The organism is Streptomyces sp. NPDC056222, from assembly GCF_042264065.1.
Lineage (GTDB): Bacteria > Actinomycetota > Actinomycetes > Streptomycetales > Streptomycetaceae > Streptomyces.
On sequence record NZ_JBHJTL010000017.1, the window covers coordinates 56,670 to 97,962 of the forward strand.

Sequence of the window (41,293 nt, forward strand, 5' to 3'; positions counted from 1 at the left end):
CGCCACCGGCCTCGCCGCCGCCAACCCCGGCTTCCTCTCGCCCTCCGGCGTCGAGATCGCCTTCCTCCTCGTCGGCCTCGTCACCCTCGGCGCGGCCGTCGTCACCGTCACCACCCGCCAGCTCGTCCACGCCGCGCTCTGGCTGGTCATGACGCTCGGCGGGCTCGCCGTCGAGTACCTGCTCCTCACCGCCGAGTTCATCGCCTGGGTCCAGGTGCTGATCTACGTCGGTTCCGTCGTCGTCCTTCTTCTCTTCGGCCTCATGCTCACCAAGGCCCCCATCGGCCGCTCCCCGGACGCCGACTCGGGCAACCGCCCCGTCGCCCTCGCGGTCGCGCTCGCCGCGGCCGCCGCGCTCGTCTGGGTGGTCGTCGACGCGTTCCGTACGACCTGGATCGACCTGGACGGACCGGCCCAGGGATCCACCAAGGTGTCCGGCGAGATCCTCTTCCGGCACTGGGTGCTGCCCTTCGAGGCCCTCTCCGTCCTGCTCCTCGCCGCGCTGGTAGGCGCGATCGTCCTGTCCCGCAAGAACGCCAAGGAGGCCCGGGACTGATGCATCTCGCCTACCCCGCCGTCCTCGCCGCTCTGCTCTTCTGCGTCGGCCTCTACGGCGTCCTCGCCCGCCGCAACGCGATCCTGGTCCTGATGTCCGTCGAGCTGATGCTCAACGCCGTCAACCTCAACCTGGTCGCCTTCGACGTCTGGCTCCGTGACGCCCTCCACGCCGGCCAGGCGCTCACCCTCTTCACCATCGCCATCGCCGCCGCCGAGATCGGCATCGGTCTCGCGATCGTCCTGATGGTCTACCGCAACCGCGGCAGCTCGGACGTCGACCGGCTGCGCGACACGGCGGAGGCTCCCTCCGACGACGAGAAGGCCGAGGCCGCCGCGTGACCACCACGACCCTCGCCTGGCTCGTCCCCCTCCTTCCCTTCCTCGGCTCCGCCGCCGGCCTGCTCCTCGGCCGCACCGCGCCCGGCTTCGTCCGGCCCCTCGCCGTGCTGCCCCCGCTGGCCGCCGCGATCCTGGCCGTCATGGTCGCCGTCCGGCAGGGCGGCGGGAAGACGATCGAGGCCTCCACCCAGCTCACCCCCACCGGGTCGGTCCCCATCGACCTGGCGCTGTACATCGACGGCTTCGCCGCCCTCGCCGCCGTGCTCGTCGGCGTCGTCGCCACCTGCGTGCAGATCTACTCGACCGGGTATCTCCGGGACGACCCCCGCTACCCCTCGTACGCCGCGCTCGTCTCCCTCTTCACCTCCGCGATGCTGCTGGTCGTCTACTCCGGCGACCTGATGGTGCTCCTGGTCGGCTGGGAGATCATGGGCATCTGCTCGTACTTCCTCGTCGGCCACTACTGGGAGACCCCCGAGGCGCGGGCGGCCTCCCTCAAGGCCTTCCTGGTCACCAAGCTGGGCGACGTCCCCTTCCTGATCGGCCTCTTCGCGCTCGCCACGGACGCGGGCACCTTCCGCATCGACGGGATCCTCGGCGCCGTCGCGGCCGGCGGGCTCGACCACCCCACCCTCATCGCGCTGCTGCTGCTCGCCGGTGTGGCGGGCAAGTCGGCGCAGTTCCCGCTGCACACCTGGCTCCCCGACGCCATGGCAGGCCCCACCCCCGTATCCGCGCTCATCCACGCGGCGACGATGGTCGCCGCCGGTATCTACTTCGTGGCGCGACTGCTGCCCGTCTTCGCCGAGTCCGCGGCCGCGCTGACCGTGCTCGCCGTCATGGCCGCGGTGACGATGGTCGGCTCGGCGCTCGCCGCACTGGCCCAGGACGACATCAAGCGGGTCCTCGCCTACTCGACCATCGGCCAGCTCGGCTACATGGCGGGCGCCCTGGCGGTCGGCGACCGCGGGGCCGCCGTCTTCCACCTCATCTCGCACGGCGCCTTCAAGGCCCTCCTCTTCCTCGCCGCCGGCGCGATCATCCACGCCGCCGGTACGAACTCGCTCTCGGCCATGTCCCGGATGAGCGGCCTGACCAAGCGGATCCCCGACGCGTACTGGACGATGACCGTCGCCCTCCTCGCGCTCGCCGCCCTGCCGCCGTTCGCCGGCTTCTTCTCCAAGGAAGCCGTCCTCGTGGCCGCCGAGCACACCGCCCTCGGGGACCGCACCGTCGCCCCCGCGGGGGCCGGCTGGACCGTCCTCGTTGCGGGCCTGCTCACCGCGCTCCTCACCGCCGCGTACGCGAGCCGCCTGTGGCTGCTCGCCTTCCGGGGCCGGGGCGCCGAGGCCCCCGACCACGGTCGCCAGCCGCTCGCGATGACCACCGTGCTGTGGGTGCTCGCGATCCCCTCCCTCGGCTTCGGTCTGACCGTCACGTACCTCGACGACTGGTTCGACGGTCACGCCCTCACCCCGACCGTCACCACCGCGGTCCTCGGCACGGGCATCGCCCTCGTCGGCGCCGTCGTCACCTACGCGGTCTGGCGCACCCTCGCCACCAAGGCCCCCGCCTACAAGGGCCCGGCCGGCGAGCCGCTCGCGGCGCACGTCGCCCACCCCGACGCCGAGGCGGGCCAGGTCGAGGCCGAGGCCCTGCACCTGCCGCACCCGGCCGAGGACCCGACCGATCCCGGCCGTGTCCTCCTCGGCCCGCTGCACCGCCACGCGGCCACCGGCTTCCACCTGGACGCCCTCTACACCGCCGCGTTCGTCCGCCCCGTCCTGGCCGCGGCCTCCCTGGTCCGCTTCCTGGACCGTGAGGTCGTCGACACGTACGTGAGCGGCGCGGGCACCGGCACCAAGTGGCTCGGATGGCTCGTCCGCCGCGCCCAGACCGGCAACGTGCAGACCTATCTGAGCGCCCTGCTCGCCGGCTCCGTCGTCCTGGCGATCGCCGCCGTACTCGTCGCCGCCGGAGCGTGAGACGTGATCGATATCAGCGAATCCGTGATGCAGTTCCTTCTTGCGTCGATCGTCGTCGGCCCGCTCGTCGGTGCCGCCGCCGCTCTTCTCCCCGCCCCGCCCGGGTTGAAGGGGAAGTCCCCCGACCAGGCCGTGCTCCGCCACGGCGTGGTCGTCACGGGCGTCGTCCTGATCGCCGCGATCGTCCTCGCGCTCGGCTTCGACCACGACCAGCCGTCGAGGATGCAGGCGAGCACGGACATCACGTGGATCCCCGCACTCGACGTGCGGCTCCACCTCGGTGTCGACGGCATTTCCCTCCCCCTCCTGGTCATGACCGCGCTGCTGACCTTCCTCTGCGCGCTCTACAGCTACTTCAAGATGCCCGGCGGCCCTTCCGCCAAGGGCTTCGTGGCACTGTTCCTCGTCCTCGAGTCCGGCACCCTCGCCACCTTCGCCGTCCTCGACCTGATCCTGTTCTTCCTGGCCTTCGAGATGGTCCTCATCCCGATGTACTTCCTCATCGCCCGCTGGGGCGGCGAGGGCAGGCAGGCGGCCGCCTGGAAGTTCATCCTCTTCACGCTGCTCGGTTCGGTCGTCATGCTGCTCGGCCTGCTCCTCATCGGCGTGAAGGCGGGCACGTTCGACATGGTGGCACTGGCCTCCGACAACGGCCGAGGGCTGACCACGTCCGTGCAGGTCATCGCCGTTCTGGCGATCGGGATCGGGCTCGCGGTGAAGACCCCGATGTGGCCGCTGCACAGCTGGCTCCCGGACGCCCACACGGCCGCCCCGACCGTCGGCTCGGTCCTTCTCGCCGGTGTCCTGCTCAAGATGGGTACGTACGGGTTCGTCCGGATCCTCCTGCCGATCGCCCCGGACGGCATGAAGGTTTTCGCCCCCTACCTCGCCGCCTTCGCCGTCGCCGGCATCATCTACGGATCGCTCGCCTGCCTCGCCCTCGCGAAGCCCGGCAACAAGGGCGACCTCAAGCGCCTGATCGCGTACTCGTCCGTGGGCCACATGGGCTTCGTGCTCCTCGGCATCGCGACCATGACCCCTACCGGAGTCAACGGCGCGCTCTTCGCCAACATCGCCCACGGCCTCATCACCGGCCTGCTCTTCTTCCTGGTCGGCGCGCTCAAGGACCGGTACGGCACCGCCGACCTCGACACCCTCGCGGGCGCCACCGGGGCCGCGCTCTACGGCCGCGCCCCCCGCCTGGGCGGGCTGCTGGCCTTCTCCGCCGTCGCCTCCCTCGGACTGCCCGGCCTCGCCGGCTTCTGGGGCGAGATGCTGGCCCTGTTCGGCGCCTTCGAACCGGCCGAGGGCCTCAGCCGCCCCGCCTTCCTCACCTTCATGGCGATCGGCGCCTTCGGCACCCTGCTCACCGCCGCGTACCTGCTCGTCGTCGTCCGCCGGGTCTGCATGGGCGGCCCCCGCCCGAGCGGAGAGACGGTGATCGCCGACGTCCAGGGGTACGAGTTCGCCGCCTGGACCCCGCTCGTCGCCCTCACCGTCCTCGCCGGCCTGTGGCCCGCGGTCCTCCTCGGCCTCACCGATCCGGCCGTCCAGAAGCTCCTCGCGGGAGGGAACTCGTGACGACCACGACCTTCGTCCAGTCCGTCGACTGGCTCGCGATCGCGCCACCCACCCTCACGGCCGTGGTCGCCCTGGCCGTGCTCGTCGCCGACCTCTTCGTCCCCGCGCGGCACAAGCAGCTCCTCGGCTGGACCGCGATCGCCGGGCTCGTCGCCTCGATCGCCCTGCTGATCCCGCTGCGGGCCGGTGACCGCTCGACGTTCTGCCTCACCACCGAACCGGCCGCGACCGCCGCGTGCAGCTACACCGCCGACCGCTTCACGCTCGTCATCCAGTCCCTGGTGCTCGGTGGGGCCCTGCTCACCGCCCTGCTGTCGCTCTCCGACACCCGCGACAGGCTTCCCGCCGGTGAGTACTGGTTCCTGCTGCTCTCCTCGGCCGCCGGCGCGGCGCTGCTGCCCGCCTCCCGCGACCTCGCGACCCTCGTCGTCGCCCTCGAAGTGGCCTCGCTGCCCGCCTTCGCCCTCGTCGGCCTGCGCCGGGGCGACCGGCAGTCCAGCGAGGCCGCGCTGAAGTTCTTCCTCTCCTCCGTCACCGCGACCGCCGTGACCCTGCTGGGCGTCAGCTTCGTGTACGGCGCGACCGGCACCCTCCACCTGACCGAGCTCGCCCAGCGCCTCGACGACGTCCCCGGTCAGCTGGAGACCCTCGCCCAGGCGGGCGTCGCGCTCACCCTGGTCGGCTTCGCCTTCAAGACGGCCGCCGTCCCCTTCCACTTCTGGGTCCCCGACACCTACGTCGGCGCCCCGCTGCCCGTCGCCGGCTACCTCTCCGTGGTCGGCAAGGCCGTCGGTTTCACCGGCCTCATCCTCGTCACGGTCGTCGCGTTCCCCTCGTACGCCGATGTCTGGGGCCCGGCGCTCGCGGTCCTCGCCGCGCTCACCATGACCATCGGCAACGTGGCCGCGCTGCGGCAGGTCTCCACGCGCGCGTGGAGCGCGGTCCGGCTGCTCGCCTGGTCCTCGGTCGCCCAGGCCGGCTACCTGCTGGTGCCGATCGCCGCCGCCGCGTACTCCAGCGACGACCAGATCGGCGCCACCGTCGCGTACGCCCTGATGTACGCCGTCGTGAACCTCGGTGCCTTCGCGGTGGTCGTCCTGGTCTCCCGTACGCACCCCGAGAACCGGATCTCCGACTACCGCGGCCTCTACGCCGACCGTCCTGTGATCGCCCTCACCCTGGGCTTCTTCCTGCTCAACCTGGCCGGTCTGCCGCCCGGTATCATCGGTCTCTTCGCCAAGGTCACCGTCTTCTCGTCGGCGGTCGACGCGGGCCTCGGCTGGCTGGCCGTGATCATGGGTGTCAACGTCGTGATCGGCCTCTACTACTACTTGCGGTGGACGGCGCTGCTGTTCCGCCCGCCGACGGTGGAAAAGGCCCACGCGCGCGTGCCCGCCCCGATCACCCTGGCGATCGCGGTCGCCGCCGTCGTCGGCGTCGTGCTGTCGGGCTACCCGCAGTTCGCGCTGCGCTTCGCGGCCACCACGCTCTTCTGAGCCGCCGACGCCCCACACCCCCCACAGAGAAAAGCATCAAGGAGCTTCACCCGTGCTGAACGGTTTCAAGGACTTCATAATCCGCGGGAACGTCGTCTCGATGGCCATCGGTCTGGCCGTCGGATCGGCCTTCACCGCCGTCGTGACCGGCTTCAGCAAGGCGTTCATCACCCCGCTGATCGGACTGGCCACCGGCTCCGTCGGCGACTTCAGCGAGGCCCAGTTCACCGTCGGCAAGACGATCTTCCCGTACGGTCTGGCGATCGCCGCCGCCATAGCCTTCGTGATCACCGCCGCGGTGCTCTACTTCATGATCGTCGTCCCCATGGCGAAGGTTCAGGAGCGGTTCGCCAAGGAAGAGGCGGACATCAAGTCGGAGAAGCGCGACTGCCCCCGCTGCTTCACCGAGATCCCGGCCGTCGCCACCCGCTGCGCGCACTGCACCAGCGAGGTCGAGCCCGTCGCCACCGCACTGGTGAAGGCGGGCCTCCCGGCCCAGCGCTGATCACCCGTACGGCCCACAGAGCCCCCGGTGGGGGCAGGGGAACCCGTGCATCCCGCCTGGCGTTGACCAGTACGGGAGGGTCCACTGGACATGGGGGTCCCCCCCGGACGAAGTCTGGGAGGACCACCACACAGCAAAGGGTTCCCCTGCCGCACCACTTGGAGGGCGTACCGTGCACCGCCGGCACAACGGGCTGAGGACCGCCGTACTCCTCGGAGGGCTCTCGGCCCTCATCATCCTCATCGGCAGCTTCTTCGGGCGTACGGGGCTGATCGTCGCGCTGGTCGTGGCGCTCGGCACCAACGCGTACGCCTACTGGAACAGCGACAAGCTGGCCCTGCGCGCCATGCGGGCCCGGCCGGTGAGCGAGTTCGAGGCGCCCGTGCTCTACCGGATGGTGCGCGAGCTCTCCACCCAGGCCCGCCAGCCGATGCCCCGGCTCTACATCTCGCCGACCCAGGCACCGAACGCCTTCGCCACCGGCCGCAACCCCCGCAACGCAGCCGTGTGCTGCACCGAGGGCATCCTGCAGATCCTCGACGAGCGCGAGCTGCGCGGCGTGATCGGCCACGAGCTGAGCCATGTCTACAACCGGGACATCCTGATCTCCTCCGTCGCCGGAGCGCTCGCGTCCGTGATCCTGTTCCTGGTCAACTTCGCCTGGCTGATCCCGATCGGCCGCTCCAGCGACGACGACGGCCCCGGGCTGCTCGGCATGCTGCTGATCATGATCCTCGGCCCGGTCGCCGCCTCGGTCATCCAGCTCGCCATCAGCCGCTCGCGGGAGTACGAGGCGGACGCCTCCGGCGCCCAGCTCACCGGCGATCCGCTGGCCCTCGCGAGCGCCCTGCGCAAGCTCGACGCGGGGACGAAGCAGCTGCCGCTGCCGCCCGAGCCCAAGATCGAGACCGCGAGCCACATGATGATTGCCAACCCGTTCGGAGCGGGCAGGGGTCTATCGAAGATGTTCTCGACGCACCCGCCGATGGCGGAGCGCATCGCCCGACTCGAACAGATGGCAGGTCGTCGCCCATGAAGACAATCCTGAACGTCATTTGGCTGATCCTGTGCGGCTTCTGGATGTTCCTCGGCTACATGGTCGCCGGCATCCTGCTCTGCATCACGATCATCGGAATCCCCTTCGGCCTCGCAGCCTTCCGCATCGGCGTCTACGCCCTCTGGCCCTTCGGCTACACGGTCGTGGACCGGCGGGACGCGGGCGCGCCGTCCTGCGTCGGCAACGTGCTGTGGCTGATCCTCGCGGGCTGGTGGCTCGCGCTCGGCCACATCACCACCGGCATCGTCCTGTGCATCACGATCATCGGCATCCCGCTCGGCATCGCGAACTTCAAGCTGATCCCGGTGTCGCTGCTGCCGCTGGGCAAGGAGATCGTCCGCACGGACGAGCCGTACCCCTACGGGTACCCGACCCACTAGGAGTGCTCGCGTCGCCCCCGACCGACCGCGTACGCGACGGTGCCCACCGCGAGGACCCCGAGCCCGGCGAGCACGGAGGCCGGCGGCAGCGCGAACGCCAGTGCCCCGCACCCCGCCAGGCCCAGCGCGGCGAGCGGCCGGTGCGAGCGGCCCAGCGTCCACGCGGAGGCGTTGGCGATGCCGTAGTAGACGAGCACACCGAAGGACGAGAAGCCGATCGCGCCCCGTACGTCCGTCGTGGCCGCCACCACGGCCACCACCGCCCCCACCGCGAGCTCCGCCCGGTGCGGCACCTGGAAGCGGGGGTGCACGGCGGCGAGCCCGGCCGGCAGACGACCGTCCCGGGCCATCGCCAGAGTCGTACGGGAGACCCCGAGGATCAGCGAGAGCAGTGAGCCCAGCGCGGCGACCGCGGCACCGACCACGACGACGGGCACCAGCCATCCGGCGTCGGCCGCCCGCGCCGCGTCCACGAGCGGGTCGGAGGAAGCCGCCAATGCCTGCGGCCCGAGGACGGCCAGGACGCACACCGCCACCGCCGCGTAGACGGCGAGCGTGATTCCGAGCGCCAGGGGGACCGCCCGGGGGATCGTCCGGGCCGGATCGCGTACCTCCTCGCCGAGCGTGGCGATCCGCGCGTACCCCGCGAACGCGAAGAACAGCAGCCCCGCCGCCTGGAGCACCCCACCGGCCGTCACGTCCTCGTCCAGGGCGAGCCGCCCGAAGTCCCCGGATCCGGAGGCGAAGGACGTCACCACCACCGCCGTCAGGACGGCCAGGACCAGCGCGACGATCACCCGCGTCAGCAGGGCGGACTTCCGCATTCCGCCGTAGTTCACGGCCGTCATCGCCACCACGGCCGCGACCGCCACCGCATGGGCCTGCTCCGGCCAGACGTACGCCCCGACCGTCAGCGCCATCGCCGCGCACGAGGCCGTCTTGCCGACGACGAACGCCCAGCCGGCCAGGTACCCGAAGAACGACCCGAGACGTTCGCGACCGTACACATAGGCGCCGCCGGAGGCCGGATACACGGCGGCCAGCCGGGCCGAGGACATCGCGTTGCAGTACGCGACGAGCGCGGCGAGCCCGAGCGCCGGCAGCAGCCCCGAACCGGCCGCCTCCGCCGCCGGCCCGAGCGCCACGAAGATCCCGGCGCCCACCATCGAGCCCAGCCCGATGACGACGGCGTCGAGGACACCGAGCGAGCGGCGCAGTTCCTGTGTCATGCACGGCACACTACGGCCCGCCGCAACCGTGCCCGCGGCCTCCGCGTCTTCCTCACCATGAACGTCATCAGCTGGATCGTCCTGGGCCTGCTCGCAGGCGTCGTCGCCAAGATCCTGCTCCCGGGCCGCGACCCGGGCGGGCTCATCGGCACGACCCTCATCGGCATAGCCGGCGCCTTCATCGGCGGCTGGATCTCGTCCACGTTCCTGGACCGCCCGATCTCCACCGGCTTCTACGACACGGCCACCTGGCTCTCGGCCATCGGCGGCTCGCTGGTGCTGCTGATCGGGTACCGGATCCTCTTCGGCCACTCCCGCTCACGCTGAGGCCTCGGCGCGCTCAGAGCCCCGTCTCGCGGAGGGTGATGTTCAGTCGCCCCGTCAGCCCGAGGGCCGGATCGGCCGTGCCGGCAAGGACCTTGGGCACGCCGTGGTACGCGAAGCGCGACGGCCCGCCGAAGACGAAGAGATCCCCGGACGCCAACTCGACGTCGGTGTACGGCTTCCCCCGGCTCTCGGTGTTCCCGAACCGGAACACGCAACGGTCACCGAGGCTCAGCGACACCACCGGCGCACCGGACCGCTCCTCCTTGTCCTGGTGCAGTCCCATCCTGGCGCCGGCGTCGGCGTCGTAGAAGTTCACGAGGGCGGTGTCGGGGCGGAAGTCCTGACCTTCCCCGTATGCCTCGATCACCGCCTCGCCCCCCAACTCGCCCAACCAGCCGGGCAGTTCGACATCGATCGTGTCGAGATACCGGTACGGCACCCAGCGCCGCCCGAGGCAGAGCGACCGCACGGACATCACCCCGCCGCCCGGCAGCACGGTGTGCCGGTACGGCACCGGCCCGCGCCCCCACTCCCGGCAGGCGGCCACCAACTCCCGCTGCCGTTCGAGGGAGAGCCACCCGGGAACGTGCACCGCACCGGGGGCCACGACGGCCCGCTCCCGGGCGAACAGCCCGTCCATCACGCCACCAGGGCGCCTTCGAGCCCGAGCAGCCGCTCCTTGCGCTCCAGACCGGCCGCGTACCCGCGCAGACTCCCGTCGGCGCCGATCACCCGGTGGCAGGGCCGGACCACCAGGAGCGGGTTGCGCCCGATCGCGGTACCGACGGCCCGCACCCCGGCCCCCGAGGAACCCACCTGCCGGGCGATGTCCCCGTACGAGACGGTGGAGCCGTAGGGGATCTCCTCCAGGGCGCGCCAGACGCGCCGCTGGAAGTCCGTCCCGCTCTCCGCGAACGGGATGTCGAAGCGGTCGCGGCGGCCGGCGAAGTACTCACCGAGCTGCGCAGCGATCTCCTCGAACGCCTCGGGCGCGTGCCGCCAGCCGTCCTCGACGGCGGCGGCACCCTTCTGCCCGGGCAGCGACAGCGAGACCAGCGCGGTCCGACCGCCCTCGTCGGCGTCCTGCCCGACGAGCAGCATCTCGCCCAGGGGCCCCTCGACGTACGCGTACACCGTCATGGCAGTTCCTCTCCTCGCACTCGCTCCGCGTCCAGTGTGCGAGGTCCGCCACCCCGGAGGCTGGCGGCTTTCGGACACGCAGTTCGTGACTACCGGTAGTTCACGAACTGGATCGCGAAGTCGAAGTCCTTGCCCTTGAGCAGCGCCTGCACGGCCTGCAGGTCGTCCCGGCTCTTCGAGCTGACCCGCAGCTCGTCACCCTGGACCTGCGCCTTGACGCCCTTGGGGCCCTCGTCGCGGATGGCCTTCGCGACCTTCTTGGCGTTCTCCTGGGAGATGCCCTCCTCGATCGTGGCGAAGATCTTGTACTCCTTGCCGGACAGCTGCGGCTCACCGGCGTCCAGCGACTTCAGCGAGATCCCGCGCTTGATCAGCTTGGTCTCGAAGATGTCGAGGATCGCCTTCACGCGCTCCTCGCCGTTGGCCTGCATCAGGATCTTCTCGCCCGACCAGGAGATCGAGGCGTCGGTGCCCTTGAAGTCGTAGCGCTGCGAGATCTCCTTCGCGGCCTGGTTGAGGGCGTTGTCGACCTCCTGCCGCTCGACCTTGGAGACGATGTCGAAACTGGAGTCGGCCATGACGTGTGGCTCCTTGCGTCGAAGACGTTGCGGTTGCGTTGGCGTACGAGGCAAGCCTAGTCATCCGATCACGCCCGATCCGCTGATCAATCGGGTGGCGGAGCACCCCTGAGGATCAGGTATCGTTTACGTCGTTGCCACGGAGCACCGCCGAAAAGCGGCTCCGAGCAGCGACATCCCATGGCGGTGTGCCCGAGTGGCCAATGGGAGCGGACTGTAAATCCGTCGGCTTAGCCTACCCAGGTTCGAATCCTGGCGCCGCCACGCGATAAGAACGGCCCCTGATCTGCGGAAACGCGATCAGGGGCCGTTCTGCTGTGCCCGCTCGCGGGGCATGGCCGTCTCGCCCTGTCTCGCCGAATCCCGCTCCCTTCCGGCGTCTTTGGACGACATGTGGACGAGGCTCGGGGCGCCACCTGCTGACACCGGCCGATCTGTGGTTCAGGCGGTGGACGGTCCGCGCGGTCCGGTCGAGGCGGGCGGAGATCTTGGCGTTGGCCGCGTACTCGCCGTCCTCCCGTGTCGACGAGAACCGAACCGGCCTTGCCCGAGGGTCTCCCGGGCCGGGCGGCGGCCGCGAATCGCGAGCGCCCGACGGGCCCATCCGGCCCTGCTCCGCCTGACGGGCCGTAGGGGCTGTTGGCGGTGCCGGGGGTGATTCCGGGCGAAAAGGCCAGGTCACGGAGGTCGCACCGGTGTTGTCGGCCCGCAGGGCGCCGTTCCGGACACCCGCTGGAGTCACCGATCCGGTGAATTAGGGCGACACACCGCAGACAGTCACGGATTGTGGCTATATAGCTACTATCGGCAATCTTCATTTCATCTGACCATCACGGCAGACCAGCACCCGGAGGCTGCATTGGGGACGCTGAACAAGATCGAACAGCGCTTCGAGACCTTGGTCAACGGAACCTTCGCCAAGGTTTTCAAATCTGCGGTCCAGCCCATGGAGTTCATCGGCGCTCTCAGGCGTGAGTGCGACATAAACGCCAGGATCTGGCATCGGGACTGCTTCATCGCGCCCAACGGCTTCATCGTCGAACTCAGTCCGAACGATCACGAACTGCAGAGTGCGTGCCTGGTCATGCTCGGTGAGGGCCTGGTCCTGAAGCTGCGCGAGTACGCCGATCAGCAGGGCTATTCGTTCGTAGGGCCGCTGAAGGTGCAGCTGCAGCGCACGGAGAACCTGAAGCCCGGACGGTTCCGCGTGCGCAGCCGACTTGAGGTCCCGCCCGAGGTCCAGCGCGCTCTGCAGGCCCATCAGCAGTACCGCGCCACGTATGCGCCGTCGGCCGGGCTCGGCAACGGCGGGACCCCGTCCTGGCATGCGTCCCCGCCCACCCCGCGCGGGGACAAACAGGTCCTGACGGTGGAGCAGTTCGTGTCCTTCGGCCTGACGTTCGCCCGGGACGGCACGCTCGTCCGCGCCGACCCGCCGGGCCCTCTCGCCACGCCGCCCGGGGCACCGCGCCTCCTGGAGCCCGTGGTGGATCGCGCGGGTGTGGCTGTTCTGTCCCGGTCCGGTCGGTCCGAGCCTCGGATCAGGAGGCTGGCCGAGGGGATACCCCCGGTCGCTCCCGTTCCCCTCGGCGGTCCGCCCGAGGCAGACGCCTCACGTCATCGGTTCGGCAAGCAGACCCAACCGCCGGCCGGCGAGTACCGCAGTCGTCACCCCGCCCCAGCACCCGACGGAATTCTCACGCAGTCGAAAGGACCCACCGTGACCAACGTTCGCGACACCTCTGTCGACGGTCCCGCAGCCGACAGGAGACGAAAGGCCTCCGACGGCCCCGACCTCCGCCCGCCCGCCGCCGGCGAGCCCGGCGACGCCGAGTCGACGGAACCCGCGACCAGCATGCGGGGCGCTTACGAGACCTCACCGCCGCGCGGCGCGGCGGAGCACTACCCCTCGGCGCCCGCCGCGCACGGCCTCGGCGCAGAGCAGCCGCTGCCCCCTTCCTACGGCAACCGGGGGCACATGCCGCACGGTGCCCCCGGAGCGCGGGCGCCCTACAGCCCGTCGGCTCACCAGAGTCCGGCGCCCTGGCAGTCACCGGACCGGGGTGGCCGCGGCGGCGGGTCCCTGGGTCGCAGTGCCGCGGTCGAGCTCTCCTCCGACCGTTTGCTGCGCACTCGGACCACCGAACGTCCCAGCATCAGTCGGTTGCGATTCGCCGGCAGGAGCGTGGAGCGGGAGCGTCAGCAGAAGCTGGCCATCCTCCGCACTCCGGTGACGCAGTGCCACAAGATCGCCGTCATCAGCCTCAAGGGCGGAGTCGGTAAGACGACCACCACGACTGCCCTGGGCGCGACTCTCGCCAGCGAGCGCCAGGACCGGGTCGTCGCGATCGACGCCAATCCGGATGCGGGAACGCTCAGTCGACGCGTGCGCTGCGAGACCGGCGCCACCATTCGCGACCTCGTGGCCGAGCTCCCGAACATCGACAACTACATGGCCGTACGGCGCTTCACCTCCCAGTCCCCGAGCGGACTGGAGATCCTCGCGAACGAGGCGGACCCCGCGCTTTCCACCGCGTTCGACGAGGAGGACTACCGAAAGGTGGTCGGCTGCCTCGGACAGCACTATCCGATCGTCCTGACGGACTCCGGAACCGGCCTGCTGCACAGCGCCATGCGGGGCATCCTGGATTTCGCGGACCAGCTGATCGTGATCGCCACGCCCAGCGTGGACGGCGCCACCAGCGCCAGCACAACCCTGGACTGGCTCAGCGCGCACAACTACGACGACCTCGTCCAGCGGAGCATCACCGTGATCTCCGAGACCCGCAAGAAGAGCAAGATGGTGCGGGTCAATGACGTCGTGGACCACTTCCGCGCCCGGTGCCGGGGCGTGGTGCTGATTCCGTTCGACGAGCACCTCGCCACGGGCGCGGAAGTCGATCTGGAGCAGATGAAGCCACGGACCCGTCAGGCCTACTTCGAGCTGGCGACGCTGGTGGCCGCGGACTTCCCCCGCACCCAGCCCGAGGCTACGAGCTGGGGCGCCTCCTACCCCCACTCGGGATACAACGAGGCCAGCATGTTCGCCACCCCCGCATGGGGCTGATCCGATACCGGAGCAGGGTTCACGACGACGCGGCGTCGGCCACCGAGATGGCCGGCGCCGCCACTCGGCTGCACGGCGCTCGACCCTTCGCGACGGCGTGTAGACGCTCGGTGCGGTGACGCGCGCCCCGGTGGATGGTGACGCCGCCGTACGGTCGAGGCGGGCCGGGCGCCTGCGGACGGCGCAACATCTCGACCGTCATGGCCCGTTTGCAGCGGTCCGTGGGCGACACCTGTACGGAGCCAGGCACTTGTCGCGCATGTGGTGCTGCGTACCAGGTCGGCGCGGGTCTGCAGGCCGAAGGTCCCCGGTGTTCGCACCGGGGACCTTCTTCCTTGTTCCGGGGGTCAGTTGCCCGCCATGTCCTTCACCGCCACAGCGACCGGCGTCGAGCCGCTGATCAGTTCCAGGGTCAGGCCCGCCGTCGCCGGGGTGTCCAGGAGTTCGGCGAGGACCGCCGCCACGTCGTCGCGGGAGACCGGGCCGCGGCCCGTCGCCGCGCCCAGGTGGACGAGGCCTTTGCCCGCGTCGTTCGTCAGTGAGCCGGGGCGCAGGATCGTCCAGTCCAGGCCCTCGCGGGCGCGCACGGAGTCGTCCGCCGCGCCCTTGGCGCGCAGGTAGATGTCGAAGACCTCGTCGCCCGGATGGGCGGAGTCGGCGCCCATGGACGAGACGACGATGTACCGGCGTACGCCCGCCCGTTCCGCCGCGTCGGCGAACAGGACCGCCGCCGCGCGGTCCACCGTGTCCTTGCGGGCGGTGCCGCTGCCCGGGCCCGCGCCCGCCGCGAAGACCGCCGCGTCGGCGCCCTGAAGGACCGCCGCGACCATCTCCACCGTGGCCGACTCCAGGTCCAGCACGACCGGTTCTGCTCCGGCCGCGCGCAGGTCGTCGGCCTGCTCCGGATTGCGGATGAGCCCCGCCGCCTCATGCCCCGCCGCCGCGAGCAGGCGCTCCAGGCGCAGGGCGATCTGACCGTGTCCTCCAGCGATGACAATGCGCATACTCACGACCGTACGACGGGACCGGCCGGAGGGCTTCCCGGCTCGGGACGTTCCGGGCGGGCGGCCTGGCGCGGCAGGTCGAGCGCCGCCGCCGAGTCGCAGTACTCGCGTACGGCGCTGGTCCGCGCCACCACGCGGCCCCGGTGAACCACGATCCTGCTGTACGCCAGGGACAGCACGCCCGAGAGGCGCTCACCGCGCACCGCGAGCAGCTCGGCCGGGAACCCGGCCTCCACCCGTACCTCGGGGAGTCCCATCGCGGTACGGGCCGTCGCGCTCACCGCCCCGTAGGCGTCCTCGGCCGGCAGTCCGCCCAGCGAGGCCAGCAGATACGCGGCCTCCAGCGGATCCCCGCGCCCCACCGGGTTGGAGACGTCCCGCAGTGCCCCGCCGCCCGCCGCGAGCCGTACGCCCGCCGCCCGCAGCAGCCGGACCGGCGCCGCGCCGCGCAGTTCGGTCGCGCCGCAGCCGCCCTGCGGGAGACAGACCACCGTCACCCCGGCCGCGGCCAGTTGGTCGGCGGCCCGTCGCGCCACCTCCGACGGCAGCCGGGACAGGCCGGCGCACGGGCCGATCGTCACTCCCGGCCGCAGTCCGCCCGCCATGGCCGCCAGCCGGGCGAGCCGCGCCGGATCGTCACCGTCGGTGTGCAGGTCGACCGGGCAGCCCTGCTCCGCCGCCACCTCCAGGACCGCCTCCACGTACCCGGCCGGGTCGGGGTCGAGGTCGGGGCAGCCGCCCACCACGCCCGCGCCCATCTTCACGGCGTCCCGCAGCATCGCGAGCCCGTCCGTGCCCGCCGCTCCCGTGAGCAGCCGGGGCACCGCGACCGTCGTGAGGTCGGTCAGGCCGCGCAGCGACCGCCGCGCCTGGAGGACCGCCTCGAGGGTTCCCAGGCCCTGTACGTCGCCGATCCGGACGTGCGCGCGCAGCGCGGTGGCGCCGTGGCCGAGTTGCAGCAGCGCGGCCTCGGTGGCCCGCCGCTGCACCTCCTCGGGGGCGTACGAGGCGGGGCCGGGGGAGTCGGCGCTGAGCGCGGTGTCGGAGTGGGCGTGCGGTTCCGCGGGGGCGGGGAGCAGGAGATAGCCGGAGAGGTCCACGCGGGCGCCGAGGGCGGTGAGGCTGCCGGCCGTGCCGACGGCCTCGATCCGGCCCCCGCCCATCCGGACGTCGACCGTCCGTCCGTCGGTGAGGCGGGCGTTGGAGAGCAGGAGCGAGGTGGAGTCGGCGGTGGCGGCGGCCCAGTCGTCGGGCGGCTGGGGCTGCTTGCTGTCGGCTGACATCGGGCTCCTCAAGGCTCCTCAAAGTTCCAGCTCAAGAACAAGATCACGCAGCGTGGGGCCGAGCCTAGGGGCGCTCCGGCCGCCCTTCGAGGAGGAGCGCAATAGTCGTACTGATGAGGCCACGTGTGGCCTACGGGACGGGGGAGGAGACCGCGCGCGTGGGCGCGTGGAGGGAGGGCACGAAACGGATTTGGGCGATCGGCGGAGGACCGTGTAATGTCTTCATCGCTCGCCCCAATAGCTCAGTCGGTAGAGCGTCTCCATGGTAAGGAGAAGGTCTACGGTTCGATTCCGTATTGGGGCTCTGGTGAGAGGGAACCCGCCTTCGGGCGGGATCCGGATCATCAAAGCGGTGTAGCTCAGTCGGTAGAGCAAGCGGCTCATAATCGCTGTGTCACCGGTTCAAGTCCGGTCACCGCTACACACAGTAGCCGATTGTGGGGTCGGTCCTTCGATCGGCTACTCTTTTATGCGTTCATCCGTCCATCCGTCCGTCCAAGGAGCACTCACGTGGCTGCCACCGACGTCCGCCCGAAGATCACGCTGGCCTGCGTGGAGTGCAAGGAGCGGAACTACATCACCAAGAAGAACCGGCGTAACAACCCGGACCGTCTTGAGATGAAGAAGCACTGCCCTCGCTGCAACTCGCACACGGCGCACCGCGAGACGCGCTAATCAGGCTCGTACACGAGGCCGTCCCCACCAGGGGGCGGCCTCGTGTCGTTTGTCGGCAACAAATCCAGGAGGTATCGAGTCCATGGCGCTCGACCAGTCCTTCGTGGGCCGGACCTATCCGCCCACCGCGGCTTACGAGGTCGGCCGCGAAAAGATCCGCGAGTTCGCCGAGGCGATCGGCGACGCGAATCCGGCCTACGTCGACCAGGAAGCGGCTAAGACGCTCGGTCACCCCGATGTGATCGCTCCGCCGACTTTTGTGTTCGCGATCACTTTCAAGGCCGCGGGGCAGGTCGTCGAGGACCCGCAGCTGGGCCTGGACTACAGCCGTGTCGTGCACGGCGACCAGAAGTTCGCGTACACCCGGCCGGTGCGGGCGGGTGACCGGCTCTCGGTCACCTCGACCATCGAGGCGATCAAGTCGATGGCCGGCAACGACATCCTGGACATCCGCGGTGAGGTCCACGACGAGACCGGCGAGCACGTCGTGACCGCGTGGACCAAGCTCGTGTCCCGCGCCCCCGAGGAGGCCTGAGGATGACCGCGAAGATCGCTTACGACGAGGTCGAGGTCGGCACGGAGCTGCCGGCGCAGTCCTTCCCGGTGACGCGCGCCACGCTGGTGCGCTACGCCGGTGCCTCCGGTGACTTCAACCCGATCCACTGGAACGAGAAGTTCGCGGTCGGCGTCGGCCTGCCGGACGTCATCGCGCACGGCATGTTCACCATGGCCGAGGCGATCCGCGTCGTGACCGACTGGGCCGGCGACCCGGCGGCCGTCGTCGAGTACGGCGTGCGCTTCACCAAGCCGGTGGTCGTGCCCAACGACGACGACGGCGCCCTGATCGAGGTCGGCGCCAAGGTGGCGGCGAAGCTGGACGACAACCAGGTCCGGGTGGACCTGACCGCGATGTCGGCGGGCCAGAAGGTTCTGGGCATGTCCCGGGCCGTGGTCAGGCTCGCGTAGCGGTACTGATTGCCAGGAGGGGGCGGCCGCGGAAGCGGTCGCCCCCGATCCTGCTTGGATCGGGTTCCAGCGCCCTCTTGACCAAGTTAGTGATTGAGTACTAACTTAGTCACATGGTCAGGATGAGTGCGGAGGAGCGGCGCGAGAGCGTCATCCGTGCGGCGATGAGGGAATTCGCCCGCGGTGGCTACCACGGCACCTCCACGGAGGCGATCGCCAAGCGTGTCGGCGTCTCGCAGCCGTACCTGTTCCGGCTCTTCCCCGGAAAGAAGGCCATCTTCCTGGCGGCGTCCGAGCGCTGCCTGGAGGACACCCGGCGGGTCTTCCGGGAGGCCGCCGAGGGGCTGACGGGGGAGGAGGCCCTGCATGCCATGGCCAACGCCTACACCCGGCTCATCGCCGAGCAGCCGGACCGGCTCCTGATGCAGATGCAGGTGTACGTCGCGGTGGCCGCCGCGGAGGAGGCCGGCGACCACGAGTTCGGCGAGGCCGTCCGGGCCGGCTGGATGGAGCTCTGGGAGACCGTCCACCTGCCGCTCGGTGCGGACGTCGGCGAGACCACGACCTTCCTGGCGTACGGCATGCTCATCAACACCCTCGTCGCCATGGGATTTCCGCCGGAGCACCGGGTCTGGGAGGGGTTCTATCCCTCCGCCCGTCGCCTCGGCCGTCTGGAGAAGTAGCGCCATCCGGTGTGATGTGTGCCGGCTTTTCATGATCGCGAAAGTTAGTCATCAATAACTAACCCGAGACTTGAGGGGCAGTAATGAACCAGCCAGCAGCCCGCCGCGGTTCCGCCGCCTGGGCCCTCGTCATCACCAGCGTCGCCGGCTTCATGGCGGCCCTCGACAACCTCGTCGTCACCACCGCCCTGCCCTCGATCCGCGAGGACCTCGGAGGGGCGCTGCACGACCTCGAATGGACGGTGAGCGCGTACACCCTCACCTTCGCCGTCCTGCTGATGTTCGGCGCGGCTCTCGGAGACCGCTTCGGCCGCCGCCGGCTCTTCGTCGTCGGACTCGCCGTCTTCACCGGCGCCTCCGCCGCGGCCGCGCTCGCCCCCGGCATCGACGCGCTGATCGCCGCGCGCGCCGTCCAGGGCGTCGGCGCCGCGATCATGATGCCGCTCACCCTCACGCTGCTCACCGCGGCCGTCCCGGCCGCCAAGCGAGGGATGGCGTTCGGCATCTGGGGCGCCGTCAACGGCCTCGCCGTCGCCTCCGGCCCGCTCATCGGCGGCACCCTCACGGAGCACATCTCCTGGCAGTGGATCTTCTGGCTGAACGTTCCGCTCGGCCTCGCGCTGCTGCCGCTCGCCCGGCTGCGCCTTGCCGAGTCGCACGGCACCGGAGCCCGCCTCGACCTCACCGGCACGCTCCTCGCCAGCGGCGGTCTGTTCGGCATCGTGTACGGGCTGATCCGCGGCCCGATCGACGGCTGGACCTCCATGACCGTCCTCACCGGGCTGATCGCCGGCGCCGCGCTCATCGGCGGATTCATCCACCACGGCATCCACGCCAAGGCGCCGATGCTGCCCATGCGGCTCTTCCGCAACCGCGCCTTCTCCGGCATCAACGCGGCAAGCCTGCTGATGTTCCTCGGTATGTTCGGCTCGATCTTCCTGCTCAGCCAGTACATGCAGGGCGTTCTCGGCTACTCGCCGACCGAGGCGGGACTGAGGATGCTGCCCTGGACCGGAATGCCGATGATCGTCGCGCCGCTCGCGGGCGCGCTCTCCGACCGGATCGGCGGCCGCCCGGTCGTCGCCGCGGGCCTCGCCCTCCAGGCGCTCGGTCTCGCCTGGTTCGCGCTGGTCCTGACCCCCGACGCCTCGTACGCCGTCCAGCTCCCCGCCCTCGTCGTGAGCGGCATCGGCATGGCGCTGTACTTCGCCCCGGCGGCCAACCTCGTCATGTCCAGCGTCCGCCCGTCCGAGCAGGGCATCGCGTCCGGCGCCAACAACGCGCTGCGTGAGGTCGGCGGTGCGCTCGGCGTCGCGGTCATGGCCTCCATCTTCGCCGCGCAGGGCGGATACGAGTCCGGCCAGAGCTTCGTCGACGGCCTGGTACCCGCGCTCTGGGTCGGCGCCGGGATGGTGGCCCTGGGGGCGCTGGCCTCCCTCTTCATCCCGAGGCACCGGGCGATGTCGGCGACCCAGGCGAAGGACTCCGAGGAGCGCCCCCTCGCCGCGGTGTGACCGACGCGGCGCCGCGCCGCCCGGCGGACCGCATCCCCCCACGGGTGGGAGGGGTGTGGGGCAGGGTCGGCGCCGCCAGGCCGGACGCCGCCGGGAGACCCGGCGACGTCCGGCCTTCGGCGCGTCGGTGGAGGTCTTCGGCGGGTCGCCGGGTCGAGCCTTCCGCCGGGTCGGCCCCGGCGGGGCCGGGGCGGCGGCCCGGCCCCGCATCGCACGCGGAACGAGCCCGTACTCTTGAGCGCGTGCAGGAACTCCACGACGCCCCCCTCGCCCCCCTGACCACCTTCCGGCTCGGCGGTCCCGCGGCTCGGCTCGTCACGGCCACGACCGACGACGAGGTGATCGCCGCCGTCCGCGAGGCGGACGCCACCGGCACCCCGCTGCTGGTCATCGGCGGCGGATCCAACCTGGTCATCGGGGACAAGGGCTTCGACGGCACCGCCCTGCGCATCGCGACCAAGGGGTTCGCCCTCGACGGGACGAAGCTGGAGCTGGCCGCCGGCGAGGTCTGGACCGACGCCGTGGCGCGCACCGTCGAGGCCGGGCTCGCCGGGATCGAGTGCCTGGCCGGCATCCCCGGCTCGGCCGGCGCGACCCCGATCCAGAACGTCGGCGCGTACGGCCAGGAGGTTTCCGCCACCATCACCGAGGTCGTCGCCTACGACCGCCGGGCCGACGAGACGGTCACCCTCACCAACGCCGAGTGCGCCTTCTCGTACCGCCACAGCCGCTTCAAGGGCGATCCCGACCGGTACGTCGTGCTGCGTGTCCGCTTCGAGCTGGAGGAGGCGGCGGGGCTCTCCGCGCCGATCAAGTACGCCGAGACCGCCCGCGCCCTCGGCGTCGAGGCCGGCGACCGCGTCCCGCTCGCGCAGGCCCGGGAGACCGTCCTGAAGCTGCGGGCCGGGAAGGGCATGGTCCTGGACGCCGACGACCACGACACCTGGTCGGCCGGCTCCTTCTTCACCAACCCGATCCTGACCCCGGGGGAGTACGAGACCTTCCTCGCCCGGGTGACCGTGCGGCTCGGCGCGGACGTGACCCCGCCGGCCTTCCCCGCGGGGGACGACGGCGCGGTCAAGACCTCGGCGGCCTGGCTGATCGACAAGGCCGGCTTCACCAAGGGGTACGGCTCCGGACCCGCCCGTATCTCCACCAAGCACACCCTCGCCCTCACCAACCGCGGCGAGGCCACCACCGAGGACCTCCTCGCGCTCGCCCGCGAGGTCGTCGCCGGCGTCCGGGACGTCTTCGGGATCACGCTCGTCAACGAGCCGGTGACGGTCGGCGTCAGCATCTGAGCATTCCGTGGAACCCTCCGGGTTCCCCAGGTTGTCGAGTGGGTGACAGGCTCCCGGGAAGCGGGGGCCGCACGCTCGTCGAGGGGGAACGGTGGAGGGGACGGGCCCACCGGATTTCGCCGCGTTCGCGGAGTCGGCGTACGCCTCGCTGCTGCGCACCGCCCGGCTGCTGACCGGTGATCCGCACGCGGCCGAGGACCTCGTCCAGGCCGCGCTGGTCAGGGTCTATCTGCGGTGGGGCGGCTCGGCCCGCTGGGACTCGCCCCAGGCGTACGCCCGCAAGGTCGTCGTCAATCTCTACGCGACCTGGCGCCGCCGCCGCTGGCACACCGAGGTCGTACGCCCCGGGAGCGACAGCGCGCCGGACACCCATGACATGGCCGGTGGTGCCGACGCGCGCCTCGAACTGGCCCGTGCGCTCGCCGCACTGCCCCGCGCGCAGCGCGCGGTGGTGGTGCTCCGCTTCTACGAGGACCTGTCCGTGGAACAGACGGCCGAGCTGCTCGGCTGCTCGCCCGGGACGGTCAAGAGCCGGACCAACAGGGCCTTGGAACGGCTGCGCGCCGGGGGCGCGCTCGCCGGATACGCGGGAAGGGGCGCGTGATGGACGACGCCGAGAACTCCGTCTCCGACAAATCCGTCTCCGAGACCTCCGTCTCCGAGGATTCGCTCTCCCCGGACCTGCTCTCCGAGGACTCCCTGAGGAGTGGGCTGCGCGATCTGGCCGCCGACGGGGGCGCGGGGCCGGCGCCCGTCGCCGCGGTCGTGGGGCGTGGGCGGCGGATCCGACACGTGCGGCGCTCGCTCGCCGCCGGCGCTGCGACGCTCGTGGTGGCCGGCGGCTCGGTCCTGGGCGTCCGCTGGGCGGAGCCGTCGCCGCCGGTGCTGCCCTCGGGCCCGACCGCCGGGCCGGCCACGCCCGCGTATCCGTACGAGGGGAAGTACCGGCCCCAGCCGCCCTCCGGAGCCGACGACCCGCTGGACACCGGCCCTCGCGTGCCGGTGGAGGACGTCCGCTACCGCTACGACCTGTCCGCCGTCTGCGACCTGCGGTACGCAGTCTTCGGCGGGCGGGTGTGGGAGCGGGACGACGGCGGATCGTCGGCGACGGTGAGGTGGGCGGCGGACCGTATGCGGGGCTACATGAGCTGGACGGACGGCCGCCACTCCCGCTCCGAGCCGGACACGGCGGTCTTCGAGACGGACACGCCCACCGCCCTGCCCACGCTCCGCTTCCGCCCGCTGGCCGGGCCGGCGCCGGAGTGTCTCGGGCGGGAGCCCGAGCGGCGGTACGGCGAGGCTCCGGCCGCCACGCTCGGCCCCGACCGGCCGGTCCGGGGCGTCCGCTACCCGTACGACATGACCAAGGAGTGCGGGATGCGCTACGCGGTCTTCGGGGGGCGGTTGTGGCGGGCCGACGGCGAGGGAAGGACGGAGACGATCGTCGACTGGGTGAACGACCTTCCGCTGGCGACCTTCATGACCCTGACCTCGGAGCGGACCGCCGTCCTCGAGTTGCCGGGCCCGTGGCCGGGCCGGCCGGGCGACAGCCCGCGGACGACCACGTACCGGCCGGTGGAGGCTCGGGGCGACGACTGCGCGTAGCCGTGCGCTGCTCGGACGTCCGATGGACGCGGCCGGCCCGCGGCGTCCGCCGCCCCCGGTCGTCACCGCTCCGACTCAATACGCCACCCCCACGCCCTGCTTCACCGTCGCCGGGTCGTTGATCATCGCCAGCATGGCGTGGGCGACGTCGGCGCGGGCCAGGGAGCGGCCGCGGGGCGGGTTGCCGCCGACGACCGAGCGGTAGCGGCCGGTGAGCGGCTTGTTCGTCAGCTTGGGCGGGCGTACGGACGTCCAGTCCGTGGCGCTCGCCGCCAGGTCGCGCTCCATCACACGAAGGTCGTCGTAGATGTCCTTCAGGGCGGAGTTGACGATCGCGAGCACCGCCTTGTCGAGGACGGTCTGTCCGTCCGGAGTGGGGCCGAGCGGGGCGGCGCTGACCACCAGCAGACGCCGGACGCCTTCCGCGTCCATGGCGGCGAGGACCGAGCGGGTCAGCTTCGCGGCGACACCGGCGTCCGCGCGGCGGCGTGCGCCGAGGCCGGACAGTACGGCGTCCTTGCCCGTGACGGCTCCGCGCAGGGAGTCGGGGTCCCTGAGGTCGGCCCGGTGGACCTCCAGCCGCTCGCCGGTGACCGTGAACCGTGCCGGATCCCGTACCACCGCCGTGACCTCGTGGCCCGAGGCCAGTCCCTGACGGACGATCTCCTGGCCGATGCCACCGGTCGCACCGAAGACTGTGAGCTTCATGGCGCACCCTCCTTTGGGGTGGGTAAGTGTTCACTCACCCCTAGAGTGAGTGTGTACTCACCCTTACGTCAAGCCAGTTGGAGCAGCCATGGAGAAGAAGCCCACCCGGGAACGGATCCTCGACGCGGCGCACGAGCTGTGGACCACCGTGGGCCTCGCCCGTACGACCACCAAGGAGATCGCGCGGGGCGCCGGCTGCTCGGAGGCGGCGCTCTACAAGTACTTCGCGGCCAAGGAGGAGCTCTTCGTCGCCGTCCTGACCGAACGTCTCCCCAAGCTGGCACCGCTGCTCGAATCGCTGGCCGCCGAGCCGGGCGGACGCACGGTCGAGGAGAACCTCACCGAGATCGCCCGCCAGGCGGCCCTCTTCTACGCCGAGAGCTTCCCGATCGCCGCCTCCCTCTACGCCGAGACCCGGCTCAAGGCCCGCCACGACGCGTCGATGCGGCGGCTCGACGCCGGGCCGCACCGCCCCCTGGAGAGTCTCGACGCCTACCTGCGCGCCGAACAGGCGGCGGGCCGCGTCGACGCGGGCGCCGACACCTTCGCGGCGGCGTCCTTGCTGCTCGGCGCGTGCTCCCAGCGGGCCTTCGCCTACGACGCGAAGGTCGGCAAGGAGCCGCCGCAGGACCTCGACACGTTCGCGACGTCGATCGCCCGCACCCTGGTGGCCGGGATCGCCGTACGGAAATGACGTTGCGGCCACCACCGAGCCCCGGACACGCTGACCGCATGCGTCTCAAGTGCCGCGAATTCAGGCCCCGCACGGGGCCGCACGCGTACCGGATCGTCCAGCCCTGGCACCCGCTCCGGCACACCACGCTCAACGACCCGCTCGGCGAAGGCTGGGGCTACCTTCTCGGCGACCACGACGGGCTCTCCCGGCTCGCCGCGCTCTTCTCCTTCGCCGCCTTCTCCCGGCACACGATCGTCCACGTGCCGCTGCGCGAGAGCCTCCCCAGGACCTACGCCCCGGGAACGCCCGTCGATCTCGTCCTCGCCCATGGCACACCTGGCCTGCGCCCCTCCGCGTGGCCGCAGCTGCGCGCCCGGCTCCGCACGGGCGGCACCCCACTGACCATCCACACGGACGAGTCCCGCACCGCCGCGCACGCGGCCGCCTGGGAGGCGGAGTGGGAACGGCGTCACTGGCGGGCGAGCGAATGGCTGCGCCCCGCCGTCCACGCCCGCACGCTCTTCCTCTTCGGCGGTCGCGACGTCTTCTCCGCCGCCGCCACCACCTTCGAGGCAGCGGCCGGCTTCGGCCCGCTGCACAAGCGCGCCCGCCAGGGGCACGACGCCCTGACCGGCTCGCTCACCCCGCTCCTGGAGCCGAGCTCCGACGGCCGGTGGGACCGCGCCGAGCTCGACATCGGCTTCCAGGCCCACCCGCCCCTGCACCGCTTCACGCCGCCGGGGCGGCCAGCCAGTCGTCGATGCCGGACAGCAGCTTCCGGCTGACGTCCTCCGGGGCCGCCGAGCCGCGGATCGACTGGCGGGCCAGTTCGGCCAGTTCCGCGTCGGTGAAGGCGTGGTGGCGGCGGGCGATCTCGTACTGGGCGGCGAGACGCGATCCGAAGAGCAGCGGGTCGTCGGCGCCCAGCGCCATCGGGACCCCCGCCTCGAAGAGCGTGCGCAGCGGCACGTCCTCGTGCTTCTCGTAGACCCCGAGGGCCACATTGGACGCAGGGCAGACCTCGCAGGTCACCCCCTTCTCGGCGAGCTTGCGCAGCACCCGAGGGTCCTCCGCCGCCCGCACCCCGTGGCCCACCCGCGCCGCCCGGAGATCGTCCAGACAGTCCCGCACGGACGACGGACCCGTCAGCTCCCCGCCGTGCGGAGCCGCCAGCAGACCGCCCTCACGGGCGATCGCGAAGGCGCGGTCGAAGTCCCGGGCCATGCCCCGGCGCTCGTCGTTGGAGAGCCCGAACCCGACCACGCCCCGGTCCGCGTACCGCACCGCGAGCCGCGCCAGGGTGCGGGCCTCCAGAGGGTGCTTCATCCGGTTCGCGGCCACCAGGACCCGCATCCCGAGCCCGGTCTCGCGCGCGGCCGCGTCCACCGCGTCCAGGATGACCTCCATGGCCGGGATCAGACCGCCGAGCAGGGGAGCGTACGAGGTCGGGTCGACCTGGATCTCCAGCCACCCCGAGCCGTCCCGTACGTCCTCCTGGGCCGCCTCGCGGACCAGACGCTGGATGTCCTCGGGCTCCCGCAGGCAGGACCGGGCGATGTCGTACAGGCGCTGGAACCGGAACCAGCCGCGCTCGTCGGTCGCCCGCAGCTTGGGCGGTGTGCCGCTGCTCAGCGCCTCCGGGAGATGGACCCCGTACTTGTCGGCCAGTTCCAGGAGGGTCGTGGGCCGCATCGACCCGGTGAAGTGCAGGTGCAGATGCGCCTTGGGCAGCAGGCTGATGTCGCGGAAAGGGTGCTCGGAAACGTGCTCCATTGAAGGATCTTGCCGCACCCGAATGGACGAATACAGCCCCTTTCCCCGATCGGGACCTTGCTAGAACGTAAAAACGGGCCCCCGGTTCCGAGAACCAGGGGCCCGCCCACTTCCGCGGTAGGTGCTCAGTCGCGCGCTTCCGCCAGCAGCTTCTGGATCCGGGACACGCCCTCCACCAGGTCCTCGTCACCCAGCGCGTACGAGAGCCGCAGGTAGCCCGGCGTACCGAAGGCCTCGCCCGGAACGACCGCGACCTCGGCCTCGTCCAGGATCAGGGCGGCGAGCTCGACCGAGCTCTGCGGGCGCTTGCCGCGGATCTCCTTGCCGAGCAGCCCCTTCACCGACGGGTACACGTAGAACGCGCCCTCCGGGGTCGGGCACAGCACGCCCTCGATCTCGTTGAGCATCCGCACGATCGTCTGCCGGCGGCGGTCGAAGGCCCGGCCCATCTCCGCGACGGCGTCCAGGTTGCCCGAGACGGCGGCCAGCGCGGCCACCTGCGCCACGTTGCTCACGTTGGACGTGGCGTGCGACTGCAGGTTGGTCGCGGCCTTCACCACGTCCTTCGGGCCGATGATCCAGCCCACGCGCCAGCCGGTCATCGCGTACGTCTTCGCGACGCCGTTGACGACGATGCACTTGTCGCGCAGCTCCGGCATGACCGACGGCAGGGAGACCGCGGAGGCCCCGCCGTAGACCAGGTGCTCGTAGATCTCGTCCGTGAGGACCCACAGACCGTGCTCGACGGCCCAGCGGCCGATCGCCTCGGTCTCGGCCTCGCTGTAGACGGCGCCGGTCGGGTTCGACGGGGAGACGAAGAGGACGACCTTGGTCTTCTCCGTGCGCGCCGCCTCCAGCTGCTCCACCGAGACGCGGTAGCCGGTGGTCTCGTCGGCGACGACATCGACCGGGACACCGCCCGCGAGCCGGATCGACTCGGGGTACGTCGTCCAGTACGGGGCCGGGACGATGACCTCGTCGCCCGGGTCGAGGATCGCGGCGAAGGCCTCGTAGATCGCCTGCTTGCCGCCGTTGGTCACCAGGACCTGGGAGGCGTCGACCTCGTAGCCGGAGTCGCGCAGCGTCTTGGCGGCGATCGCGGCCTTCAGCTCGGGCAGACCGCCGGCCGGCGTGTAGCGGTGGTACTTCGGGTTCTTGCACGCCTCGACGGCGGCGTCGACGATGTAGTCCGGGGTCGGGAAGTCGGGCTCACCCGCGCCGAAACCGATCACCGGGCGCCCGGCGGCCTTGAGGGCCTTGGCCTTGGCGTCGACGGCGAGGGTCGCGGACTCGGAGATCGCACCGACGCGGGCGGAGACCCGGCGCTCGGTCGGAGGGGTAGCAGCGCTCATGCGGCCCATGCTCCCAGACCGCCTTCCCGCCCGGCACACAGGTTTCAGGGAGCGGACAGGAACGGTCATTCCTGGTCGTACGAGGGTCCGCGAGGGCTCCCACGTGCTTTCTGTTCGACGCGGCGCTCATGAACACGTACACTCACTGCTCGTTGGCCCGCACAGACCACATCTCACGATGCGGTAGGTTGGGGGAGCCACAAAGGGTCGTAGCTCAATTGGTAGAGCACCGGTCTCCAAAACCGGCGGTTGGGGGTTCAAGTCCCTCCGGCCCTGCTACACACACCGCCAGGATGTGTGCGCATGTACGTACTTCAATGCACCGCCGTGCGGATCCACCCGGCACGGCACTGCCATGACCCGGGATCAGGTGAGAAGCGTGACGGACGCCGTGGGCTCCATCGACATGCCTGATGCCGAGGACGAGGCGCCGGACTCGAAGAAGAAGGCCCGCAAGGGCGGCAAGCGCGGAAAGAAGGGCCCCCTGGGCCGTCTCGCGCTCTTCTACCGCCAGATCGTCGCGGAACTTCGCAAGGTCGTCTGGCCCACTCGCAGCCAGCTGACGACGTACACCACGGTAGTGATTGTCTTCGTTGTCATCATGATCGGCCTTGTGACCGTGATTGACTATGGCTTCCAGGAAGCAGTCAAGTACGTCTTCGGCTGACTTCTTGTTCCACCCCATCTGTATCCAGGAAGAAGCAGCCACCGTGTCTGACCCGAACCTGAACGAGTCCGTTTCCGAGGACGAGCTCGACATCCTCGAGGCGGCCGACGAGGACCAGGCTGAGGCTGCTGACGCCGCTGCGGGCGAGGCTGCCGAAGAGGCCGCCCTCACCATCGTGGACGACTCCGACGAGGACGTCGAGGACGACACCGACGTCGAGTCCGACGAATCCGACGAAGACGAAGACGAGTCCGGCGAGGACACCGACGTCGAGGCCGAGCTCGAAGAGGCCGAGGAGGCCGACGAGGAGCCCGCCGCTCCGGTCGACCCGATCCAGGCCCTCCGTGACGAGCTTCGCGGTCTGCCCGGCGAGTGGTACGTGATCCACACCTACGCGGGCTACGAGAAGCGCGTGAAGGCCAACCTCGAGCAGCGTGCCGTCTCGCTGAACGTCGAGGAGTTCATCTACCAGGCCGAGGTCCCCGAGGAAGAGATCGTCCAGATCAAGAACGGCGAGCGCAAGAACGTCCGGCAGAACAAGCTGCCCGGTTACGTTCTCGTCCGCATGGATCTGACGAACGAGTCCTGGGGCGTCGTCCGTAACACCCCCGGCGTCACCGGCTTCGTGGGCAACGCCTACGACCCGTACCCGCTGACCCTGGACGAGATCGTCAAGATGCTCGCCCCGGAGGCCGAGGAGAAGGCCGCCCGCGAGGCCGCCGAGGCCGAGGGCAAGCCGGCTCCGGCCCGCAAGGTCGAGGTCCAGGTCCTGGACTTCGAGGTCGGCGACTCGGTCACCGTCACCGACGGCCCCTTCGCCACCCTCCAGGCCACGATCAACGAGATCAACGCCGACTCGAAGAAGGTCAAGGGCCTCGTCGAGATCTTCGGTCGCGAGACCCCGGTCGAGCTCAGCTTCGACCAGATCCAGAAGAACTGACCCTCACAGGTTTCCGAGCAGGTCAGAGTGGCTCTCGCAGCCGCTCTGACCTGCTCGGTTTTTAGCCGCACGTCTATACCCGTTATCGTGGTGCGGTATGCCTCCATCCGGATGACCGGATGGCGGGCTGAACACTCTCACTAGGACCCGGAGAGAGCAATGCCTCCCAAGAAGAAGAAGGTCACGGGGCTTATCAAGCTCCAGATCAACGCTGGTGCGGCCAACCCGGCCCCGCCGGTCGGTCCCGCGCTGGGCCAGCACGGCGTCAACATCATGGAGTTCTGCAAGGCCTACAACGCCGCGACCGAGTCGCAGCGTGGCATGGTCGTGCCGGTGGAGATCACGGTCTACGAGGACCGTTCCTTCACCTTCATCACCAAGACTCCGCCGGCCGCCAAGCTGATCCTCAAGGCCGCGGGTGTGGACAAGGGCTCCGGCGAGCCGCACAAGACCAAGGTTGCCAAGCTCACGGCCGCCCAGGTCCGCGAGATCGCCACGGTCAAGCTCCCCGACCTGAACGCCAACGACCTCGACGCCGCGTCGAAGATCATCGCCGGCACCGCCCGTTCCATGGGCATCACGGTCGAGGGCTGATCAGCCCCCTTGTGACCTCAGTGGTAGGGCCAGCGCCGGCCCGCACCACGACTCCACACACCTGAACCAACAGGAGAAGCAGTGAAGCGCAGCAAGGCACTCCGCGCCGCGGACGCCAAGATCGACCGGGAGCGCAACTACGCCCCCCTCGAGGCCGTCCGTCTGGCCAAGGACACCGCCGCCACCAAGTTCGACGGCACCGTCGAGGTCGCCTTCCGCCTGGGCGTCGACCCGCGCAAGGCCGACCAGATGGTCCGTGGCACCGTGAACCTCCCGCACGGCACCGGTAAGACCGCCCGGGTCCTGGTCTTCGCGACCGGTGACCGTGCCGAGGCCGCGATCGCCGCGGGCGCCGACATCGTCGGCTCCGACGAGCTCATCGACGAGATCTCCAAGGGCCAGCGCCTGAACGAGTTCGACGCCGTTGTGGCCACCCCGGACCTCATGGGCAAGGTCGGCCGCCTCGGCCGCGTCCTCGGCCCGCGTGGTCTCATGCCGAACCCGAAGACCGGCACCGTCACCCCCGATGTCGCGAAGGCTGTCAACGACATCAAGGGCGGCAAGATCGAGTTCCGCGTCGACAAGCACTCGAACCTGCACTTCATCATCGGCAAGGTCTCCTTCGACGAGACGAAGCTGGTCGAGAACTACGCCGCGGCTCTGGAGGAGATCCTCCGTCTGAAGCCGTCCGCCGCCAAGGGCCGCTACATCAAGAAGGCGACCCTGACGACGACGATGGGCCCCGGCATCCCGCTGGACTCCAACCGCACCCGCAACCTCCTCGTCGAGGAGGACCCGGCCGCGGTCTGAGCCCATCCGGCTCGCTGAAGTGGTCAGCCGGCCCCCTGCCCCTCCTCGGAGGGGCAGGGGGCCGGTTTTTTCGTACGACGACGTCAGAGCCCTGGGTTACCGTTCAGTCGTACGACGACCAGAAGATCGCAGGGGTGGGGACTCATGGGCATGACCGCATGGAAGCGCGCGGGCGTCTCGCTGACGGCGGTGGCCGTCATCGCCGGTGTCGCGGGCTGTCAGGACGGCGACGGGGGCAAGAAGGCGGCGTCCGCCCCGGCCAAGGCGAAGGCGACGGCGGAGCCGCAGCTCCAGAGCCACGAGGCCGTCACGAAGGTCATCCAGGCCGCCTACAACAAGACCTCGGACGCCAAGTCCGCGAAGATCCGCCTGACCATCACGATGCCGGCCGTCATGGAGGGCGGCGGCACCATGGAGATGACCGGTGTCCAGGGCTGGAACCCCGGAGCCATGGACATCACCATGAAGGGCTCGCTGATGACGGCCGGCGACCCGGACGCCCCCGAGCAGACGCGCATGATCATGCTCGACGACGCCATGTACATGGACGTGGGCGCCGAGCGGGCCGCCGAGATGGACGGCAAGCGCTGGATGAAGGTGGACCTCAAGGGCCAGAAGGGCCAGGACGGGCTGGGCGGCCTGCAGAGCGGCCTGAACCAGGACCCGGCCCAGCAGCTCGCCCTGCTGCTCGAGTCCCCGAACCTCAAGCACATCGGCGCCGAGAAGATCAACGGCGTCCAGGCCCAGCACTACAAGGGCACGCTGAGCTTCGAGCAGATGATGGACGCCAACAAGGCGAAGTCCGCGACCCTCTCCAAGGAGGAGCGCGAGAAGCTCATCGCCAATGTCGAGAAGATCGGCATGAAGGGCTACGACACCGACGTCTGGGTCGACGAGGCCGGCTACCCGGTCCGCATGGTCGTCTCCATGACCACGGCCGTGGGGACCGTGCACATGAAGGGCGACTACACCGACTACGGCCCGAAGGCCGCCGTCAAGGCCCCGCCCGCCAAGGACACGTACGACCTGTCGGAGATGCTGAAGGGGCTCGGCGGCAGCTGAGCCGTACGGGCGGATTTGCTCCCCGCCGCAGACGTCGCGTACTCTTCCACAGAAGCCAAAGACCGCTGGTCGTTGCCGTGTCTCGTAAGAGATCCGGTGGCCGAAGGTTCGCTGAGATGCGAACGGCCCGCGCAGGTGATCGTGGAAGAGTTCCCGGTTCGTTTCGATCCGGTCGAGCTGAGCCCCGTGCGCCTGCGCCGGGGCGTTTCTCTTTGTTCAGCCCCTTCTGAGCGGTCCTCATCACCCGGAAGGAGGCCGACGCTCTATGGCAAGGCCCGACAAGGCTGCCGCGGTAGCCGAGCTTGAGGACAAGTTCCGCAGCTCGAACGCCGTCGTGCTGACCTCGTACACGGGGCTCACCGTGGCGCAGCTCAAGACGCTGCGTCGTTCGCTCGGTGAGAACGCCCAGTACGCCGTGGTGAAGAACACGCTGACCAAGATTGCGGCCAACCAGGCCGGGATCGCGTCGCTCGACGACCAGCTCGCTGGTTCGACCGCGGCCGCCTTCGTCACCGGTGACCCGGTGGAGTCGGCGAAGGCTCTGCGTGACTTCGCCAAGGACAACCCGAACCTCGTCATCAAGGGCGGTGTCCTTGATGGCAAGGCGCTGACCGCCGACGAGTTCAAGAAGCTTGCGGACCTCGAGTCCCGCGAGGTTCTGCTCAGCAAGCTGGCCGGTGCCTTCAAGGGCAAGCAGTCCCAGACTGCTTCGCTCCTCCAGGCGCTGCCGTCGAAGTTCGTCCGCACCGCGGAGGCGCTTCGCGTCAAGCTCGCCGAGCAGGGCGGTGCCGAGTAATTCGGCTCGCGCACTGATCCACGCCGCCTAGTGCGTGGGTCGTAGCGGGCCGTTACGCCCGCCTCTACATACATCCGGCACCTGCCGAATTAGTGGAAGGATCGCCCATCATGGCGAAGCTCTCTCAGGACGACCTCCTCGCCCAGTTCGAGGAGATGACCCTCATCGAGCTCTCCGAGTTCGTGAAGGCCTTCGAGGACAAGTTCGACGTCACCGCTGCCGCCGCCGTCGCCGTTGCCGGCCCGGCCGCCGCTGGCGCCCCGGCCGAGGCCGAGGCCGAGCAGGACGAGTTCGACGTCATCCTCGAGGGTGCCGGCGAGAAGAAGATCCAGGTCATCAAGGTCGTGCGTGAGCTCACCTCCCTGGGTCTGAAGGAGGCCAAGGACCTCGTCGACGGCACCCCGAAGCCGGTTCTCGAGAAGGTCGCCAAGGAGGCCGCGGAGAAGGCTGCCGAGTCCCTCAAGGCTGCCGGCGCCTCCGTCACGGTCAAGTAAGTCCCTGCGGGTCTCCTGACTCGCTCAGGCGCCTCTCAGGCGCCTCGCCAAGGGCGATCACCCATCCGGGTGGTCGCCCTTCGGCGTGCCCGGGAAGGGCGTGGCGAGGGTCGTGCGAGCCGCGGGGAGCGGAGTATGGTGATCTTCGCCGTGCGCCCCCGCTGACCGGGGGGCCTTGACGAACCGCACGCAGCGCGCAATTCTCAGGACGCGTCGTCACAACGATCCGTATCCGAGGCATGGATCGACGGCGGAACGGGCAGTATCGAGGTGCGCCACACGGCGCGAGGTACCGCGGAGTTGAGAACAACGAGGGTCGCGAAAAACCCGCCCTGGACATCAGTGGGCCAAGTGGCTACACTGACCCTTTGCGCTGCCTGTTAGCTGCCCCCTGCCCGTCACCTGGGGCATACCCTCGCGACAGCATTGTCGGCAGACCTGACCTGACCTGGGCCTTTGGCCACATCAGGAATCGTCTGTCCCTGTGCGTCGCTGGGGACCGGTACGCGCGTAGTGAGTCCGAGCCCTCGGAAGGACCCCCTCTTGGCCGCCTCGCGCAACGCCTCGACCAATACGAACAACGGCGCCAGCACCGCCCCGCTGCGCATCTCCTTTGCAAAGATCAAGGAGCCCCTCGAGGTTCCGAACCTCCTCGCGCTGCAGACCGAGAGCTTTGACTGGCTGCTCGGCAATGCCGCATGGAAGGCTCGCGTCGAGGCAGCTCTCGAGTCGGGACAGGACGTCCCCAGGAAGTCGGGTCTGGAAGAGATCTTCGAGGAGATCTCTCCGATCGAGGACTTCTCCGGGTCGATGTCGCTGACCTTCCGCGACCACCGCTTCGAGCCCCCGAAGAACTCGATCGACGAGTGCAAGGACCGTGACTTCACGTACGGTGCCCCGCTCTTCGTCACCGCCGAGTTCACGAACAACGAGACCGGCGAGATCAAGTCCCAGACGGTCTTCATGGGCGACTTCCCGCTCATGACGAACAAGGGCACCTTCGTCATCAACGGCACCGAGCGTGTCGTTGTCTCGCAGCTGGTCCGTTCGCCGGGCGTCTACTTCGACTCCTCGATCGACAAGACGTCCGACAAGGACATCTTCTCGGCCAAGATCATCCCGTCCCGGGGTGCCTGGCTGGAGATGGAGATCGACAAGCGCGACATGGTCGGTGTCCGCATCGACCGCAAGCGCAAGCAGTCCGTCACCGTCCTCCTGAAGGCGCTCGGCTGGACCACCGAGCAGATCCTGCAGGAGTTCGGCGAGTACGAGTCCATGCGCGCCACCCTGGAGAAGGACCACACCCAGGGCCAGGACGACGCGCTGCTCGACATCTACCGCAAGCTGCGTCCGGGCGAGCCGCCGACCCGCGAGGCCGCTCAGACGCTGCTCGAGAACCTCTACTTCAACCCGAAGCGCTACGACCTCGCGAAGGTCGGCCGCTACAAGGTGAACAAGAAGCTCGGCGCGGACGAGCCGCTGGACGCCGGTGTCCTGACCACCGACGACATCATCGCCACGATCAAGTACCTCGTGAAGCTCCACGCGGGCGAGACCGAGACGATCGGCGAGTCGGGCCGGGAGATCGTCGTCGAGACCGACGACATCGACCACTTCGGCAACCGTCGTCTGCGCAACGTCGGCGAGCTCATCCAGAACCAGGTCCGTACGGGTCTGGCTCGTATGGAGCGCGTCGTGCGTGAGCGCATGACCACCCAGGACGTCGAGGCGATCACGCCGCAGACCCTGATCAACATCCGGCCGGTCGTCGCCTCCATCAAGGAGTTCTTCGGCACCAGCCAGCTGTCGCAGTTCATGGACCAGAACAACCCGCTGTCGGGTCTGACGCACAAGCGTCGTCTCTCGGCGCTGGGTCCCGGTGGTCTGTCCCGTGAGCGGGCCGGCTTCGAGGTCCGAGACGTGCACCCGTCCCACTACGGACGCATGTGCCCGATCGAGACCCCCGAAGGCCCGAACATCGGTCTGATCGGTTCGCTCGCCTCGTACGGCCGCGTCAACGCGTTCGGCTTCATCGAGACGCCGTACCGCAAGGTCGTCGACGGTCAGGTCACCGACGAGGTCGACTACATCACCGCCGACGAGGAGGACCGCTTCGTCATCGCCCAGGCGAACGCGACCCTGAACGACGAGCTCCGCTTCACCGAGCCGCGCGTTCTGGTCCGCCGCCGTGGTGGCGAGGTCGACTACGTCCCGCCGACCGAGGTCGACTACATGGACGTCTCGCCGCGCCAGATGGTGTCGGTCGCGACGGCCATGATCCCCTTCCTCGAGCACGACGACGCCAACCGTGCCCTCATGGGCGCGAACATGATGCGTCAGGCGGTGCCGCTGATTAAGTCCGAGGCCCCGCTCGTCGGTACCGGCATGGAGTACCGCTGTGCCACCGACGCCGGTGACGTGCCGAAGGCCGACAAGGACGGTGTCGTCCAGGAGGTCTCGGCCGACTACATCACCGTCGCCAACGACGACGGCACGTACACCACGTACCGGATGGCCAAGTTCTCCCGCTCGAACCAGGGCACCTCGGTCAACCAGAAGGTCGTCGTCTCCGAGGGCGACCGGGTCATCGAGGGCCAGGTCCTCGCCGACGGTCCGGCCACCGAGAACGGTGAGATGGCGCTCGGCAAGAACCTGCTCGTGGCGTTCATGCCGTGGGAGGGTCACAACTACGAGGACGCGATCATCCTGTCGCAGCGCCTCGTGCAGGACGACGTCCTCTCCTCGATCCACATCGAGGAGCACGAGGTCGACGCCCGTGACACCAAGCTCGGCCCGGAGGAGATCACCCGGGACATCCCGAACGTCTCCGAGGAGGTCCTCGCCGACCTCGACGAGCGCGGCATCATCCGTATCGGTGCCGAGGTCGTCGCCGGCGACATCCTCGTCGGCAAGGTCACGCCCAAGGGTGAGACCGAGCTGACCCCGGAGGAGCGTCTGCTCCGCGCGATCTTCGGTGAGAAGGCGCGTGAGGTCCGTGACACCTCGCTGAAGGTGCCGCACGGCGAGACCGGCAAGGTCATCGGCGTCCGCGTCTTCGACCGCGAGGAGGGCGACGAGCTTCCCCCGGGCGTGAACCAGCTGGTCCGCGTCTACGTCGCCCAGAAGCGCAAGATCACCGATGGTGACAAGCTCGCCGGCCGTCACGGCAACAAGGGTGTCATCTCGAAGATCCTTCCGATCGAGGACATGCCGTTCCTCGAGGACGGAACTCCGGTCGACATCATCCTCAACCCGCTGGGTGTCCCGTCCCGAATGAACCCGGGACAGGTCCTGGAGATCCACCTCGGCTGGCTCGCCAGCCGCGGCTGGGACGTCTCCGGTCTCGCGGACGACTGGGCGCAGCGCCTGCAGGCCATCGGTGCCGACCAGGTCGCGCCGGGCACCAACGTCGCCACCCCGGTCTTCGACGGTGCGCGTGAGGACGAGCTCGCGGGTCTGCTGCAGCACACGATCCCGAACCGCGACGGCGAGCGCATGGTGCTCCCGTCCGGCAAGGCGCGTCTGTTCGACGGCCGCTCCGGTGAGCCGTTCCCGGACCCGATCTCGGTCGGGTACATGTACATCCTCAAGCTCCACCACCTGGTCGACGACAAGCTGCACGCCCGGTCGACCGGTCCGTACTCGATGATCACCCAGCAGCCGCTGGGTGGTAAGGCCCAGTTCGGTGGCCAGCGCTTCGGTGAGATGGAGGTGTGGGCGCTGGAGGCATACGGCGCCGCGTACGCCCTCCAGGAGCTGCTGACGATCAAGTCCGACGACGTGACCGGCCGCGTGAAGGTCTACGAGGCCATCGTCAAGGGCGAGAACATCCCTGAGCCCGGCATCCCCGAGTCCTTCAAGGTGCTCATCAAGGAGATGCAGTCCCTGTGCCTCAACGTGGAGGTGCTGTCCTCGGACGGCATGTCCATCGAGATGCGCGACACCGACGAGGACGTCTTCCGCGCAGCGGAGGAGCTCGGTATCGACCTGTCCCGGCGCGAGCCGAGCAGCGTCGAAGAGGTCTGACGGGAGTCCGGTACGGGGGCTCAGCAATGAGCCCCCGGCCGGCCCCAGGACCCCCGTTTCAGACCCCAAGACTTACAACCCTGAGAGGGATTGACGCATAGTGCTCGACGTCAACTTCTTCGATGAGCTCCGGATCGGTCTGGCCACCGCTGACGACATCCGTCAGTGGAGCCACGGCGAGGTCAAGAAGCCTGAGACCATCAACTACCGCACGCTCAAGCCCGAGAAGGACGGACTCTTCTGCGAGAAGATCTTCGGTCCGACCCGGGACTGGGAGTGCTACTGCGGCAAGTACAAGCGTGTCCGCTTCAAGGGCATCATCTGTGAGCGGTGTGGCGTCGAGGTCACCCGCGCCAAGGTGCGTCGTGAGCGGATGGGCCACATCGAGCTCGCCGCCCCCGTCACCCACATCTGGTACTTCAAGGGCGTCCCGTCGCGCCTCGGATACCTGCTGGACCTCGCGCCGAAGGACCTCGAGAAGGTCATCTACTTCGCCGCGTACATGATCACGTTCGTGGACGACGAGCGTCGTACGCGTGACCTGCCCTCGCTGGAGGCGCACGTCTCCGTCGAGCGTCAGCAGATCGAGAACCGTCGCGACTCCGACCTGGAGGCCCGCGCCAAGAAGCTCGAGACCGACCTGGCCGAGCTCGAGGCCGAGGGTGCCAAGGCCGACGTGCGCCGCAAGGTGCGCGAGGGCGCCGAGCGTGAGATGAAGCAGCTGCGCGACCGTGCGCAGCGCGAGATCGACCGTCTCGACGAGGTCTGGAGCCGCTTCAAGAACCTCAAGGTCCAGGACCTGGAGGGCGACGAGCTCCTCTACCGCGAGCTACGTGACCGTTTCGGCACGTACTTCGACGGTTCGATGGGTGCCGCGGCGCTGCAGAAGCGTCTGGAGTCCTTCGACCTCGAGGAGGAGGCCGAGCGCCTCCGCGAGATCATCCGTACCGGCAAGGGCCAGAAGAAGACCCGTGCGCTCAAGCGCCTCAAGGTCGTCTCCGCGTTCCTGCAGACCGCGAACAGCCCCAAGGGCATGGTTCTCGACTGCGTGCCGGTGATCCCGCCGGACCTGCGTCCGATGGTGCAGCTGGACGGTGGCCGCTTCGCGACCTCCGACCTGAACGACCTGTACCGCCGTGTGATCAACCGCAACAACCGTCTGAAGCGTCTGCTCGACCTCGGTGCCCCCGAGATCATCGTGAACAACGAGAAGCGGATGCTCCAGGAGGCGGTCGACGCCCTCTTCGACAACGGCCGTCGTGGTCGCCCGGTCACGGGCCCCGGCAACCGTCCGCTGAAGTCCCTCAGCGACATGCTGAAGGGTAAGCAGGGTCGATTCCGTCAGAACCTGCTCGGTAAGCGTGTGGACTACTCCGCGCGTTCCGTCATCGTCGTCGGTCCGCAGCTGAAGCTGCACCAGTGTGGTCTTCCCAAGGCCATGGCGCTGGAGCTCTTCAAGCCGTTCGTGATGAAGCGCCTGGTCGACCTGAACCACGCGCAGAACATCAAGAGCGCCAAGCGGATGGTCGAGCGCGGCCGCACGGTCGTGTACGACGTCCTCGAAGAGGTCATCGCCGAGCACCCGGTTCTGCTGAACCGTGCGCCCACGCTGCACCGCCTCGGCATCCAGGCCTTCGAGCCCCAGCTGGTCGAGGGCAAGGCCATCCAGATCCACCCGCTCGTCTGCACCGCGTTCAACGCGGACTTCGACGGTGACCAGATGGCCGTCCACCTGCCGCTCTCCGCGGAGGCGCAGGCCGAGGCCCGCATCCTGATGCTGTCCTCGAACAACATCCTCAAGCCGGCCGACGGCCGTCCGGTCACGATGCCGACCCAGGACATGGTCCTCGGTCTGTTCTTCCTGACCACCGACGGTGAGCTCCGTGACACCAAGGGCGAGGGCCGTGCGTTCGGCTCCACGGCCGAGGCGATCATGGCGTTCGACGCCGGCGAGCTCGCGCTGCAGTCGCAGATCGACATCCGCTTCCCGATCGGCACCGTTCCGCCGCGCGGCTGGGTTCCCCCGGTCGCCGAGGAGGGCGAGCCGGAGTGGCAGCAGGGTGACTCGTTCCGCCTGCGTACGTCGCTGGGCCGTGCGCTCTTCAACGAGCTGCTGCCCGAGGACTACCCGTTCGTCGACTACTCGGTCGGCAAGAAGCAGCTCTCCGAGATCGTCAACGACCTCGCCGAGCGCTACCCCAAGGTCATCGTGGCGGCGACGCTCGACAACCTGAAGGCGGCGGGCTTCTACTGGGCGACCCGTTCCGGCGTCACCGTGGCCATCTCGGACGTTGTCGTCCCGGAGGCCAAGAAGGCGATCGTCAAGGGCTGGGAAGAGCAGGACGAGAAGGTCCAGAAGCAGTACGAGCGCGGTCTCATCACCAAGGAAGAGCGCACTCAGGAGCTCATCAACATCTGGACCAAGGCGACCAACGAGGTTGCCGAGGCGATGAATGAGAACTTCCCCAAGACGAACCCCATCTTCATGATGGTTGACTCGGGTGCCCGAGGAAACATGATGCAGATGCGTCAGATCGCCGGTATGCGTGGTCTGGTGTCGAACGCCAAGAACGAGACGATTCCCCGTCCCATCAAGGCGTCCTTCCGTGAGGGTCTCTCCGTCCTCGAGTACTTCATCTCGACGCACGGTGCCCGTAAGGGTCTGGCCGACACCGCCCTGCGTACCGCCGACTCGGGTTACCTGACCCGTCGTCTGGTGGACGTCTCGCAGGACGTGATCATCCGCGAGGAGGACTGTGGCACCGAGCGCGGTCTGAAGCTGCGGATCGCCGAGAAGGGTGCCGACGGCATCCTGCGGAAGACGGACGACGTCGAGACCTCCGTGTACGCGCGGATGCTCGCCGAGGACGTCGTCGTGGACGGCAAGGTCATCGCGCCGGCCAACGTCGACCTGGGTGACGTGCTCATCGACGCCCTCGTGGGCGCCGGCGTGGAGGAGGTCAAGACCCGCTCGGTCCTGACCTGTGAGTCCGCCGTCGGTACCTGTGCCTTCTGCTACGGCCGTTCGCTGGCCACCGGCAAGCTGGTCGACATCGGTGAGGCGGTCGGCATCATCGCCGCCCAGTCCATCGGTGAGCCCGGTACCCAGCTGACGATGCGTACCTTCCACACCGGTGGTGTGGCCGGTGACGACATCACCCAGGGTCTGCCCCGTGTTGTCGAGCTCTTCGAGGCCCGTCAGCCCAAGGGTGTCGCCCCGATCTCGGAGGCGGCCGGCCGCGTCCGTATCGAGGAGACCGAGAAGACCAAGAAGATCGTCGTCACCCCGGACGACGGCAGCGATGAGACGGCGTTCCCGATCTCGAAGCGTGCCCGTCTGCTGGTGGGCGAGGGCGACCACGTCGAGGTGGGCCAGAAGCTCACCGTGGGTGCCACCAACCCGCACGACGTGCTGCGGATCCTCGGTCAGCGCGCGGTCCAGGTCCACCTGGTCGGCGAAGTCCAGAAGGTCTACAACTCGCAGGGTGTGTCGATCCACGACAAGCACATCGAGATCATCATCCGGCAGATGCTGCGCCGTGTGACGATCATCGAGTCCGGCGACGCGGAGCTGCTGCCGGGCGAGCTCGTCGAGCGCTCGAAGTTCGAGACCGAGAACCGTCGTGTGGTCACCGAGGGCGGTCACCCCGCCTCCGGCCGTCCGCAGCTGATGGGTATCACCAAGGCCTCGCTGGCGACGGAGTCCTGGCTGTCGGCCGCCTCCTTCCAGGAGACGACCCGAGTCCTGACGGATGCGGCGATCAACGCCAAGTCCGACAGCCTCATCGGCCTCAAGGAGAACGTCATCATCGGTAAGCTCATCCCGGCCGGTACGGGTCTGTCCCGCTACCGCAACATCCGGGTGGAGCCGACCGAGGAGGCCAAGGCCGCGATGTACTCGGCCGTCGGCTACGACGACATCGACTACTCGCCGTTCGGCACCGGCTCCGGCCAGGCCGTTCCGCTGGAGGACTACGACTACGGTCCGTACAACCAGTAAGTCGTGCGAACCGAAGGGCGGGACCCCCACACCCGGGTGCCGCCCCGCCGCAATTTCGAATCAAGTGGACTAACGGGCGCGCAGCCCCCAAACCGCGTGCCACAGGCCGGGGCTGAGCCAAA

Annotated in this window: 37 protein-coding genes, 4 tRNA genes and 1 pseudogene (1 of these 42 running past the window's edge); 33 read left to right on the plus strand and 9 right to left on the minus strand. The window is 69.5% G+C overall.

The window, feature by feature from the left end:
* The 8 genes from ACFC0D_RS11380 to ACFC0D_RS11415 all read left to right on the plus strand — a co-directional run.
* A protein-coding gene (locus ACFC0D_RS11380) for an NADH-quinone oxidoreductase subunit J (RefSeq protein WP_376433573.1) crosses the window boundary here: on the plus strand, positions 1–556 show its 3' portion. It extends 11 nt beyond the left edge of the window; 556 of the gene's 567 nt are visible here — the last part of the coding sequence; the start codon falls outside the window, past its left edge; it ends in the stop codon at positions 554–556.
* A complete protein-coding gene (gene nuoK / locus ACFC0D_RS11385) occupies positions 556–897 on the plus strand; it encodes an NADH-quinone oxidoreductase subunit NuoK (protein WP_376433575.1) in 342 nt (113 codons plus the stop codon). Before ACFC0D_RS11380 ends, nuoK begins: the two co-directional genes overlap by 1 nt.
* Complete coding sequence (locus tag ACFC0D_RS11390) at positions 894–2,882, plus strand: NADH-quinone oxidoreductase subunit L (RefSeq protein WP_376433577.1); 1,989 nt, start codon at positions 894–896, stop codon at positions 2,880–2,882. The genes nuoK and ACFC0D_RS11390 overlap by 4 nt, the downstream gene beginning before the upstream one ends.
* A 27-nt stretch (positions 2,883–2,909) precedes the next feature.
* Positions 2,910–4,463 (plus strand): NuoM family protein, encoded by a 1,554-nt coding sequence (locus ACFC0D_RS11395; RefSeq protein WP_376433638.1) that lies wholly within the window; start codon positions 2,910–2,912, stop codon positions 4,461–4,463.
* Positions 4,460–5,959, plus strand: a complete 1,500-nt coding sequence (locus ACFC0D_RS11400) for an NADH-quinone oxidoreductase subunit N (RefSeq protein WP_376433579.1) — start codon at positions 4,460–4,462, stop codon at positions 5,957–5,959. The genes ACFC0D_RS11395 and ACFC0D_RS11400 overlap by 4 nt, the downstream gene beginning before the upstream one ends.
* A 52-nt stretch (positions 5,960–6,011) precedes the next feature.
* Positions 6,012–6,464: a large conductance mechanosensitive channel protein MscL gene (mscL, locus tag ACFC0D_RS11405; protein ID WP_376433581.1), complete on the plus strand. Its 453-nt coding sequence runs from the start codon at positions 6,012–6,014 to the stop codon at positions 6,462–6,464.
* Positions 6,465–6,636: 172 nt separating this feature from the next.
* Positions 6,637–7,500, plus strand: a complete 864-nt coding sequence (gene htpX / locus ACFC0D_RS11410; RefSeq protein WP_376433583.1) for a zinc metalloprotease HtpX — start codon at positions 6,637–6,639, stop codon at positions 7,498–7,500.
* Complete coding sequence (locus tag ACFC0D_RS11415) at positions 7,497–7,901, plus strand: YccF domain-containing protein (RefSeq protein WP_376433585.1); 405 nt, start codon at positions 7,497–7,499, stop codon at positions 7,899–7,901. The genes htpX and ACFC0D_RS11415 overlap by 4 nt, the downstream gene beginning before the upstream one ends.
* Here ACFC0D_RS11415 and ACFC0D_RS11420 read toward each other — a convergent pair.
* Positions 7,898–9,130 carry an APC family permease gene (locus ACFC0D_RS11420; protein ID WP_376433587.1) on the minus strand — a complete coding sequence of 411 codons (1,233 nt, stop codon included), beginning with the start codon at positions 9,128–9,130 and terminating at the stop codon, positions 7,898–7,900. The genes ACFC0D_RS11415 and ACFC0D_RS11420 overlap by 4 nt on opposite strands.
* Before the next feature lie 57 nt (positions 9,131–9,187).
* On the opposite strand from ACFC0D_RS11420, the gene ACFC0D_RS11425 reads away from it, so the two are divergent.
* Positions 9,188–9,457 carry a GlsB/YeaQ/YmgE family stress response membrane protein gene (locus ACFC0D_RS11425; protein WP_376433589.1) on the plus strand — a complete coding sequence of 90 codons (270 nt, stop codon included), beginning with the start codon at positions 9,188–9,190 and terminating at the stop codon, positions 9,455–9,457.
* 13 nt (positions 9,458–9,470) lie between these two features.
* On the opposite strand, the gene ACFC0D_RS11430 is transcribed toward ACFC0D_RS11425, so the two are convergent.
* The 3 genes from ACFC0D_RS11430 to ACFC0D_RS11440 all read right to left on the minus strand — a co-directional run bounded on the left by ACFC0D_RS11430 (position 9,471) and on the right by ACFC0D_RS11440 (position 11,175).
* Positions 9,471–10,097 (minus strand): alpha-ketoglutarate-dependent dioxygenase AlkB, encoded by a 627-nt coding sequence (locus tag ACFC0D_RS11430; RefSeq protein ID WP_376433639.1) that lies wholly within the window; start codon positions 10,095–10,097, stop codon positions 9,471–9,473.
* A complete protein-coding gene (locus ACFC0D_RS11435) occupies positions 10,097–10,597 on the minus strand; it encodes a methylated-DNA--[protein]-cysteine S-methyltransferase (RefSeq protein WP_376433591.1) in 501 nt (166 codons plus the stop codon). Before ACFC0D_RS11435 ends, ACFC0D_RS11430 begins: the two co-directional genes overlap by 1 nt.
* An 89-nt stretch (positions 10,598–10,686) precedes the next feature.
* Positions 10,687–11,175, minus strand: coding sequence for a YajQ family cyclic di-GMP-binding protein (locus ACFC0D_RS11440; protein WP_147980723.1), 489 nt, complete (start codon positions 11,173–11,175; stop codon positions 10,687–10,689).
* A 182-nt stretch (positions 11,176–11,357) separates the two neighbouring features.
* On the opposite strand from ACFC0D_RS11440, the gene ACFC0D_RS11445 reads away from it, so the two are divergent.
* Together ACFC0D_RS11445 and ACFC0D_RS11450 are read left to right on the plus strand one after the other, a co-directional pair.
* Positions 11,358–11,439, plus strand: a tRNA-Tyr gene (locus ACFC0D_RS11445).
* A 595-nt stretch (positions 11,440–12,034) separates the two neighbouring features.
* On the plus strand, positions 12,035–14,242 hold the full coding sequence (locus ACFC0D_RS11450) for an FhaA domain-containing protein (protein ID WP_376433594.1): 2,208 nt from the start codon (positions 12,035–12,037) through the stop codon (positions 14,240–14,242).
* 347 nt (positions 14,243–14,589) lie between these two features.
* Here the strand turns inward: ACFC0D_RS11450 and ACFC0D_RS11455 are convergent, their stop codons facing one another.
* A complete protein-coding gene (locus ACFC0D_RS11455) occupies positions 14,590–15,246 on the minus strand; it encodes an NAD(P)H-binding protein (protein ID WP_376433596.1) in 657 nt (218 codons plus the stop codon).
* Between the two features lie 2 nt (positions 15,247–15,248).
* Positions 15,249–16,529 carry an amidohydrolase family protein gene (locus ACFC0D_RS11460; RefSeq protein WP_376433598.1) on the minus strand — a complete coding sequence of 427 codons (1,281 nt, stop codon included), beginning with the start codon at positions 16,527–16,529 and terminating at the stop codon, positions 15,249–15,251.
* A 231-nt stretch (positions 16,530–16,760) separates the two neighbouring features.
* Between ACFC0D_RS11460 and ACFC0D_RS11465 the strand changes: the two genes are divergently transcribed.
* The 10 genes and pseudogenes from ACFC0D_RS11465 (at position 16,761) to ACFC0D_RS11510 (ending at position 23,273) form a co-directional block, all read left to right on the plus strand.
* Positions 16,761–16,833, plus strand: a tRNA-Thr gene (locus tag ACFC0D_RS11465).
* A gap of 44 nt (positions 16,834–16,877) precedes the next feature.
* Positions 16,878–16,950 (plus strand) — tRNA-Met (locus ACFC0D_RS11470).
* Positions 16,951–17,039: 89 nt separating this feature from the next.
* The gene (gene rpmG, locus ACFC0D_RS11475; protein ID WP_003956487.1) at positions 17,040–17,204 is read left to right on the plus strand and encodes a 50S ribosomal protein L33; all 165 of its coding nucleotides are present in this window, start codon (positions 17,040–17,042) and stop codon (positions 17,202–17,204) included.
* Between the two features lie 82 nt (positions 17,205–17,286).
* A complete protein-coding gene (locus tag ACFC0D_RS11480) occupies positions 17,287–17,739 on the plus strand; it encodes a MaoC family dehydratase N-terminal domain-containing protein (RefSeq protein ID WP_376433600.1) in 453 nt (150 codons plus the stop codon).
* 2 nt (positions 17,740–17,741) lie between these two features.
* Positions 17,742–18,170 carry a MaoC family dehydratase gene (locus ACFC0D_RS11485; protein WP_376433602.1) on the plus strand — a complete coding sequence of 143 codons (429 nt, stop codon included), beginning with the start codon at positions 17,742–17,744 and terminating at the stop codon, positions 18,168–18,170.
* A gap of 113 nt (positions 18,171–18,283) precedes the next feature.
* Positions 18,284–18,853, plus strand: a complete 570-nt coding sequence (locus ACFC0D_RS11490; RefSeq protein ID WP_376433604.1) for a TetR/AcrR family transcriptional regulator — start codon at positions 18,284–18,286, stop codon at positions 18,851–18,853.
* An 83-nt stretch (positions 18,854–18,936) separates the two neighbouring features.
* Entirely contained in the window at positions 18,937–20,367 is a 1,431-nt protein-coding gene (locus ACFC0D_RS11495) for an MFS transporter (protein ID WP_376433606.1), read from the plus strand.
* Between the two features lie 224 nt (positions 20,368–20,591).
* Positions 20,592–21,668, plus strand: a pseudogene (locus ACFC0D_RS11500) (UDP-N-acetylmuramate dehydrogenase); the annotation flags it as partial.
* A 91-nt stretch (positions 21,669–21,759) separates the two neighbouring features.
* Positions 21,760–22,272 carry a SigE family RNA polymerase sigma factor gene (locus tag ACFC0D_RS11505; protein WP_376433608.1) on the plus strand — a complete coding sequence of 171 codons (513 nt, stop codon included), beginning with the start codon at positions 21,760–21,762 and terminating at the stop codon, positions 22,270–22,272.
* Entirely contained in the window at positions 22,272–23,273 is a 1,002-nt protein-coding gene (locus ACFC0D_RS11510) for a hypothetical protein (RefSeq protein ID WP_376433610.1), read from the plus strand. The genes ACFC0D_RS11505 and ACFC0D_RS11510 overlap by 1 nt, the downstream gene beginning before the upstream one ends.
* A 75-nt stretch (positions 23,274–23,348) precedes the next feature.
* Here ACFC0D_RS11510 and ACFC0D_RS11515 read toward each other — a convergent pair whose 3' ends face one another.
* Positions 23,349–23,981, minus strand: coding sequence for an NAD(P)-dependent oxidoreductase (locus ACFC0D_RS11515; RefSeq protein WP_376433612.1), 633 nt, complete (start codon positions 23,979–23,981; stop codon positions 23,349–23,351).
* An 88-nt stretch (positions 23,982–24,069) separates the two neighbouring features.
* On the opposite strand from ACFC0D_RS11515, the gene ACFC0D_RS11520 reads away from it, so the two are divergent.
* Positions 24,070–24,675, plus strand: a complete 606-nt coding sequence (locus ACFC0D_RS11520) for a TetR/AcrR family transcriptional regulator (RefSeq protein WP_376433614.1) — start codon at positions 24,070–24,072, stop codon at positions 24,673–24,675.
* 38 nt (positions 24,676–24,713) lie between these two features.
* On the plus strand, positions 24,714–25,442 hold the full coding sequence (locus tag ACFC0D_RS11525; protein ID WP_376433616.1) for a hypothetical protein: 729 nt from the start codon (positions 24,714–24,716) through the stop codon (positions 25,440–25,442).
* Here the strand turns inward: ACFC0D_RS11525 and ACFC0D_RS11530 are convergent.
* Positions 25,387–26,430, minus strand: a complete 1,044-nt coding sequence (locus ACFC0D_RS11530; protein ID WP_376433618.1) for an adenosine deaminase — start codon at positions 26,428–26,430, stop codon at positions 25,387–25,389. The genes ACFC0D_RS11525 and ACFC0D_RS11530 overlap by 56 nt on opposite strands.
* A gap of 125 nt (positions 26,431–26,555) precedes the next feature.
* The gene (locus tag ACFC0D_RS11535) at positions 26,556–27,782 is read right to left on the minus strand and encodes a pyridoxal phosphate-dependent aminotransferase (RefSeq protein ID WP_376433620.1); all 1,227 of its coding nucleotides are present in this window, start codon (positions 27,780–27,782) and stop codon (positions 26,556–26,558) included.
* 203 nt (positions 27,783–27,985) lie between these two features.
* On the opposite strand from ACFC0D_RS11535, the gene ACFC0D_RS11540 reads away from it, so the two are divergent.
* The 10 genes from ACFC0D_RS11540 to ACFC0D_RS11585 all read left to right on the plus strand — a co-directional run bounded on the left by ACFC0D_RS11540 (position 27,986) and on the right by ACFC0D_RS11585 (position 41,171).
* Positions 27,986–28,058, plus strand: a tRNA-Trp gene (locus ACFC0D_RS11540).
* 103 nt (positions 28,059–28,161) lie between these two features.
* A complete protein-coding gene (gene secE / locus ACFC0D_RS11545; RefSeq protein ID WP_137993978.1) occupies positions 28,162–28,449 on the plus strand; it encodes a preprotein translocase subunit SecE in 288 nt (95 codons plus the stop codon).
* A 43-nt stretch (positions 28,450–28,492) separates the two neighbouring features.
* Positions 28,493–29,389 carry a transcription termination/antitermination protein NusG gene (gene nusG / locus ACFC0D_RS11550; RefSeq protein WP_376433623.1) on the plus strand — a complete coding sequence of 299 codons (897 nt, stop codon included), beginning with the start codon at positions 28,493–28,495 and terminating at the stop codon, positions 29,387–29,389.
* Positions 29,390–29,548: 159 nt separating this feature from the next.
* Positions 29,549–29,983 (plus strand): 50S ribosomal protein L11, encoded by a 435-nt coding sequence (gene rplK / locus ACFC0D_RS11555; protein WP_030318720.1) that lies wholly within the window; start codon positions 29,549–29,551, stop codon positions 29,981–29,983.
* An 81-nt stretch (positions 29,984–30,064) separates the two neighbouring features.
* A complete protein-coding gene (rplA, locus tag ACFC0D_RS11560; protein WP_361445285.1) occupies positions 30,065–30,793 on the plus strand; it encodes a 50S ribosomal protein L1 in 729 nt (242 codons plus the stop codon).
* A gap of 144 nt (positions 30,794–30,937) precedes the next feature.
* Positions 30,938–31,855, plus strand: a complete 918-nt coding sequence (locus tag ACFC0D_RS11565; protein ID WP_376433625.1) for a hypothetical protein — start codon at positions 30,938–30,940, stop codon at positions 31,853–31,855.
* 265 nt (positions 31,856–32,120) lie between these two features.
* Positions 32,121–32,651: a 50S ribosomal protein L10 gene (gene rplJ / locus ACFC0D_RS11570; protein WP_362362192.1), complete on the plus strand. Its 531-nt coding sequence runs from the start codon at positions 32,121–32,123 to the stop codon at positions 32,649–32,651.
* A 110-nt stretch (positions 32,652–32,761) separates the two neighbouring features.
* Positions 32,762–33,145: a 50S ribosomal protein L7/L12 gene (gene rplL / locus ACFC0D_RS11575; RefSeq protein WP_376433628.1), complete on the plus strand. Its 384-nt coding sequence runs from the start codon at positions 32,762–32,764 to the stop codon at positions 33,143–33,145.
* Between the two features lie 543 nt (positions 33,146–33,688).
* On the plus strand, positions 33,689–37,171 hold the full coding sequence (rpoB, locus tag ACFC0D_RS11580; protein ID WP_376433630.1) for a DNA-directed RNA polymerase subunit beta: 3,483 nt from the start codon (positions 33,689–33,691) through the stop codon (positions 37,169–37,171).
* A 100-nt stretch (positions 37,172–37,271) separates the two neighbouring features.
* Positions 37,272–41,171 carry a DNA-directed RNA polymerase subunit beta' gene (locus ACFC0D_RS11585; RefSeq protein WP_376433632.1) on the plus strand — a complete coding sequence of 1,300 codons (3,900 nt, stop codon included), beginning with the start codon at positions 37,272–37,274 and terminating at the stop codon, positions 41,169–41,171.
* Positions 41,172–41,293 lie beyond the last annotated feature (122 nt).

What these genes read in the sequence shown, in the direction of transcription:
- ACFC0D_RS11430 (WP_376433639.1), bottom strand. Translation starts at nt 10,097, where the DNA reads ATGGACGGGCTGTTCGCCCGGGAGCGGGCCGTCGTGGCCCCCGGTGCG.
- ACFC0D_RS11530 (WP_376433618.1), bottom strand. Translation starts at nt 26,430, where the DNA reads ATGGAGCACGTTTCCGAGCACCCTTTCCGCGACATCAGCCTGCTGCCC.
- ACFC0D_RS11420 (WP_376433587.1), bottom strand. Translation starts at nt 9,130, where the DNA reads ATGACACAGGAACTGCGCCGCTCGCTCGGTGTCCTCGACGCCGTCGTC.
- ACFC0D_RS11520 (WP_376433614.1), top strand. Translation starts at nt 24,070, where the DNA reads ATGGAGAAGAAGCCCACCCGGGAACGGATCCTCGACGCGGCGCACGAG.
- ACFC0D_RS11395 (WP_376433638.1), top strand. Translation starts at nt 2,910, where the DNA reads ATGCAGTTCCTTCTTGCGTCGATCGTCGTCGGCCCGCTCGTCGGTGCC.
- rplJ (WP_362362192.1), top strand. Translation starts at nt 32,121, where the DNA reads ATGGCAAGGCCCGACAAGGCTGCCGCGGTAGCCGAGCTTGAGGACAAG.
- ACFC0D_RS11565 (WP_376433625.1), top strand. Translation starts at nt 30,938, where the DNA reads ATGGGCATGACCGCATGGAAGCGCGCGGGCGTCTCGCTGACGGCGGTG.
- rplK (WP_030318720.1), top strand. Translation starts at nt 29,549, where the DNA reads ATGCCTCCCAAGAAGAAGAAGGTCACGGGGCTTATCAAGCTCCAGATC.
- ACFC0D_RS11510 (WP_376433610.1), top strand. Translation starts at nt 22,272, where the DNA reads ATGGACGACGCCGAGAACTCCGTCTCCGACAAATCCGTCTCCGAGACC.
- ACFC0D_RS11535 (WP_376433620.1), bottom strand. Translation starts at nt 27,782, where the DNA reads ATGAGCGCTGCTACCCCTCCGACCGAGCGCCGGGTCTCCGCCCGCGTC.
- ACFC0D_RS11440 (WP_147980723.1), bottom strand. Translation starts at nt 11,175, where the DNA reads ATGGCCGACTCCAGTTTCGACATCGTCTCCAAGGTCGAGCGGCAGGAG.
- ACFC0D_RS11435 (WP_376433591.1), bottom strand. Translation starts at nt 10,597, where the DNA reads ATGACGGTGTACGCGTACGTCGAGGGGCCCCTGGGCGAGATGCTGCTC.
- ACFC0D_RS11455 (WP_376433596.1), bottom strand. Translation starts at nt 15,246, where the DNA reads ATGCGCATTGTCATCGCTGGAGGACACGGTCAGATCGCCCTGCGCCTG.
- ACFC0D_RS11415 (WP_376433585.1), top strand. Translation starts at nt 7,497, where the DNA reads ATGAAGACAATCCTGAACGTCATTTGGCTGATCCTGTGCGGCTTCTGG.
- ACFC0D_RS11460 (WP_376433598.1), bottom strand. Translation starts at nt 16,529, where the DNA reads ATGTCAGCCGACAGCAAGCAGCCCCAGCCGCCCGACGACTGGGCCGCC.
- ACFC0D_RS11515 (WP_376433612.1), bottom strand. Translation starts at nt 23,981, where the DNA reads ATGAAGCTCACAGTCTTCGGTGCGACCGGTGGCATCGGCCAGGAGATC.
- rplL (WP_376433628.1), top strand. Translation starts at nt 32,762, where the DNA reads ATGGCGAAGCTCTCTCAGGACGACCTCCTCGCCCAGTTCGAGGAGATG.
- nuoK (WP_376433575.1), top strand. Translation starts at nt 556, where the DNA reads ATGCATCTCGCCTACCCCGCCGTCCTCGCCGCTCTGCTCTTCTGCGTC.
- ACFC0D_RS11425 (WP_376433589.1), top strand. Translation starts at nt 9,188, where the DNA reads ATGAACGTCATCAGCTGGATCGTCCTGGGCCTGCTCGCAGGCGTCGTC.
- ACFC0D_RS11495 (WP_376433606.1), top strand. Translation starts at nt 18,937, where the DNA reads ATGAACCAGCCAGCAGCCCGCCGCGGTTCCGCCGCCTGGGCCCTCGTC.
- ACFC0D_RS11490 (WP_376433604.1), top strand. Translation starts at nt 18,284, where the DNA reads ATGGTCAGGATGAGTGCGGAGGAGCGGCGCGAGAGCGTCATCCGTGCG.
- ACFC0D_RS11480 (WP_376433600.1), top strand. Translation starts at nt 17,287, where the DNA reads ATGGCGCTCGACCAGTCCTTCGTGGGCCGGACCTATCCGCCCACCGCG.
- ACFC0D_RS11525 (WP_376433616.1), top strand. Translation starts at nt 24,714, where the DNA reads ATGCGTCTCAAGTGCCGCGAATTCAGGCCCCGCACGGGGCCGCACGCG.
- ACFC0D_RS11485 (WP_376433602.1), top strand. Translation starts at nt 17,742, where the DNA reads ATGACCGCGAAGATCGCTTACGACGAGGTCGAGGTCGGCACGGAGCTG.